General features: G+C 71.7%; 56 protein-coding genes, 1 pseudogene and 1 riboswitch (2 of these 58 cut by a window edge). Of the genes and pseudogenes, 31 read left to right on the top strand and 26 right to left on the bottom strand.

Going from position 1 to position 55,510, the window contains the following annotated elements; all coding sequences use genetic code 11:
* Positions 1–29 carry the end of an SDR family oxidoreductase gene (locus ABT001_RS19670; protein ID WP_351278951.1) on the top strand. The gene continues 727 nt to the left of window position 1, outside the view, so only the last 29 of its 756 coding nucleotides appear in the window; the start codon falls outside the window, past its left edge; it ends in the stop codon at positions 27–29.
* An 18-nt stretch (positions 30–47) separates the two neighbouring features.
* On the opposite strand, the gene amaP is transcribed toward ABT001_RS19670, so the two are convergent.
* From amaP to ABT001_RS19645, 5 genes are read right to left on the bottom strand one after another with little or no spacing between them, the layout of a single operon-like run.
* Positions 48–626: an alkaline shock response membrane anchor protein AmaP gene (gene amaP / locus ABT001_RS19665; protein WP_351278949.1), complete on the bottom strand. Its 579-nt coding sequence runs from the start codon at positions 624–626 to the stop codon at positions 48–50.
* 4 nt (positions 627–630) lie between these two features.
* A complete protein-coding gene (locus ABT001_RS19660) occupies positions 631–1,317 on the bottom strand; it encodes a DUF6286 domain-containing protein (protein ID WP_351278947.1) in 687 nt (228 codons plus the stop codon).
* Entirely contained in the window at positions 1,314–1,667 is a 354-nt protein-coding gene (locus tag ABT001_RS19655; protein ID WP_351278945.1) for an Asp23/Gls24 family envelope stress response protein, read from the bottom strand. The genes ABT001_RS19660 and ABT001_RS19655 overlap by 4 nt, the downstream gene beginning before the upstream one ends.
* Positions 1,664–1,855: a hypothetical protein gene (locus tag ABT001_RS19650; protein WP_351278943.1), complete on the bottom strand. Its 192-nt coding sequence runs from the start codon at positions 1,853–1,855 to the stop codon at positions 1,664–1,666. Before ABT001_RS19650 ends, ABT001_RS19655 begins: the two co-directional genes overlap by 4 nt.
* Positions 1,856–1,887: 32 nt before the next feature.
* The gene (locus tag ABT001_RS19645) at positions 1,888–2,382 is read right to left on the bottom strand and encodes an Asp23/Gls24 family envelope stress response protein (protein ID WP_351278941.1); all 495 of its coding nucleotides are present in this window, start codon (positions 2,380–2,382) and stop codon (positions 1,888–1,890) included.
* A 94-nt stretch (positions 2,383–2,476) separates the two neighbouring features.
* Here ABT001_RS19645 and ABT001_RS19640 point away from each other — a divergent pair, with 94 nt between their 5' ends.
* On the top strand, positions 2,477–3,175 hold the full coding sequence (locus ABT001_RS19640) for a hypothetical protein (protein WP_351278939.1): 699 nt from the start codon (positions 2,477–2,479) through the stop codon (positions 3,173–3,175).
* Between the two features lie 53 nt (positions 3,176–3,228).
* Here the strand turns inward: ABT001_RS19640 and ABT001_RS19635 are convergent, their stop codons facing one another.
* From ABT001_RS19635 to ABT001_RS19625, 3 genes are all read right to left on the bottom strand, one after another.
* Positions 3,229–4,020 (bottom strand): enoyl-CoA hydratase/isomerase family protein, encoded by a 792-nt coding sequence (locus ABT001_RS19635; protein WP_351278936.1) that lies wholly within the window; start codon positions 4,018–4,020, stop codon positions 3,229–3,231.
* 150 nt (positions 4,021–4,170) lie between these two features.
* On the bottom strand, positions 4,171–4,392 hold the full coding sequence (locus ABT001_RS19630; RefSeq protein WP_006123601.1) for a helix-turn-helix domain-containing protein: 222 nt from the start codon (positions 4,390–4,392) through the stop codon (positions 4,171–4,173).
* A gap of 354 nt (positions 4,393–4,746) precedes the next feature.
* Positions 4,747–6,345, bottom strand: a complete 1,599-nt coding sequence (locus ABT001_RS19625; protein WP_351278933.1) for an ABC-F family ATP-binding cassette domain-containing protein — start codon at positions 6,343–6,345, stop codon at positions 4,747–4,749.
* 264 nt (positions 6,346–6,609) lie between these two features.
* On the opposite strand from ABT001_RS19625, the gene ABT001_RS19620 reads away from it, so the two are divergent.
* Entirely contained in the window at positions 6,610–7,020 is a 411-nt protein-coding gene (locus ABT001_RS19620; RefSeq protein WP_351278931.1) for a VOC family protein, read from the top strand.
* A gap of 20 nt (positions 7,021–7,040) precedes the next feature.
* On the opposite strand, the gene ABT001_RS19615 is transcribed toward ABT001_RS19620, so the two are convergent.
* From ABT001_RS19615 to ABT001_RS19605, 3 genes are all read right to left on the bottom strand, one after another.
* Complete coding sequence (locus tag ABT001_RS19615) at positions 7,041–8,339, bottom strand: hypothetical protein (protein ID WP_351279067.1); 1,299 nt, start codon at positions 8,337–8,339, stop codon at positions 7,041–7,043.
* A gap of 185 nt (positions 8,340–8,524) precedes the next feature.
* Positions 8,525–9,661, bottom strand: coding sequence for an alpha/beta hydrolase (locus ABT001_RS19610; protein ID WP_351278929.1), 1,137 nt, complete (start codon positions 9,659–9,661; stop codon positions 8,525–8,527).
* Positions 9,662–9,718: 57 nt separating this feature from the next.
* Positions 9,719–10,378 carry a class II aldolase/adducin family protein gene (locus ABT001_RS19605; RefSeq protein ID WP_351278926.1) on the bottom strand — a complete coding sequence of 220 codons (660 nt, stop codon included), beginning with the start codon at positions 10,376–10,378 and terminating at the stop codon, positions 9,719–9,721.
* Between the two features lie 259 nt (positions 10,379–10,637).
* Between ABT001_RS19605 and ABT001_RS19600 the strand changes: the two genes are divergently transcribed.
* From ABT001_RS19600 to ABT001_RS19570, 7 genes are all read left to right on the top strand, one after another.
* Positions 10,638–11,900 carry an inorganic phosphate transporter gene (locus ABT001_RS19600; RefSeq protein WP_351278925.1) on the top strand — a complete coding sequence of 421 codons (1,263 nt, stop codon included), beginning with the start codon at positions 10,638–10,640 and terminating at the stop codon, positions 11,898–11,900.
* A gap of 11 nt (positions 11,901–11,911) precedes the next feature.
* A complete protein-coding gene (locus ABT001_RS19595) occupies positions 11,912–12,136 on the top strand; it encodes a hypothetical protein (RefSeq protein ID WP_351278922.1) in 225 nt (74 codons plus the stop codon).
* A 183-nt stretch (positions 12,137–12,319) separates the two neighbouring features.
* Positions 12,320–12,448: riboswitch (cobalamin riboswitch) on the top strand.
* A 128-nt stretch (positions 12,449–12,576) separates the two neighbouring features.
* Positions 12,577–13,521 carry a cobalamin biosynthesis protein gene (locus tag ABT001_RS19590; protein WP_351278920.1) on the top strand — a complete coding sequence of 315 codons (945 nt, stop codon included), beginning with the start codon at positions 12,577–12,579 and terminating at the stop codon, positions 13,519–13,521.
* Complete coding sequence (locus ABT001_RS19585) at positions 13,518–15,092, top strand: cobyric acid synthase (protein WP_351278917.1); 1,575 nt, start codon at positions 13,518–13,520, stop codon at positions 15,090–15,092. Before ABT001_RS19590 ends, ABT001_RS19585 begins: the two co-directional genes overlap by 4 nt.
* On the top strand, positions 15,089–17,122 hold the full coding sequence (locus tag ABT001_RS19580) for a putative cobaltochelatase (RefSeq protein WP_351278914.1): 2,034 nt from the start codon (positions 15,089–15,091) through the stop codon (positions 17,120–17,122). Before ABT001_RS19585 ends, ABT001_RS19580 begins: the two co-directional genes overlap by 4 nt.
* Positions 17,122–17,730, top strand: coding sequence for a cob(I)yrinic acid a,c-diamide adenosyltransferase (gene cobO / locus ABT001_RS19575; RefSeq protein WP_033305549.1), 609 nt, complete (start codon positions 17,122–17,124; stop codon positions 17,728–17,730). The genes ABT001_RS19580 and cobO overlap by 1 nt, the downstream gene beginning before the upstream one ends.
* A complete protein-coding gene (locus ABT001_RS19570) occupies positions 17,724–19,070 on the top strand; it encodes a cobyrinic acid a,c-diamide synthase CobB (protein ID WP_351278910.1) in 1,347 nt (448 codons plus the stop codon). The genes cobO and ABT001_RS19570 overlap by 7 nt, the downstream gene beginning before the upstream one ends.
* 38 nt (positions 19,071–19,108) lie before the next feature.
* Here ABT001_RS19570 and ABT001_RS19565 read toward each other — a convergent pair whose 3' ends face one another.
* On the bottom strand, positions 19,109–19,831 hold the full coding sequence (locus ABT001_RS19565) for a ZIP family metal transporter (protein WP_351278907.1): 723 nt from the start codon (positions 19,829–19,831) through the stop codon (positions 19,109–19,111).
* Between the two features lie 89 nt (positions 19,832–19,920).
* Between ABT001_RS19565 and cobC the strand changes: the two genes are divergently transcribed.
* Entirely contained in the window at positions 19,921–21,432 is a 1,512-nt protein-coding gene (cobC, locus tag ABT001_RS19560; RefSeq protein ID WP_351278905.1) for an Rv2231c family histidinol phosphate aminotransferase CobC, read from the top strand.
* Between the two features lie 20 nt (positions 21,433–21,452).
* Here cobC and ABT001_RS19555 read toward each other — a convergent pair whose 3' ends face one another.
* Positions 21,453–22,439, bottom strand: coding sequence for an SCO1860 family LAETG-anchored protein (locus ABT001_RS19555; protein WP_351278902.1), 987 nt, complete (start codon positions 22,437–22,439; stop codon positions 21,453–21,455).
* A gap of 322 nt (positions 22,440–22,761) precedes the next feature.
* Positions 22,762–23,862 carry an amidohydrolase family protein gene (locus ABT001_RS19550; protein WP_351278900.1) on the bottom strand — a complete coding sequence of 367 codons (1,101 nt, stop codon included), beginning with the start codon at positions 23,860–23,862 and terminating at the stop codon, positions 22,762–22,764.
* Positions 23,863–23,964: 102 nt separating this feature from the next.
* Between ABT001_RS19550 and ABT001_RS19545 the strand changes: the two genes are divergently transcribed.
* The 6 genes and pseudogenes from ABT001_RS19545 to ABT001_RS19520 all read left to right on the top strand — a co-directional run.
* Positions 23,965–25,071 carry a pyridoxal-phosphate-dependent aminotransferase family protein gene (locus ABT001_RS19545; RefSeq protein ID WP_351278898.1) on the top strand — a complete coding sequence of 369 codons (1,107 nt, stop codon included), beginning with the start codon at positions 23,965–23,967 and terminating at the stop codon, positions 25,069–25,071.
* A 348-nt stretch (positions 25,072–25,419) separates the two neighbouring features.
* Positions 25,420–25,944, top strand: coding sequence for a diaminobutyrate acetyltransferase (ectA, locus tag ABT001_RS19540; protein WP_351278896.1), 525 nt, complete (start codon positions 25,420–25,422; stop codon positions 25,942–25,944).
* A 94-nt stretch (positions 25,945–26,038) separates the two neighbouring features.
* On the top strand, positions 26,039–27,301 hold the full coding sequence (ectB, locus tag ABT001_RS19535) for a diaminobutyrate--2-oxoglutarate transaminase (RefSeq protein ID WP_351278893.1): 1,263 nt from the start codon (positions 26,039–26,041) through the stop codon (positions 27,299–27,301).
* 65 nt (positions 27,302–27,366) lie between these two features.
* Positions 27,367–27,765, top strand: coding sequence for an ectoine synthase (locus ABT001_RS19530; protein WP_099176037.1), 399 nt, complete (start codon positions 27,367–27,369; stop codon positions 27,763–27,765).
* Between the two features lie 3 nt (positions 27,766–27,768).
* Positions 27,769–28,662 carry an ectoine hydroxylase gene (thpD, locus tag ABT001_RS19525; RefSeq protein ID WP_351278889.1) on the top strand — a complete coding sequence of 298 codons (894 nt, stop codon included), beginning with the start codon at positions 27,769–27,771 and terminating at the stop codon, positions 28,660–28,662.
* A gap of 331 nt (positions 28,663–28,993) precedes the next feature.
* Positions 28,994–29,260 (top strand): annotated as a pseudogene (locus ABT001_RS19520) (peptidase inhibitor family I36 protein); the annotation flags it as partial.
* Positions 29,261–29,344: 84 nt separating this feature from the next.
* Here the strand turns inward: ABT001_RS19520 and ABT001_RS19515 are convergent.
* Together ABT001_RS19515 and ABT001_RS19510 are read right to left on the bottom strand one after the other, a co-directional pair.
* On the bottom strand, positions 29,345–29,557 hold the full coding sequence (locus tag ABT001_RS19515; protein WP_351278886.1) for a hypothetical protein: 213 nt from the start codon (positions 29,555–29,557) through the stop codon (positions 29,345–29,347).
* Entirely contained in the window at positions 29,554–29,814 is a 261-nt protein-coding gene (locus tag ABT001_RS19510) for a hypothetical protein (protein ID WP_351278884.1), read from the bottom strand. The genes ABT001_RS19515 and ABT001_RS19510 overlap by 4 nt, the downstream gene beginning before the upstream one ends.
* Before the next feature lie 105 nt (positions 29,815–29,919).
* On the opposite strand from ABT001_RS19510, the gene ABT001_RS19505 reads away from it, so the two are divergent.
* The 3 genes from ABT001_RS19505 to ABT001_RS19495 all read left to right on the top strand — a co-directional run bounded on the left by ABT001_RS19505 (position 29,920) and on the right by ABT001_RS19495 (position 31,758).
* Positions 29,920–30,750 carry a helix-turn-helix domain-containing protein gene (locus tag ABT001_RS19505; protein ID WP_351278882.1) on the top strand — a complete coding sequence of 277 codons (831 nt, stop codon included), beginning with the start codon at positions 29,920–29,922 and terminating at the stop codon, positions 30,748–30,750.
* Positions 30,747–30,956 carry a DUF397 domain-containing protein gene (locus ABT001_RS19500; RefSeq protein ID WP_351278880.1) on the top strand — a complete coding sequence of 70 codons (210 nt, stop codon included), beginning with the start codon at positions 30,747–30,749 and terminating at the stop codon, positions 30,954–30,956. Before ABT001_RS19505 ends, ABT001_RS19500 begins: the two co-directional genes overlap by 4 nt.
* Before the next feature lie 94 nt (positions 30,957–31,050).
* Entirely contained in the window at positions 31,051–31,758 is a 708-nt protein-coding gene (locus tag ABT001_RS19495; RefSeq protein WP_351278878.1) for a hypothetical protein, read from the top strand.
* 25 nt (positions 31,759–31,783) lie between these two features.
* On the opposite strand, the gene ABT001_RS19490 is transcribed toward ABT001_RS19495, so the two are convergent.
* Complete coding sequence (locus ABT001_RS19490; RefSeq protein ID WP_351278875.1) at positions 31,784–31,984, bottom strand: type II toxin-antitoxin system VapB family antitoxin; 201 nt, start codon at positions 31,982–31,984, stop codon at positions 31,784–31,786.
* Between the two features lie 274 nt (positions 31,985–32,258).
* Here ABT001_RS19490 and ABT001_RS19485 point away from each other — a divergent pair, with 274 nt between their 5' ends.
* A complete protein-coding gene (locus ABT001_RS19485) occupies positions 32,259–32,786 on the top strand; it encodes a hypothetical protein (protein ID WP_351278873.1) in 528 nt (175 codons plus the stop codon).
* 88 nt (positions 32,787–32,874) lie between these two features.
* Here the strand turns inward: ABT001_RS19485 and ABT001_RS19480 are convergent, their stop codons facing one another.
* A complete protein-coding gene (locus ABT001_RS19480) occupies positions 32,875–34,101 on the bottom strand; it encodes an MFS transporter (protein WP_351278870.1) in 1,227 nt (408 codons plus the stop codon).
* 60 nt (positions 34,102–34,161) lie between these two features.
* On the opposite strand from ABT001_RS19480, the gene ABT001_RS19475 reads away from it, so the two are divergent.
* Both ABT001_RS19475 and ABT001_RS19470 read left to right on the top strand, forming a co-directional pair.
* Positions 34,162–35,163 (top strand): ArsR/SmtB family transcription factor, encoded by a 1,002-nt coding sequence (locus tag ABT001_RS19475; protein ID WP_351278867.1) that lies wholly within the window; start codon positions 34,162–34,164, stop codon positions 35,161–35,163.
* A gap of 118 nt (positions 35,164–35,281) precedes the next feature.
* Positions 35,282–36,892 (top strand): serine/threonine-protein kinase, encoded by a 1,611-nt coding sequence (locus tag ABT001_RS19470; protein ID WP_351278864.1) that lies wholly within the window; start codon positions 35,282–35,284, stop codon positions 36,890–36,892.
* A gap of 15 nt (positions 36,893–36,907) precedes the next feature.
* Here the strand turns inward: ABT001_RS19470 and ABT001_RS19465 are convergent, their stop codons facing one another.
* Complete coding sequence (locus ABT001_RS19465) at positions 36,908–37,864, bottom strand: NAD(P)-dependent alcohol dehydrogenase (protein WP_351278861.1); 957 nt, start codon at positions 37,862–37,864, stop codon at positions 36,908–36,910.
* Between the two features lie 162 nt (positions 37,865–38,026).
* Here ABT001_RS19465 and ABT001_RS19460 point away from each other — a divergent pair, with 162 nt between their 5' ends.
* The 3 genes from ABT001_RS19460 (at position 38,027) to ABT001_RS19450 (ending at position 40,209) form a co-directional block, all read left to right on the top strand.
* Positions 38,027–38,560, top strand: coding sequence for a TetR/AcrR family transcriptional regulator (locus ABT001_RS19460; protein WP_351278859.1), 534 nt, complete (start codon positions 38,027–38,029; stop codon positions 38,558–38,560).
* Positions 38,561–38,610: 50 nt separating this feature from the next.
* The gene (locus tag ABT001_RS19455; protein ID WP_351278856.1) at positions 38,611–39,624 is read left to right on the top strand and encodes a VOC family protein; all 1,014 of its coding nucleotides are present in this window, start codon (positions 38,611–38,613) and stop codon (positions 39,622–39,624) included.
* An 81-nt stretch (positions 39,625–39,705) separates the two neighbouring features.
* Entirely contained in the window at positions 39,706–40,209 is a 504-nt protein-coding gene (locus ABT001_RS19450) for a MarR family winged helix-turn-helix transcriptional regulator (RefSeq protein WP_351278853.1), read from the top strand.
* Between the two features lie 346 nt (positions 40,210–40,555).
* Here ABT001_RS19450 and ABT001_RS19445 read toward each other — a convergent pair whose 3' ends face one another.
* Complete coding sequence (locus ABT001_RS19445) at positions 40,556–42,601, bottom strand: beta-galactosidase (RefSeq protein WP_351278850.1); 2,046 nt, start codon at positions 42,599–42,601, stop codon at positions 40,556–40,558.
* Between the two features lie 264 nt (positions 42,602–42,865).
* Here ABT001_RS19445 and ABT001_RS19440 point away from each other — a divergent pair, with 264 nt between their 5' ends.
* Positions 42,866–43,900 carry a LacI family DNA-binding transcriptional regulator gene (locus tag ABT001_RS19440; protein ID WP_351278847.1) on the top strand — a complete coding sequence of 345 codons (1,035 nt, stop codon included), beginning with the start codon at positions 42,866–42,868 and terminating at the stop codon, positions 43,898–43,900.
* Between the two features lie 14 nt (positions 43,901–43,914).
* On the opposite strand, the gene ABT001_RS19435 is transcribed toward ABT001_RS19440, so the two are convergent.
* From ABT001_RS19435 to ABT001_RS19420, 4 genes are all read right to left on the bottom strand, one after another.
* The gene (locus ABT001_RS19435) at positions 43,915–44,976 is read right to left on the bottom strand and encodes an aminotransferase class V-fold PLP-dependent enzyme (protein WP_351278845.1); all 1,062 of its coding nucleotides are present in this window, start codon (positions 44,974–44,976) and stop codon (positions 43,915–43,917) included.
* Positions 44,977–45,046: 70 nt separating this feature from the next.
* Positions 45,047–45,784 carry a DsbA family oxidoreductase gene (locus tag ABT001_RS19430; RefSeq protein WP_351278842.1) on the bottom strand — a complete coding sequence of 246 codons (738 nt, stop codon included), beginning with the start codon at positions 45,782–45,784 and terminating at the stop codon, positions 45,047–45,049.
* A gap of 141 nt (positions 45,785–45,925) precedes the next feature.
* The gene (locus ABT001_RS19425) at positions 45,926–46,426 is read right to left on the bottom strand and encodes a hypothetical protein (RefSeq protein WP_351278839.1); all 501 of its coding nucleotides are present in this window, start codon (positions 46,424–46,426) and stop codon (positions 45,926–45,928) included.
* Positions 46,427–46,446: 20 nt separating this feature from the next.
* On the bottom strand, positions 46,447–48,159 hold the full coding sequence (locus ABT001_RS19420; protein ID WP_351278837.1) for a PHP domain-containing protein: 1,713 nt from the start codon (positions 48,157–48,159) through the stop codon (positions 46,447–46,449).
* A gap of 1,053 nt (positions 48,160–49,212) precedes the next feature.
* Between ABT001_RS19420 and ABT001_RS19415 the strand changes: the two genes are divergently transcribed.
* Entirely contained in the window at positions 49,213–50,442 is a 1,230-nt protein-coding gene (locus ABT001_RS19415; RefSeq protein ID WP_351278834.1) for a hydroxymethylglutaryl-CoA lyase-like TIM-barrel protein, read from the top strand.
* A gap of 10 nt (positions 50,443–50,452) precedes the next feature.
* Complete coding sequence (locus ABT001_RS19410) at positions 50,453–51,166, top strand: hypothetical protein (protein WP_351278832.1); 714 nt, start codon at positions 50,453–50,455, stop codon at positions 51,164–51,166.
* 101 nt (positions 51,167–51,267) lie between these two features.
* On the opposite strand, the gene ABT001_RS19405 is transcribed toward ABT001_RS19410, so the two are convergent.
* Together ABT001_RS19405 and ABT001_RS19400 are read right to left on the bottom strand one after the other, a co-directional pair.
* Positions 51,268–51,882, bottom strand: a complete 615-nt coding sequence (locus ABT001_RS19405) for a DUF1349 domain-containing protein (protein WP_351278829.1) — start codon at positions 51,880–51,882, stop codon at positions 51,268–51,270.
* Positions 51,879–53,399, bottom strand: a complete 1,521-nt coding sequence (locus ABT001_RS19400) for an aldehyde dehydrogenase (NADP(+)) (RefSeq protein WP_351278826.1) — start codon at positions 53,397–53,399, stop codon at positions 51,879–51,881. The genes ABT001_RS19405 and ABT001_RS19400 overlap by 4 nt, the downstream gene beginning before the upstream one ends.
* 155 nt (positions 53,400–53,554) lie before the next feature.
* On the opposite strand from ABT001_RS19400, the gene ABT001_RS19395 reads away from it, so the two are divergent.
* Together ABT001_RS19395 and ABT001_RS19390 are read left to right on the top strand one after the other, a co-directional pair.
* Entirely contained in the window at positions 53,555–54,325 is a 771-nt protein-coding gene (locus ABT001_RS19395; protein WP_351278825.1) for an IclR family transcriptional regulator, read from the top strand.
* Between the two features lie 111 nt (positions 54,326–54,436).
* A protein-coding gene (locus ABT001_RS19390; protein ID WP_351278822.1) for a peptidoglycan D,D-transpeptidase FtsI family protein crosses the window boundary here: on the top strand, positions 54,437–55,510 show its 5' portion. 378 nt of this gene lie beyond the right edge of the window; the window shows 1,074 of its 1,452 coding nt (coding positions 1–1,074); it begins with the start codon at positions 54,437–54,439; its stop codon lies off the right edge, out of view.

Genomic DNA, 55,510 nt, shown 5'->3' with positions numbered 1-55,510 from the left:
TCGACGGCGGTGCCCGGCACGGGTTCTGACGGCCCGCCGACGGGCTGTCAGCTCACCCGGTCCGCACGGTGCTTGACCGCCCGCAGCCGGACCTCGGCCGGCAGCTCGTCGAGCCCTGCCGAGGTCCGGGCGTGCGCCAGCGCACCCTCGGAGAGGCCACGCAGCGCCAGGCCCGGAGCCGCGTGCGGTTCCATCAGCATCCGGATCCGGGCCTTCGGGGCGGTGCGCCGGCCGGTCAGCGTGACCTTGGCGTCCGCCACCCCGTCCAGAGAACCCGCCTCGTCACCGAGGGCGCCCTCCAGGGCCTTGCCGCGCAGCAGTGCGCCCTCACCGTCGCCGCTGTCCACCAGCACCTCGGCGAGGCGCCCCCGGCGGAGCTGGGCGAGGAGCCACCACAGCGCGAGGACCACCAGGACGGCGAGGACCGCGATGACGGTGGGCCACCACCAGCCCTCGTCCCGCCACCTCGTCCGGTCGGCCGTGCTGAGCAGTACGTCGCCCTTGCCGCCGAAGGGCCACCAGGAGGGTACGGACAGCCCGAGGCCTGTCGCGAGGACGGCGCCGCCGAGGGCGAGGAGGATCAGCCCTGCCAGGCCGAGCAGGACCCGGTTGACGGTTGTGATCACGGGGTCACCCCTTCTTCGCCGGGCGGCGTACGTGCACGGAGATGCCGGGCGGCCGCGCCAGGTCCAGTTCGCTCACGGCCGTACCCAGAACGGTGTCCAGTTCGGCCCTGACGTCGTCGAGTTCACGGAAGTGCGAGAGCGCCCGCACGGTCGCCCTGCGCCGGCCCATCTTCACCCGCACGGACTGCACTCCGGCCACTTCCACGGCCCGGTCGCGCAGGACGAAGCCTGCGGCGGTCCGGTCGAGCCCGGCCCGGACGCCCGGGTGCCGGCGCTTCATGGGGAGCAGAGCGCGCAGTCCGGGGGTGAGAGCGAGGAAGAGCAGCCAGAGGCCCAGCGCGGCCGCCAGGGCGGATCCCGCGAGGATCCATACGTCGTCGAGGTGACGGCTTGCCAGGTCGTCGGCGGCCGTGCGCCGCCACCGCATGGCCGGGTGGTCCGCCCGCACCGCCGCGACGTCGTAGAGCAGGAGTCCGGCGCCGCCGAGGACGATCAGGGCGACCAGGGCAGCGGGGATCCTCCGCCCTGACCAGAAACGGCCCGCCCTGCCGCCGGTCCGCTCCGGCGCGGGGGTGGGCTCGTGGGCGGAGCCTGACGCGGACCGGTCCATCTCCAGCACGCCGCCGGGTGGCGACGCGTCGGCTGTGGGCAGGCGCCGCGTGCTGTTCTCCGGGTCCTGGGGCTCGGTCATCGGATGCTCCCCTTCGGTGCGGTGCCCGCTCCTGACCGATGCAGCCGTTCGACCTGCACCGCCACTTCGGGCACCTCCATCCCCGCAAGGGCTTTCACCCGCTCGGCCACACGCCGTCGCACCGCGCCGCACTGACGCCCGATGTCGCAGGGGTAGGCGAGGTCGAGACTGACCCGCACCCGCGCGGTGTCACGGTGGACGGTGACGGTGGCGCGCGGTGCGTCAGCGTCTACGGGCCGTTCGTGGACGGCCTCCTTGGCCGCCTGCGCGGCGATCTTCGCGACGACCCGGTCGGCGATCCGGGTCTGCCCTCGCGAGGCGGCGTCGACCCGGTCTGTCACCCCCGTCACCGTCGCCGGTCGCCGCGCTCGCGACTCCGGAAGAAGTCGCCGGGTTCCAGGTCGCCGTCCAGGAAGCGGCCGGCGACGAAGCCGACCGCGCCCAGCGCGGCCACCAGCAGAAAGGCTCCGAATCCGCCGAAGTATCCGGCGAAGCCCAGCGCCATACCGGCCATGAGGCCGACTACAGCCATGCTCATCGTGTGCTCCTCAACTGCCGCGCGCGGAAGGTCTACTGGACGCGTGACTCGGACTCGTCGTCGTCGTCCTCCTCGTCGGGCAGTTTGACGTCGCTCACGGCGATGTTGACCTCGACGACCTCCAGCCCTGTCATGCGCTCGACCGCCGCGATGACGTTCTCGCGCACGTCGCGCGCCACCTCGCTGATCGCCACGCCGTAGTCGACGACGATCTCCAGATCGAGGGCGGCCTGTGATTCGCCGACCTCCGCCTTCACACCGCGGGACACGGACTTGTTGCCGCCGGGGACGCGGTCGCGGACGGCGCCGAACGTCCTGGAGATGCCGCTGCCCATCGCGTGGACCCCGACGACGTCACGTGCCGCCATTCCGGCGATCTTCTCGACCACGCCGTCGGCGATGGTGGTGCGGCCACGGGTCGCGGGGGCGCCCCCACCGCGCTTGGTCAACTGGCTCTGTCTGCCGTCGTCCCCGCCGGACAGGCTGCTGGGGCTGTCGGGCCGGTTCCGCTGCGGGCTCTCGGTCATCGCCGCTCTTCCCTTCGGGGCGGGAGTGAACTTCCGTGGCCCACAGTAAGTGCGCTTGCGCAGTCCTGCTCCGTGGATGGGGCAGGGTGGAGCAATGACAACGGCTGAGGGCCCGCACCGGGCCGATGGATGGACCGCCGCCGTACGCCAACGGATCGGCCTGGGCAGGCTGCTCCCTCTGGGCGGCCCCGCCGACGGTTGCTGGATCGCGGAGAGAGCGGCGGCGACCGTGCTGCGGGAGGCCGCGGCAGGGTCGGGGGCCGAGCTGGGGGTGCTCAGGATCGCCCCGGCCGACGAGGAGTACGCCCCGGATCCGGTGGTGCCCGGTCCTCCCGGCGCGCTGCCGCCGGGACCGCTGCGGATCGAGGCCGGTTTCTCCGCGACGGCACGGCGGCCTCTGACCGCCACCGCGGACGGGGTGCGGGCGGCTCTGCTGACGGCGGCCGCCCAACGGCTCGGCCTGGTGGTCGACTCGGTGGACCTCAGGGTGACGGCGTTGCTGGAGGACGAGCCGCAGCCGGCCGCGGAGGCGCCCACCGAGGTTCTCGGGGCGGTCCCGCCCGAAGGGGTCACCGCGACGGCGGCGGCCGGGGTCCCGGGCGTCGTGTCACTGACGCGGGTGCTGGGCAGCGCCGTGCAGCACGCGGAGGGACACGTACGGGTGGAAATCGCGACGGCCGCTGACCATCGGGCTCTCGACGTGGCGCGGGCGGTGCGCGGGGCGGTGGCCGGGGCTGTGGAGGGCCGTCCTGCGGTCGCCGTGCTGATCACGGCCGTGGTGGACCGCGGGTGACACCGCCCCCGCGCCGGACGGCACGGGGGCGGTGCGTGCCGGGCTGCGGGTGTTCAGTCGGCGATGCCCGCGAGGTCGCGCAGCCGACGGCCCTGAGCGGCCCGCTCGGCGGTGCGCTGCTCCTCGTACGTACGCGAGACCGCTCCGCTCAGCAGCGCTTTGGTCTCGACCACCGCGTCACGCGGGGCGGCGAGCAGCGCCGCGGCGAGGTCGCGGCCCGCGGCGTCGAGCTGGTCGGCGGGGACCACGAGGTTGGCGAGACCGGTGCGCTCGGCCTCCTCGGCGTGCACGAAGCGGCCGGTGGCGCAGATCTCGAGCGCGCGGGCGTATCCCACCAGGTGCACCAGGGGGTGGGTGCCCGTGAGGTCGGGCACGAGACCGAGACCGGTCTCGCGCATCGCGAACTGCACGTCCTCGGTGACGATGCGCAGATCGCAGGCGAGGGCGAGCTGGAAGCCGGCACCGATCGCGTGCCCCTGGACGGCCGCGATCGACACGATGTCGTTGCGGCGCCACCAGGTGAACGCCTCCTGGTACTCGGCGATGGTCGCGTCGAGTTCGGCCTCCGAACCGCGCGCCATGTCGAGGAAGGACGGCTCGCCGTCGAAGCCCTCGGGTGCGAAAGCCTGCCGGTCGAGGCCCGCGGAGAAGGACTTGCCCTCGCCGCGCAGCACGACGACCCGCACGCTGCCGGGGAGCGCTCGTCCGGCCTCTGCCAACGCCCGCCACAGAGCGGGAGACTGAGCGTTGCGCTTGGCCGGGTTGGTGAGCGACACCGTGGCAACCGTGTCTTCGACGGTGAGCCGTACGCCGTCCTTGTCGAGCACAGGGTCGAGCGAGGTCATGAGGTGCCTCCGGATCGGGTGCTGTCAGCACTTACTGGCAAGTAACTGAACAGTAACCACCCGGACGACCTGATGGTCGGCCGGGTGGTTACCCTGTTCCGGTGGGACCTCGGAGCCGGTATAAACCGACTCCTGACCGCATGTCCGCCGTCAGGCCGAAGCGGCCTTCTTGCCACGAGTCGCTCCGCCGCGTCCCCGCAGCGTGACTCCGGACTCACTGAGCATCCGGTGGACGAATCCGTAGGAGCGGCCCGTTTCCTCGGCCAGCGCCCGGATGCTCGCACCGGAGTCGTACTTCTTCTTCAGGTCTGCCGCGAGCTTGTCGCGCGCGGCGCCGGTTACCCGGCTGCCCTTCTTCAGAGTCTCGGCCACCCGTGCCTCCTCAAGGAAGTGCGCTCTGGACTCTCATGATCACCCCTCCTGCGCTTCCTGGCCACCCATTCGGCAAGGTCGGTGGGACCGGATTCCGCACCCTGAGGGGGTTCGACACAAGGGGAATCAGGCATTCCTATGGCTCTGGAGGCTCCGCGAGGCGGGCTGAGGGAAAAACGTCCAGGTCAGGGCCGTACGAGGTGAGGCGTCCGAAAAAGAGTGCGCCCGGCAGCTATCTGCCGGGCGCCGCGCCGGGGTATGAGACCCGCTCACCCAGATGATGGATCACCGATGGGCCGAATGATCCAGACGCGTTGGATCACCGGGCCCCGCACCGGTTCCGGGCCCCTCCGGTCAGGCGAGGGCGACCAGGTCCCGGTAGTCCGAGCCCCAGAGGTCCTCGACCCCGTCGGGCAGCAGGATGATCCGCTCCGGCTGGAGCGCCTCGACCGCGCCCTCGTCGTGGGTGACGAGGACGACGGCGCCCTTGTACGTGCGCAGGGCCCCGAGGATCTCCTCGCGGCTGGCCGGGTCGAGGTTGTTCGTGGGCTCGTCGAGCAGCAGGACGTTGGCGGAGGAGACGACGAGCGTCGCCAGGGCGAGCCGGGTCTTCTCACCGCCGGAGAGCACTCCGGCGGGCTTGTCCACGTCGTCGCCGGAGAAGAGGAAGGAGCCGAGCGTCTTGCGGACCTCGACGAGATCGAGGTCCGGCGCCGCGCTCCGCATGTTCTCCAGGACGGTGCGCTCCGGGTCGAGGGTCTCGTGCTCCTGCGCGTAGTAGCCGAGCTTGAGCCCGTGGCCCTCGATGATGCGGCCGGTGTCGGGCTTCTCCGCGCCGCCGAGGAGGCGCAGCAGCGTGGTCTTGCCCGCGCCGTTGAGGCCGAGGATGACGACGCGTGAGCCCTTGTCGATGGCGAGGTCCACATCGGTGAAGATCTCGAGCGACCCGTAGGACTTGGAGAGGCCCTCGGCCATCAGCGGCGTCTTGCCGCACGGGGACGGCTCCGGGAAACGCAGCTTCGCCACCTTGTCGGAGACCCGCACGGCCTCCAGCCCCGAGAGCAGGCGCTCGGCCCGCTTGGCCATGTTCTGGGCGGCGACGGTCTTGGTCGCCTTGGCGCGCATCTTGTCGGCCTGGGAGTTGAGGGACGCGGCCTTCTTCTCGGCGTTCTGGCGCTCGCGCTTGCGGCGCTTCTCGTCGGCCTCGCGCTGCTGCTGGTAGAGCTTCCAGCCCATGTTGTAGATGTCGATCTGGGCGCGGTTGGCGTCGAGGTAGAACACCTTGTTGACCACCGTCTCGACGAGCTCGACATCGTGGGAGATCACGATGAAGCCGCCGCGGTAGGTCTTGAGGTAGTCGCGCAGCCAGACGATCGAGTCCGCGTCGAGGTGGTTGGTGGGCTCGTCGAGGAGCAGGGTGTCGGCGTCCGAGAACAGGATGCGGGCGAGCTCGACACGACGGCGCTGACCGCCGGAGAGGGTGTGCAGGGGCTGACCGAGCACCCGGTCGGGCAGGCTGAGCGCGGCGGCGATGGTGGCGGCCTCGGCCTCGGCGGCGTATCCGCCCTTGGTGAGGAACTCCGTCTCCAGGCGCTCGTAGCGCTTCATGGCCTTCTCGCGGGTGGCGCCCTTGCCGTTCGCCATCCGCTCCTCGTTCTCCCGCATCTTGCGCAGGATCTCGTCGAGCCCGCGGGCCGAGAGGATGCGGTCGCGGGCCAGGACGTCGAGGTCTCCGGTGCGCGGGTCCTGAGGGAGGTAGCCGACCTCACCGCTGTTGGTGATGGTGCCGCCGGCGGGTGTCCCCTCGCCTGCCAGGCACTTGGTGAGGGTGGTCTTGCCGGCGCCGTTGCGGCCGACCAGGCCGATGCGGTCACCCTTGGCGATACGGAAGGAAGCGGACTCGATGAGGATGCGGGCGCCGGCACGCAGTTCGATGCCGGAGGCGGTGATCACGGTAAAACTCCAGGGCGGTATGGACGGCGGAGGGACAGCGGACTACGACTCGACGCCGTCTAGTGCACAAGGAGAATTGCCATGGGACTCAGTCTACTGGCGGTGTCCACCTGCTTTTCCGCATGCTCCCGGTCCGTCACCCCGCCACCGGGGTGCGCCGCACAAGGGCGCAGCACCTTCGGCTGACGTTGTCAGTGGCCGGTGGAAGACTGAGATGGAGATCACATCGCGACCGCGTGTGTGAGCAGGAGACAGGTGAGCGGAATGGCAGGCACGGACGGCGTTCCCACGATCTTTCCGACGATTCTGTACGACGACGCGAAGGCGGCGATCAGGGTGCTCACCCAGGCCCTGGGGTTCACCGAGGAGGCGGTGTACGAGGGGGAGGACGGCAGCGTGCTCCACGCCGAGCTGTCCTGCGGCAACGGCCGGGTGATGCTCGGCTCCAAGGGGCGGGGCGGCGTCTTCGCGAAGGCGATGACGGGGGCCGGGCCCGCCGGGGTGTACGTGGTGGTGGACGAGGTCGACGAGCACCACGCGCGGGCCGTGGAACACGGTGTGGAGATCCTGATGCCGCCCACCGACCAGGACTACGGCTCGCGCGACTACATGGCACGCGACGCGGAGGGCAACGTCTGGAGCTTCGGTACGTACGCCCCGGGGTCCTCGGGCTGAGTGCCCCGGGGCGGTGTCGGTCAGACCCCGCCGGTGTGCACCTGGAAGGCGGCGCGGCGGACGGCTTTGGCGAGGGCCGGGTCCGGGTGGGCGGCGGCCAGGGCGACCAGCACCTGGACGGTCCGGGGATGGCCGATGGCCCGTACCTCGTCCAGGAGCGCGGGGACCGTGCCCTGCACCGCGGAGTCGAGGTGGCGGACCAGCAGCCCGGTCTCGCCGTGGTCGGCCACGGCCGCGGCGGTGTCGACCCAGAGCCAGGTGGCTTCCTCACGGCTGAGGACGTCCTGGGCGTCGTCCGGGTCGGTCCCCTCGTACTCGGCGAGCCAGAGCAGCGCGTACGGGCGCAGCGGCGTCTCGGTGACGACGGAGCGGACGACGGGCTCGGCGGGGGCGCCGACGACGCGCAGCGCCTCGAAGGCGAGGCCGCGCAGCAGGGCGTCCTCGCCGCGGGCGACGGCCAGCAGTTCGGCCACGGCGCTGCCGACCGGCCGGGCGGCCAGCCAGGCCCGGTATTCGGCTCGGGCCGGGCCCGGGGTGAGCCTGGCGCAGCCGAGCAGCATGTCGGCCGCGGGCTGCTCGATGTTGCCGGCCGGGCTCTGCGCGGCCACGCAGATCTGCTCCAGCTTGACCCAGACCGCCCAGTTGCCCAGCGGGGTGAGGGTGGCGTGGCCGTCGCCGAGCGTGAGGGCGCCGACGGAGGCGAGGCCTTCGAGGGCCCAGTCGAGCAGCAGCGCGTTCAGGTCGGCGGACTGCCCGACCGCGGAGGCGGGCTGCTCCTGGGGCCCGTAAGGCACCTCGCACCGCTCCTCGTGGAGTTCCGCGACGCGCTGTCCGAGCAGATCGAGGAGTGCGGGCACGGTGACCGCGCCCGCCGAGAGCTGGAGGAGGGAGAGCACCTGGGGCACGGCCTCGACGGCTTCCGCCACGGCGGTGGCCTCGATGCCGTCGGGAGAGGCGTGGACGAGCGACCATGCGTCGAAGAGCGCGACCCAGCCTCGGAGCACGGCGGAGTCGTCGCGGTCCCAGGCGCGCAGGCGCCAGCCCGGGCGGGCGGTGTCGCCGTGCATCTCGATGAGGCCGGCCAGTCTGGCCCGGTCCCATCCGGCCATCACCTGGGCCGGGGACAGATCCAGCGCGGCGGCGGCCCGTTCCAGGGCCCGGGCGGCGAGCGGGACCGAGCCCGGGCTCGTGCCGTCCGCCGCCCAGTGGGCGATCCGCACGGCGTCGGCCAGGACGGCCCTGGCCTGCCGTGCCAGTTCAGCCGGTGGCGGTGTGCCCTCGGGTGGGCGGGGGGCCGGCCTGGTGCGCCGGGTCGTCACGGCCTTACGGGCGGTCGCCTGGGGTCGCGGGCGGACAAGTCGCAGCCTGGAGTCGCGCGGGGTACGGGACGTCACGAGGAGCAGTCTTGCCTCTGACGGGCCGAAAGCCCAAACGGAGGCCGCGTCACCGGGATTCGAGAGGCACCGCGGCCGGGGAACCAACCGGGCGGTTCCGTCGCATCAGCTCACATCAGGGGCGTGAGGAAGCGCCGGAGCGCCTCTTCGTAGCCGGCCGGGTCGGCGTTCCACATCGCCGCATGCGGAGCCTGCGGTACGGAGTGCAGGGTCACCAGGTCGGGGCGGCGTGCGGCGAGTTCCCGGGACGGCTGCCAGGGGGCGAGGGTGTCGTCGGGGCCGTGGACGACGAGCGTCGGGGCGTGCAGCGCCGTCGGCACGGAGGTCCGCAGGAGTGGGGCGCCGTGCAGCCCGGTCTGCCCCTGGGCGGCCCGGACGGCCAGCGGCAGCAGCGCGGAGGGCACGCCCCGGGCGGAGGCGAGCGCGCGCAGGGTGGTCCTCCAGTCCAGGACCGGGGAGTCGAGGACGAGTCCGCTGATGCGATCGCGGAGGGCGGAGTTGACGGCCGCGTGCAGGGCCATCGAGGCGCCCGAGGACCAGCCGTGGAGAATGACCTTCTCGGCGCCGTAGCGCACGGCGTAGCGGATGGCCGCGTCCAGGTCCCGCCATTCGGACTCGCCGAGGTGGGCGAGTCCGTCCGGGGAGCGCGGGGCGCCCTCGTCGCCGCGGTAGGCCAGGTCGAGCACGGGGAGCTGCTGGGCGTGGAGGAATCCCATCACGTTCATGGGGTGGTCCCGGGTGGTGCCGAGGCCGTGCACGGTGATCACCCAGGTGTCACGGACACCGGGTACGAACCAGGCGGGCAGAGGTCCGAGTTCACCGGGGATCTCGACCTCCTTGTACGCGAGGCCGAGGGCGGTGAGCGGGTCGCCGCGGTGGAGCTCCGGGGTGAGGCGGACCCGGGCGCCCGGTTTCAGGCTGCCGAGGGTCACGCGTTCCAGCCGGCGGACGACGGTGTCGGCGGAGGCCGTGGAGCCACCCGGCTGTTCGATCACCGGGCCGACCACGGCGTGGACACCACGGCCGGTCAGCCCGTACGTGCCGGGGCGCAGCGCGGTGAAGGAGCGGGTCAGGGTGATCTGCCCGGCCGCGGTGGCGTGCACGGTGAGCCGGCGGTCGGCCGGAAAGGGGCGTGGCGAGGGCGCCCCGAGGGCGGCGTCGCTGGCGTAGCGGCCGGCGGCGACCGCTGCCGCGCCGACGCCGAGGATCGAGGTGGCGGCCACTGCCGCCGCTGTTGCCGGGCGCACGGCTCAAGTCTCCCGGGCCACGGCGCCGACGGCCAGTGGGCATCGGCCGTACGGTGGCTAACCGGGCTGGCCGTACCCCTCCAGGGCGTCCTGCACCTCGCGCAGCTGGGCCGGGGTGAGGAGGCTCGGCCGGTGGCCGGGTACGGAGCTGGCGGTGAGCCAGAGCCTGCACATCCATTCGAGCTGGGCGGTGCGGTCGTACGCCTCGTCGAGAGTGGCCCCGTAGGCGACGGTGCCGTGGTTGCGCAGCAGGCAGGCGGTGCGGTCGCGCAGGGCGGCCAGCATGTTGTCGGCGAGCTCCCTCGTCCCGTAGCGCGCGTAGGCGGCGGTGCGGACGGGGCCGCCGAGCATGGCTGCGGCGTAGTGCACGAGCGGCACCTCGGGGACGAGGGTGGAGACGGCCGTGGCATGCACGGCGTGGGTGTGGACGACGGCGGCGGCGTCGGTGTCGCGGTAGACGGCCAGGTGGAGCGGGAGCTCACTGGTCGGGACCAGGTCGCCGAGGACCTGTCGCCCTTCGAGGTCGACGCCGACCGCGTCTCCCGGGCCGAGCCGGTCGTAGGGCACCCCGCTGGGGGTGACCAGGACGGTCCCGCCGACCCTGGCCGACACGTTGCCCGAGGTGCCGACGACCAGGCCGTCCGCCGCCGTCCGCCGGGCCGTCTCAACGACCCCGCCCCAGGCCCGCTCCACCGCGTCCGTGCGCATGTCACTCATGCGGGTGATCCTAGGGGGCGTCCGAGGCCGCGTGACCGACATCTCCTCAAGGGGACACATTGGACATCCAGCCGGACGGCGGGCGACGGGTGGGGCCGGTTCCCGCAACGGAACGAGAGCCTCCGGCAACGCGGAACCCACACAAGCGGAATCCACCTACGCGCTTGGGGTCACCATGAAGCCCCGCCCAGTTCATCTTCCGTTCATTCTGGTTGCTTACGTTCCACGTGCCAATGACGTCGAACGATTGCCTGGGTAAATGGAACACATCACGCTGCTGCTCGCGATCGTGATCGTGACAGCTCTCGTGTTCGATTTCACGAACGGTTTCCACGACACCGCCAACGCGATGGCCACCACCATCTCGACCGGCGCCCTGAAGCCCAAGACAGCGGTGGCGATGTCCGCCGTTCTCAACCTCGTCGGCGCGTTCCTGTCGGTGGAGGTCGCCAAGACGATCTCCGGCGGGATCATCAATGAGAACGGCCTCAGAACCGAGGTCATCTTCGCGGCGCTCGTCGGCGCCATCCTGTGGAATCTGCTGACCTGGCTGGTCGGCCTGCCCTCCAGTTCCTCCCACGCTCTCTTCGGCGGCCTCATCGGCGCCGCGGTCATGTCGGCCGGCTGGTCCTCGATCAACGGCGGCACCGTCGTCACGAAGGTCCTGCTGCCGGCGATCGCCGCGCCCGTCGTCGCCGGCCTCGCCGCGCTGCTGGCCACGAAGCTGACGTACCGGCTGAACCGGAAGATCACGGACCCGGCGCAGCTGAAGTCGACCGCCAAGGGGTACCGCGCCGGCCAGATCGCCTCGGCCGGTCTCGTCTCGCTCGCCCACGGCACCAACGACGCGCAGAAGACCATGGGCATCATCACCCTGGCCCTGGTCACCGGCGGCGTCCTCTCCCCCGGCTCCAACCCGCCGGTCTGGGTCATCGCCTCCGCCGGTATCGCCATCGCGCTGGGCACCTACCTCGGCGGCTGGCGCATCATCCGCACCATGGGCAGCGGCCTCACCGACCTGCGCCCGCCGCAGGGCTTCGCGGCCCAGACGAGCGCGGCCACGGTCATCCTGGCCTCCTCGCACCTCGGTTTCTCCCTCTCCACCACGCAGTCCTGCTCCGGTGCCGTCATGGGCGCGGGTCTCGGACGCAAGGGAGGCGTGGTCCGCTGGTCCACCGCCACCCGGATGTTCATCGCCTGGGGGCTGACGCTTCCGGCCGCCGGACTGATCGGCGCGGGTGCCGAGTTCCTGACCAAGCAGGGCCCCTGGGGCGTCGGCGTGGTCGCCGTCCTGCTCGTCGCCGGCTCCGGCGCCATCTGGCTGGTGTCGCGCCGCAAGCCGGTCGACCACACCAACGTCAACGCGCCCGAGGGTGAGCCCGCCGGCGTCGTCACGACCGCGGTCGCGGCCGTCAGCCCGCCGCCCGCCGGTGCCGTCGCCTCCGAGCTCAAGACCACCATCCACGCTCCGGCCCCGACGGCCGAGACCCCGGCCGACCCGGCCCGGCCGGCCACGGTGTAAGGACAGATCGTATGAACATCGACTGGGCGGCTCTCGCCTCCGTCTTCGGCGTCAGCCTCGTGATCACCGTCGCACTGGTCGGCCTCTTCACCCTCGGCATCACCGGCCTGGCCAGGCAGACGCCGACGGCGGACGGCGGCGGCGGTTCCAACGCCCTGGCGCGCACCGGTGCGTACGCCTGCTTCGGGCTGTGCCTGGCCGCGGTCGCGTACGGGATCTATCTGATCGTCGCCTGACCTCCACGGACGTGGACACCGGCCGGACACACCACCTGTGTGTCCGGCCGGTGTGCGTCTGAGCACACTGAAGCCTCGCAGGTCAGCGGCAGGTTGACGGGCGTTCGCGGCGCGTGGTGGACTGCCGGAGCCATTGAGGCCGGCCGGCACACGCATGTGCCGGCCGGTCTTACGGCGACAGGAGAGGAAGCCGGTGCGAATCCGGCGCGGTCCCGCCACTGTCACCGAGGAGCAGCCTCCACACGGAAGTCACGGTCCGCCACCGCGGACTGGAAGGCCGGAGGAACTGCGGATCCGGAAGCCAGGAGACTCTCGTCGCCGGTCACGTCGAACCAGGGCGCGGACCCTGAGTGAGGACACACGCCATGCCTGGCTGCCCTGCGTCGGTCGCCGCACCACCCGCTGTGAAGGCCCTTCGAGGCGCGACGGGCGGCTGACCCGTGCGAGCCGACCGCATCTTCGCGTACGGCGCCGCAGCCGGGCTGATCGGCGACCTGCTGTTCGGTGATCCCCGTCGGGGCCACCCCGTCGCCGCCTTCGGGCGTGCCGCGGCAGGTGCCGAGAGCCGCCTGTGGCGCGATCACCGCGGCTGGGGTGCCCTGCACACGCTGGTCTGTGCCGGGGGCGCCACGGCCGCCGCCGCGCTGGCCGCCCGGGCCGTGCGGAACCGTCCCGCCGCCGCCGTGGCTCTGACCGCCGCCGCCACCTGGTCCGTCGTCGGTGGCACGTCGCTGGGCCGCGAGGCGCGTGCCGTCGGCGGGGCGCTGGCCGCCGGGGACGTCGAGCTCGCCCGGGAGCGGCTGCCGCACCTGTGCGGCCGTGATCCGCAGGCACTGGACGGACAGCAGATCGCCCGGGCGGTGGTGGAGTCCGTCGCCGAGAACACCTCGGACGCCGTCGTGGGAGCCCTCGTGTGGGGCGCGCTCGGAGGAGTGCCGGGACTGGTCGCCTTCAGGGCCGTCAACACGCTCGACGCCATGGTCGGGCACAAGTCTCCTCGCTACCGGCGCTACGGCTGGGCTTCGGCCAGGCTCGACGACGTCGCCGGCTGGCCCGGCGCCCGGCTCACCGCCCTGCTCGCCGTGGCCGCGGGGGGCCGCCCGCGCGAGGCCGTCCGGGCCTGGCGGGCCGACGCGGGCCGGCATCCCAGCCCGAACGCGGGCCCGGTGGAGGCCTCGTTCGCGGGCGCGCTCGGCGTACGCCTCGGCGGCACCCTCGCGTACGGCGGGCGGATCGAGCACCGGCCGGTGCTCAACGGCGGGGCCGGGCGGGACGTCCGGGTCACGGACATCGAACGCGCGGTGCGGTTGTCGCGCCGGGTGAGTGTGCTGGCCCTCGTCGTGTGCGCGGCGGGACGGTCGGCCCTGGGACGGAGAGTCGGATGAGCGGCGGGCTGCTGGTCGCGGGTACCACCTCGGACGCGGGCAAGAGTGTCGTCACGGCCGGGATCTGCCGGTGGCTGGTGCGCCGGGGGGTGAAGGTCGCACCGTTCAAGGCGCAGAACATGTCGCTGAACTCGTTCGTGACCCGGGAGGGCGCGGAGATCGGCCGGGCCCAGGCGATGCAGGCGCAGGCCGCCCGGGTCGAGCCGTCGGCGCTGATGAACCCGGTGCTGCTCAAACCCGGCGGTGACCGGTCGAGCCAGGTCGTCCTGATGGGGAAGCCGGTCGGCGAGATGAGTGCGCGCGGCTACCACGGGGGGCGCCAGGAGGCGTTGCTGGGGACGGTCGTGGACTGTCTGGAGCAGTTGCGCGGCACGTACGACGCCGTGATCTGCGAGGGTGCGGGCAGCCCGGCCGAGATCAACCTGCGGCGTACGGACATCGTGAACATGGGTATCGCCCGCGCCGCCCGCTTCCCCGTGCTGGTGGTCGGCGACATCGACCGGGGCGGGGTGTTCGCCTCGTTCTTCGGTACGACGGCGCTGCTGAGCCCCGAGGACCAGTCGCTGATCGCCGGATACCTCGTCAACAAGTTCCGCGGTGACGTGTCGCTGCTGGAGCCCGGCCTCGACATGCTCCTCGGGTTGACGGGCCGTCGGACGTACGGGGTCCTGCCGTACGCCCACGGGCTGGGGATCGACGAGGAGGACGGGCTGCGGGTGTCGATGCGCGGCGCCGTACGGGAGTCGGTCGTGGCGCCGCCGCACGGCGAGGACGTGCTGCGGGTGGCGGTGTGCGCCGTACCGCTGATGTCGAACTTCACCGATGTGGACGCCCTGGCGGCCGAGCCCGGTGTGGTGGTGCGGTTCGTGGACCGGGCGGAGGAGCTCGCCGACGCGGACCTGGTGATCGTGCCCGGGACGCGGGGCACCGTGAAAGCACTGGCGTGGCTGCGCGAGCGGGGGCTGGCCGACGCGCTGCGGCGGCGGGCCGCCGAGGGGCGGCCGGTGCTGGGGATCTGCGGCGGGTTCCAGGTGCTGGGCGAGCGCATCGAGGACGACGTGGAGTCGCGGGCCGGTCTGGTCGAAGGGCTCGGGCTGCTGCCGGTGCGGGTCCGCTTCGGCCGGGAGAAGGTCCTGGGGCGGCCCGTCGGTTCGGCGCTCGGGGAACCGGTCGAGGGGTACGAGATCCATCACGGCGTCGCCGAGGTGAGCGGCGGCGAGCCGTTCCTGGACGGGTGCCGGGTGGGTTCGGTCTGGGGGACGCACTGGCACGGGTCGCTGGAGAGCGACGCGTTCCGGCGGGCGTTCCTCGGTGAGGTCGCCCGGGCGGCGGGACGGCGGTTCGTCCCGGCCCCCGACACGAGCTTCGGGGCGCTGCGGGAGGAACAGCTGGACCGGCTGGGGGACCTGATCGAGGAACACGCCGACACGGACGCCCTCTGGCGGCTGATCGAGAACGGCGCGCCCGAGGGCCTGCCGTTCCTCGCGCCGGGTGCGCCGCCGGCCCCCGTCCCCGAGAGATCCGGCGCGCCCGGTCCTGCAGGTGTGGTCGTTACAGAGGAGGCCCCGTGAACACGCCCTATCCCTTCACCGCCATCGTCGGGCAGGACGACCTGCGGCTCGGTCTCCTGCTCAACGCCGTCAGTCCCGCCGTCGGCGGGGTCCTGGTCCGGGGTGAGAAAGGGACCGCCAAGTCCACCGCCGTACGGGCGCTCGCCGCGCTCATGCCCGAGGTCACGGTCGTGGCGGGGTGCCGCTTCTCGTGCGACCCCGGTGCGCCCGATCCGGCGTGTCCCGACGGACCGCACGGGACGGGTACGGGCGTGTCGCGCCCGGCACGGACCGTGGAGCTTCCGGTCGGAGCGTCGGAGGACCGGCTGGTCGGCGCGCTCGACATCGAACGGGCCCTCTCGGAGGGCGTGAAGGCTTTCGAGCCGGGCCTCCTCGCCGACGCCCATCGCGGGATCCTGTACGTCGACGAGGTCAACCTCCTCCATGACCACCTGGTGGACCTGCTGCTGGACGCGGCGGCCATGGGTGCCTCGTACGTCGAGCGCGAAGGTGTCTCCGTCCGTCACGCGGCACGCTTCCTGCTGGTCGGGACGATGAACCCGGAGGAGGGCGAGCTCCGCCCCCAACTGCTGGACCGCTTCGGGCTGACCGTCGAGGTGGCCGCCTCGCGTGACACGGACCTGCGCGTCGAGGTCGTACGCCGCAGGCTCGCCTACGACGACGATCCGGCCGCCTTCGCCGCACGGTGGGCCGACGAGGAGGCCTCGCTGCGTGAGCGGATCGCCGCCGCGCGCGCCCTGCTCCCCCGGGTGGTGCTCGGCGACGGCGTGCTGCGGCAGATCGCGGCGACGTGCGCGGCGTTCGAGGTCGACGGGATGCGCGCCGACATCGTCATGGCGCGCACCGCGACGGCGCTGGCCGCGTGGGCGGGCCGCGAGGAGGTCGTCGCGGACGACGTACGGCAGGCCGCGCTCCTGGCACTCCCCCACCGGCGTCGGCGCAACCCGTTCGACGCGCCCGGCCTGGACGAGGACAAGCTGGACGAGGCCCTCCAGGACGCCGCGGACGAGAACGGCGGGGGCGACGACGACCCGGACCCCGATGGTCCCGGCGGCGGCGTACCCCCGCAGGGCGGCGGCCCCGACGACGGCGGCGCGGACACGCCCGGCCCCGACGACGGCGGGGGCACGGACACGCCCGGCCGTGACGATGCGGGGAGCGGCGACGCGCCCGCGCCGGGCGGCGGCGCCGGGGAGCAGCAGCCCGTGCGGGCCGGCGAGCCGTTCCGCACGAAGATGCTGAGCGTGCCCGGACTCGGCGAGGGCGCCGCCGGGCGGCGCTCCCGGGCGCGTACCGAGCACGGCCGGACCACCGGGTCGCGCCGGCCCGAGGGTGCGCTGACGAAACTGCACCTGGCGGCGACCGTACAGGCGGCGGCGCCGCACCAGCGGGCGCGCGGGCGGTCGGGGCGAGGACTCGTCGTACGCCGTGACGACCTGCGGCAGGCGACCCGGGAGGGGCGCGAGGGCAATCTGGTGCTGTTCGTCGTGGACGCCTCCGGGTCGATGGCGGCCCGGCAGCGGATGGCCGCCGTCAAGGGCGCGGTCATGTCGCTGCTGCTGGACGCCTACCAGCGGCGTGACAAGGTCGGCCTGGTCACCTTCCGGGGCAAGGACGCCGAGGTGGCGCTGCCGCCCACCTCGTCGGTGGACGCGGCCGCCGCACGGCTGGAGTCGCTGCCGACCGGCGGTCGCACCCCGCTGGCCGCCGGACTGCTCAGGGCGCACGACGTGCTGCGGGTGGAGCGGCTGCGCGATCCGTCGCGCCGCCCGCTGCTCGTGGTGGTGACGGACGGACGGGCGACCGGGGGCGTCGACCCGGTGGCGCTGGCGGCGCGGGCCGGGCGGCTGCACGCCTCCGAGGGGACCGCTTCCGTCGTCGTGGACTGCGAGTCGGGGTTCGTACGCCTCGGTCTCGCCGCACAGCTCGCACGGGATCTGGGGGGCAGCGCCGTCACGCTCGACGAGCTGCGCGCCGACTCGATCGCCGGGCTGGTCAAGGACATCACTGCTGCCGGGAGGGCCGCTTAATGCCACAGGGACAGCCGGTATCGGTACCGGACGACGGACTGACGACACGTCAGCGGCGTAACCGTCCGCTGCTGTTCGTCCACACGGGCATCGGCAAGGGCAAGTCGACGGCGGCCTTCGGGCTGGCGCTGCGGGCCTGGAACCAGGGGTGGCCGATCGGGGTGTTCCAGTTCGTGAAGTCGGCGAAGTGGAAGGTCGGCGAGGAGAACGCGCTGAAGGTGCTCGGGGCGAGCGGCGAGGGCGGCACCGTCGACTGGCACAAGATGGGCGAGGGCTGGTCGTGGGTCCAGCGGGGCATTCACGGTGACAACTCCGACAACGAGGAGAAGGCCCGCGAGGGCTGGGAGCAGGTCAAGCGTGACCTGGCGGCGGAGACGTACAAGCTGTACGTGCTCGACGAGTTCGCCTACCCGATGCACTGGGGCTGGATCGACACCGACGAGGTCGTCGAGGTGATGCGGGACCGTCCGGGCACGCAGCACGTGGTGATCACGGGCCGGAACGCCCCGCAGAAGCTGATCGAGGCCGCCGACCTGGTGACCGACATGTCGAAGGTCAAGCACCCGATGGACGCCGGTCAGAAGGGCCAGAGAGGCATCGAGTGGTGAGTGTTCCCCGACTGGTCATCGCCGCACCGGCGTCGGGCAGCGGCAAGACCACGGTCGCCACGGGCCTGATGGCGGCCTTCGCGGGGCGTGACCTCGCGGTGTCCCCGCACAAGGTGGGGCCGGACTACATCGACCCGGGCTACCACGCCCTGGCCACCGGCCGCCCCGGGCGCAACCTCGACGCGTACATGTGCGGGCCGGGTCTGATCGCCCCGCTGTTCACACACGGGGCGAGCGGCTGCGACCTGGCCGTCGTCGAAGGCGTGATGGGGCTGTACGACGGGGCCTCGGGGCAGGGTGAACTCGCCTCGACCGCCCAGGTGTCCAAGCTGTTGCGGGCCCCCGTCGTGCTGGTGGTCGACGCGTCCTCGCAGTCGCGTTCGGTCGCTGCCCTCGTGCACGGTTTCGCCTCCTGGGACCCGGAGGTGCGGATCGGCGGGGTGATCCTGAACAAGGTGGCCTCCGACCGTCACGAGGCGCTGCTCCGGGAGGCGCTGGACGAGTCCGGGCTGCCGGTGCTCGGGGTGCTGCGGCGGGCGCCGCAGGTGGCGACGCCCTCACGCCACCTGGGGCTCGTCCCGGTGGCCGAGCGGCAGGCCGACGCCCTCGACGCCGTACGGGCGATGGGTGAGCGGGTGCGGGAGGGCTGTGATCTGGACGCCCTGCTGGCGCTGGCCCGTTCGGCGCCCGCCCTGCCCGACGAGGCGTGGGAGCCGGAGCCGCGCCCGCTGGAGGGGTCCCGGCCGGTGGTGGCCGTGGCAGGCGGCGCGGCGTTCACCTTCGCGTACGCGGAGCACGCCGAGCTGCTGACTGCGGCGGGCGCGGAGGTGGTCGTCTTCGATCCGCTGCGCGACGAGAAGCTGCCCACGGGCACGGCGGGCCTGGTCATCGGCGGCGGCTTCCCCGAGGTGTACGCCCCGGAGCTGTCCGCGAACGAGCCGCTGCGCCGGGCGGTGACCGGACTGGCCCGGTCCGGTGCCCCGGTGGCGGCGGAGTGCGCGGGGCTGCTGTATCTGGCCCGTGAGCTGGACGGCCGGCCGATGTGCGGGGTGCTGGACGCCTCGGCGCGGATGTCGGAGCGGCTGACGCTCGGCTACCGGCAGGCGGTGGCCGTGTCGGACAGCGTGCTGGCCGTGGCCGGGACGCGGCTGCGCGGCCACGAGTTCCACCGGACGGTGCTGGAGCCCGGCGCCGGTGCGACGCCCGCCTGGGGTCTCCACCAGCCGGAGCGGCGGGTGGAGGGCTTCGTGCAGGGTGGCGTGCACGCGAGCTATCTGCACACCCACTGGGCGGCGGAGCCCGGGGTGGCCCGGCGCTTCGTGGAGCAGTGCCGGGGATGACGTCACTCCGCTCCCGTGGAGCGGCGCCCGGGACGACGTCATTCCGCGATGCCGACCACCAGCCAGATGAAGCCCACCCCCGCCACCGTGCACAGCAGGGTGGAGCGGGCCGGGTGGTCGTGGTGCGCCTCGGGGAGGATCTCGGCGGCGGCGAGGTAGAGGAGCGCCCCGCCGAAGAAGCCGAGATAACAGCCGAGCAGTTCCTCCGGAAGGGTGAACAGCAGGGTGGTCGCGGCGCCGACGATCGGGGCCAGGGCGTCCGCGAAGAGCATCATCAGCGCCTTGCGGCGGGCGTTTCCGTAGAGGCTGGTGATCGTGTACGTGTTGAAGCCGTCGGCGAAGTCGTGGGTGATGACGGCGAGCGCGACGGCGGCTCCCATGCCACCGCCGATCTGGAAGGCGGCGCCGAGCGCGATGCCGTCCATCAGGCTGTGGCCCACCATCGCGGCGGCCGCCGTCAGCCCGACCTGTGGCACCCGTTCCTCGCCCGCCCCGTGTGCCGCCTGGCGTACGGCCAGCGAACGCTCCACGAGATGGGCCGTCAGGAACCCGCCCACGAAGAGCAGCAGGGCGGCGGGTACGCCGAACACCACGCCGCCCGCGGCCTCCACCGCCTCGGGCAGCAGGTCGAGACCGACGACGCCCAGCATCAGTCCGCCGGCGAAGCCGAGCACGAGGTGGCGGCGGTCGCTGACGCGCTGGGCGACCCAGCCGCCCACCAGGGTCATCAGGAACGCGCCGAGCGCGACGAATACCGCCATGGGCCCTTGCTAGCGGATCGACCCCGCTCCGCGCACCTCACGGCCGTGTTGGCGTGTCCCCTCACGACCCCGCTGAAAGGACTTCTCCCATGACCCGAGCCGGGCTCGTCGTCGGTGTCGGTGCCCGTCGCGGCGTCCCGGCCGAGGAGGTGCTCGGGCTGATCAGCGGGGCGCTCCAGGAGGCCGGAGCGGGGACCGGTGACGTGGTCGGGCTGGCGACGCTCGACACCAGGGCGGACGAGCCGGGCATCGTCGGCGCGGCGGAGCGTCTGGGGGTGCCCGTGCGGTCGTACACGGCCGGGGAGCTGGCGGAGGTCCCGGTGCCGCATCCGTCGGCTGCACCGCGTGAGGCGGTGGCCACCGGGTCGGTGGCGGAGGCCGCGGCGCTCATGGGCGGGGGTGAACTGGTGGTTCCGAAGCGGAAGTCGGCTTCCGCGACGTGTGCGGTGGCCCGCCGGAGCGGTCCCGTAGGCCCCTCGGCATCGACGAATCGCCCCGAGCCGTTCACCATTGCTGCCATGCTGCCCCCCACGAAGCACATCGAGAGCGCCGGGCCCGATCTGCGGCACCACGGCGACGCGGAAGTACGCGGCCTGGACCTGACCGATCTCGCCGTCAACGTACGGACCGGCACACCCCCGGACTGGCTGCGGCAGCGGATAGCGGCGTCGCTGGGATCGCTGGCCGCCTACCCGGACGGGCGGCAGGCCCGGACCGCGGTCGCCGGACGGCACGGGCTGCCCGAGGAGAGAGTGCTGCTGACGGCGGGCGCGGCCGAGGCGTTCGTCCTGATCGCGAGAGCGCTGCCCGCCCGGCGGCCGGTCGTCGTGCATCCGCAGTTCACCGAGCCCGAGGCGGCCCTGCGGGCGGCGGGGCACGAGGTCGGGCGGGTGGTGCTGCGGCCGGAGGACGGCTTCCGGCTCGATCCGGCGGCGGTACCGGAGGACGCGGACCTGGTGGTGGTCGGCAACCCGACCAACCCGACGTCGGTGCTGCACCCCGCGGGCGTGCTGGAGCAACTGGCGCGGCCCGGGCGGACGCTGGTGGTCGACGAGGCGTTCATGGACGCCGTACCGGGTGAGCGTGAGGCGCTGTGCGGGCGTACGGACGTCCCCGGGCTGGTGGTGCTGCGGAGCCTCACCAAGACCTGGGGGCTGGCGGGGCTGCGCATCGGTTACGTGCTGGCCGACCCGGCCACGGTCGCGGTGCTCCAGGAGGCGCAGCCGTTGTGGCCGGTGTCCTCCCCCGCCCTCGCGGCGGCCGAGGCGTGCATGGAGCCTCGTGCGCTGGTCGAGGCGGCGGACGCGGCGGACCGGGTCGTGGTGGACCGGGCGCATCTGCTGGCCGGGCTCGCGGAGTTCAGCGAGGTACGGGTGGTGGAGCCGGCGGCCGGGCCGTTCGTGCTGCTGCGGCTGGAACGGGCGGACGAGGTCCGGGAGCTGCTGCGCTCACGCGGCTTCGCGGCGCGGCGCGGGGACACCTTCCCCGGGCTGGGCAACGAGTGGCTGCGCCTCGCCGTACGCGACCGGGTGACGACCAACAGGTTCCTCCAGGCGCTCGATCTGGCCCTGCAGGGACTGCCCCGGAGAGCCGTCGGCTGACGGCTCTCCGGGGAGGGTGCTCAGCCTCGGGCGCGCCTGCGGGCGAGGACCGTGGCGCCGGCGCCGACCGCCAGCAGGACGGCGGCGGCGCCTGCGATGTACGGGGTGGAGGAGCTGCCACCGGTCTCGGCGAGGTCACCGGAGCCGGAGGCCTGCACCGGGTCGGATCCGGTCTGGGGCTTCACGTCGGCGGGGTCCGCCTCGTCACCGGTGTCACCGGAACCACCGGTGTCACCTGAGCCGCCCGTGTCACCGGAGCCGCCCGTCGAACCGCCGTTGCCGTCGCCCGCGGGCGTCTCGCACGTCGCTTCGGCCAGGGTGACCTCGCCCTCCACCTCCGCGACGTTCAGGTCGAGCGGGTTCACGGACACCTGCAGCCGCAGCGCCGTCGCGGCCGCCGTCCGTGTGGTCGTCGCGGTCTTCGACAGGTCGAGCGTCACCTCACCGACGCCCGGTACCTCGACCGCGGTCGTGCCGCCCGAGGTGAGGGTGGTCCTCTTCCCGAGCACCGTCACATGCCCGAGCACGTTGGACTCCGCGACGGGCTCGTGGCCCACCTCGCACACCGCCTTGGAGGTGACCTTCCCGACCTCGATCAGCGAGAGCAGCGGCAGCCCCGGTACATGGACCCGCGCTTCGGCGAGGTTGGAGTATCCCTCGGCCCTGTGCGCGTCCACCGTGGCGTCCGCCGTGGCCACATCGGCCTTCAGTACGTGGACGGGGCGGCCCTGCTCGACACCGTCGAGCTCCACGCTGAGCGCGGTCTTCTCCGCGCTCGCCGGGGCGTGGACCTCGTTGAGCGTGGCCTTGAGCGGCACCTGGACCGACTTGTTCAGGAGTGAGACGTCGAGCCCGGCGCGCAGTACGACCGCGCTCGCCTTTCCGTGGCCGCCGGCCGGGGTGGCCGGGGACGTCGCGGTGGCTGCGTGCGCGGGGACGGCGACGAGCAGTGCGACGGGAGCCGCGGCGAACGCCAGGGCGGCCGAACGGAAGGTGTTGCTGTTCAAGATGGTGGAACCCCCACAAGAGACATGGAGCCACCGGTGCGCCGTCCGATGGGGGACATCGCGGGCACCGGTGGCCTCGACTCCGTGAATCTTTACGCACTCCGGGTGAACTGACGGATACCTTCCGCTAGTTCACCCCAAAGAGGGGTTTCCGTGTGCACATTCGAATCCACCGGCACAGGAGTTCCTTGGAATCACCCGTTCCACTGGCCGCGTAGGCGCATGACGGGCACCACGACGGCGCAGTGAGCTGCCTCAACGAGTGGCGGCGCCCGGAGTCACCTCCGGTCAACACGGCACCCCTCACGAGGTCAACCGGCGGTCAGCCCGTCACCCGCCCGTTGAGCACCACCCTGCGCGGCGAGGCCAGCACCCGTACGTCCGCCCTCGGGTCCTCGTCGTACATCACCAGGTCTGCCGGGGCCCCCTCCTCCAGCACCGGCCGGCCGAGCCATCGCCGTGCGCCCCAGGCCGTCGCGGAGAGCGCGTCGAGGGGCGGGATGCCTGCCTTCACCAGTTCGGCGACCTCCTCCGCGATCAGTCCGTGGGCCAGCGACCCGCCGGCGTCCGTGCCGGTGAAGACCGGGATTCCCGCCTCGTACGCCGCGCGCACCGTGTCGTACCGCGCCGCGTGGAGCCGCCGCATGTGGGCGGACCAGCGGGGGTATCTGGCCTCGCCGCCTGCCGCGAGGCCGGGGAAGGTGGCGATGTTGACCAGCGTCGGCACGATCGCCACACCGCGCTCCGCGAACAGCGGGATCGTGTCCTCGGTCAGCCCCGTCGCGTGCTCGACGCAGTCGATCCCGGCCTCCACCAGGTCCCGGAGCGCGTCCTCGGCGAAGCAGTGGGCGGTGACCCGGGCGCCCAGCCGGTGCGCCTCGGCGATCGCGGCCTCGACCTCGCCGCGTGGCCAGCAGGCGGCCAGGTCGCCGGCGTCCCGGTCGATCCAGTCGCCCACCAGCTTCACCCAGCCGTCGCCGCGCCTCGCCTCGCGGGCGACGTAGGCGACGAGGTCGCCGGGCTCGATCTCATGGGCGAAATTGCGGATGTAACGACGGGTCCTCGCGATGTGCCGTCCCGCTCTGATGATCTTCGGCAGATCCTCGCGCCCGTCCACCCACCGGGTGTCGGAGGGCGACCCGGCGTCCCGGATGAGCAGCGTCCCGGCCTCCCGGTCCGCTAGGGCCTGCTTCTCGCTGGTCGCCGCGTCCACGGGTCCCTGGTGCCCCAGCCCGACATGACAGTGCGCGTCGACGAGGCCGGGCAGCACCCATCCGGTGAGCGTCACCGCGTCGTCCGCGCCCGGCGGCCGCTCGTAGGTGATCCGTCCGTCGACCGCCCAGAGTCCGTCCCTCACCTCGTCGGGTCCGACGAGCACCCGCCCGTCGATCCGCAGTACCGGCGCCACCTCGTGATCACTCATGCACAGCACTGTACGAGGCGGCCCCCCAAGGGCTGGAGGGGCGCTTAGTACCCTCGACGCAGGCGCTGACCGCGCACCGGCCGACCCGAAGAGAGCACCACCGTGACGCACCCGTTCCTCGACCTCGCCCCGCTCACCGCCGCGCATTTCGCGGCGATCGAGCGGCGGGTGGCCGGCCTCCTCGCCACCGAGCAGGACGTCGTCATCATGCAGGGCGAGGCGCTGCTGCCCCTCGAAGCCTGCATCCGGGGCGGCGCGCTGCCCGGTTCGACCGCGCTGAACGTCGTCACCGGTCCGTACGGCCAGACCTTCGGCGGCTGGCTGCGTGACTGCGGTGCCGAGGTCGTCGACCTCGCGGTGCCGTTCCACTCGGCGGTCACCGCCGAGCAGGTGGAGCGGGCGCTGGCCGAACACCCCGGGATCGACTTCGTCTCACTCGTCCACGCCGAGGCGGCGACGGGCAACACCAACCCGGTCGCGGAGATCGGCGAGGTGGTCCGGGCGCACGGTGCCCTCTTCATGGTGGACGCGGTGGCATCGGTGGGCGCGGAACCGCTGCTGGTGGACGCCTGGGGCGTGGACCTGTGTGTCATCGGCGCGCAGAAGGCCATGGGCGGTCCGGCCGGGGTGTCCGCGGTGTCGGTGAGCGCGCGGGCGTGGGAGCGGATGGCCGCCAACCCGCAGGCCCCGCGCCAGTCGTACCTGTCACTGCTGGACTGGAAGGCCCGCTGGATCGACGGGGGCCGCAGGGCTCTGCCGCACGCCCCCGCCCAGCTGGAGATGCTGGCGCTCGACGCGTGCCTGGAGCGGATCGAGGCGGACGGCGCGGACAGCGTCATGGCACGGCACGCGAAGGCGGCCGCGGCGACCCGGGCGGGTGCCACGGCGCTCGGAGGTGGCCTGCAGCCGTACGTCCATGACGCCCGTGACGCGGCACCGGTCGCCACGACGCTGCGCGTACCCGCGGAACTCGACGCCGCGGCACTGGTCGGCCGGGCTCTCGCGGCCGACCCGTCGCTGCCGCTGATCGCGGGCGGAGGGGCACTGTCCAGGGAGATGATCCGCGTCAACCACTACGGCGTGGACGCGTCGCGGGGCGCGGTGCTGTCCTCGCTGACCGCCCTGGGTGCGGCCCTGTCCGACGCGGGCCGGGCAACCGATATCACTGCTGCCCGCGAAGCCGTCGCGGAAACGTGGCCGGACAACTGAATTTAATTCCCATCCGATTCGACCGACTGATTCGTCGCACAATCGGATCACAAAGGGGAGCTGCTTTTTCGGAAGCAGCTCCCCACATTCTTCTTCCCCCGTTCCTCATGCCTAAACACCCCAGTTCTCCGCGGATACATCCATGCAATCCGAACAGGTGTCACGAGAGTTACAGATATGTGACCGACCCCACAGCGAGGGCGTTTTGCCCGAAAAATACAGGACATATAGCCCCAAAAATCCTCCTGGTTGAGCCCGGCCCGCGCCCGCGTGATAACACAGCGATGCCGTTCACCCAACCCCTCACGGCGATGCAATTTCGATTTTTGCTGGGTAAATTCAATTCGCATGACCGCCGCACCAGCAGATTTTGCACGTGCCCGAAGCGAATTCCTCAGAATCGACACCCCGCGAGTGGAGGACGGAGCCGCGATCTGGCGCATCGCCCGCGACTCCGAGGTCCTGGACCTCAACTCCTCGTACAGCTACCTGCTGTGGTGCCGTGACTTCGCGGCGACCTCCGTGGTCGCCCGCGACGAGAACGGCGACCCGATCGCCTTCGTGACCGGCTACATCCGCCCCGACCGCCCCCAGACGCTCGTCGTCTGGCAGGTGGCCGTCGACGCGGCTCACCGCGGCAAGGGACTGGCCGCCACACTGCTGGACGCGCTGACCACCCGCGTCGCCTCCGAGCAGGGCCTGGCATCGGTCGAGACGACCGTCACTCCGGACAACACCGCCTCCGACCGGCTCTTCACGTCGTTCGCGCAGCGTCACGACGCGCCACTGGAGCGCGAGGTGCTCTTCGACGGTGCCCTGTTCCCCGAGGGAACGCACCTGCCGGAAGTGCTCTACCGCATCGGTCCGTTCTAGGCCTCCCAGCGCCCCTCCGCGCCCCGCCCGGGCGCGGCTTCCCGGGCATGCCTGACCCGCCGCCCGTCACACCCCCTCGAGCAGGAGATCAGCTGTGACCATCACCCCGCCCGCCCTGAGTGTCTTCGAGACCCTGGAGTCGGAGGTACGGAGCTACTGCCGCGGTTGGCCCGCGGTCTTCGACCGCGCGCAGGGCGCCCGGCTCACCGACGAGGACGGACACTCCTACCTGGACTTCTTCGCCGGTGCCGGGTCCCTCAACTACGGCCACAACAACCCGGTGCTGAAACGCGCGCTGATCGACTACATCGAGCGCGACGGCATCACCCACGGCCTGGACATGGCCACGACGGCCAAACGGGCCTTCCTCGAAACCTTCGAGAACGTGATCCTGCGCCCCCGCGACCTGCCCTACAAGGTGATGTTCCCCGGCCCGACCGGCACGAACGCCGTCGAGGCCGCGCTGAAGCTCGCCCGCAAGGTCAAGGGCCGCGAGTCCGTCGTCTCGTTCACCAACGCCTTCCACGGCATGTCGCTGGGTTCGCTCGCCGTGACCGGCAACGCCTTCAAGCGGGCCGGCGCCGGCATCCCGCTGGTGCACGGCACCCCGATGCCGTTCGACAACTACTTCGACGGGACGGTTCCCGACTTCCTCTGGTTCGAGCGGCTCCTGGAGGACCAGGGTTCCGGCCTGAACAAGCCCGCCGCCGTGATCGTGGAGACCGTGCAGGGTGAGGGCGGAATCAACGTCGCCCGCGCCGAGTGGCTCCGCGCGCTGCAGGAGCTGTGCCACCGGCAGGACATGCTCCTGATCGTCGACGACATCCAGATGGGCTGCGGCCGGACCGGTGGCTTCTTCTCCTTCGAGGAGGCCGGCATCGTCCCGGACATCGTCACGCTGTCGAAGTCCATCAGCGGCTACGGCATGCCGATGTCCCTCTGCCTCTTCAAGGGCGAGCTGGACATCTGGGAGCCGGGCGAGCACAACGGCACGTTCCGTGGCAACAACCCGGCCTTCGTCACCGCCGCCGCCACGCTCGACGCCTACTGGGCCGACGGCCAGATGGAGAAGCAGACCCTCGCCCGCGGCGAGCAGGTGGAGCAGACGATGCTGGCGATCTGCGCCGAGGAGCCGACCGCGCATTTCCGTGGCCGCGGCCTGGTCTGGGGCCTGGAGTTCACCGACCCCGCGCGTGCCTCTGCGGTCTGCGCACGCGCCTTCGAGCTGGGCCTGCTGCTGGAGACCTCCGGCCCCCAGTCCGAGGTCGTGAAGCTGCTCCCGCCGCTGACCATCACCCCCGATGAGCTGGACGAGGGCCTGCGCACGCTGGCCCGGTCCGTCCGCGAGACCGCCTGAGCGGGGCCACTCCCCCGCCCAGGGCACACAGAGCAGGACACAGAAGAGAAAGGCACCATCCCACCGTGATCGTCCGATCTTTCAGTGACATCGAGAACACCGACCGGCACATCAAGTCCGCCTCAGGTACCTGGGAGAGCAAGCGCATCGTGCTCGCCAAGGAGAAGGTGGGCTTCTCGCTCCACGAGACCGTGCTGTACGCGGGCACGGAGACGTCGATGTGGTACGCCAACCACATCGAGGCCGTTCTGTGCACCGAGGGTGAGGCCGAGCTCACCAACGACGAGACCGGCGAGAAGCACTGGATCTCTCCCGGGACGATGTACCTGCTGAACGGGCACGAGCACCACACGCTGCGGCCCAAGACCGACTTCCGCTGCGTATGCGTCTTCAATCCTCCTGTCACCGGACGGGAGGACCATGACGAGAACGGTGTGTACCCGCTGCTGACAGAGGAGGGCTGAACCATGACCACCGATGTACGCGCCGACCTGTACCCCTCGCGCGGCGCCGCCGAGATGACCACTCCCCGCCAGGACCCGGTCATCTGGTCCGCGCCGGGCGCGCCGGGTCCGATCGCCGCGAAGGACCTCCAGTCCTTCGAGCACGACGGCTTCCTCGCCATCGACCAGCTCATCACGCCGGACGAGGTGACGGGCTACCACGCCGAGCTGGACCGGCTGATCGCCGACCCCGCGGTCCGCGCCGACGAGCGCTCGATCATCGAGCCGCAGTCCCAGAGCGTGCGGTCCGTCTTCGAGGTCCACAAGCTCAGCGAGGTCTTCGCGAAGCTGGTGCGGGACGAGCGTGTGGTGGGCCGCGCCCGCCAGATCCTCGGTTCCGACGTGTACGTCCACCAGTCACGGATCAACGTGAAGCCGGGCTTCGGCGCCTCGGGCTTCTACTGGCACTCCGACTTCGAGACCTGGCACGCCGAGGACGGTCTGCCGAACATGCGGACCGTGTCCGTCTCGATCGCGCTGACCGAGAACTACGACACCAACGGCGGGCTGATGATCATGCCCGGCTCGCACAAGTCGTTCCTGGGCTGCGCGGGCGAGACGCCGAAGGACAACTACAAGAAGTCCCTGCAGATGCAGGACGCCGGCACCCCGTCCGACGAGGCGCTGACGAAGATGGCCGACCGGCACGGCATCAAGCTCTTCACGGGCAAGGCCGGTTCGGCGACCTGGTTCGACTGCAACGCGATGCACGGATCGGGCGACAACATCACCCCGTACGCGCGCAGCAACGTCTTCATCGTGTTCAACAGCGTGGAGAACACGGCGCAGGAGCCCTTCGCGGCTCCGATCCGCCGGCCCGACTTCATCGGGGCACGCGACTTCACCCCGGTGAAGTAGGGACGTACGACGATCGGGAGGGGCGGGACGCATCGCGCGTCCCGCCCCTCCGGCGTACCTGGTGTCGGCTCGGAGGGAGATGTGATCAGCGTCATCCTCGCGAACCACACGTGCGGGGGAACCTCCCTATGCCCGAACGCCCTCAGAAAAGACAGATGGACGTGGGGACCATGACCGCGCTCCACGGGTGACAACGGAAGGGACATTCATGAAACTGGCAGTCAGAACCGCGGCATTGGGAGCAGTCCTCGCCGCCACCGCCGTACTGGCGGGTCCGGGATCCGCATCGGCCGCTGACCCCTAAGACGGGGTCGTAGGCTGCTCGGCAGGCAAGGTCTGCCTCTTCGACGGCCACAGCCTCACCGGGAGCGTCGTGCAGCTCGACGCGGTGGACCACCGCAACATCGGCCCGGCGTGGAACGATCGGGCCGGCTCGCTGTGGAACCGCACCGACAAGCACGTGTGCGTGTGGACCGACGAGAACTTCCGCGGCGAGAACTGGATCATCGAGCCGGGTAAGACGCAGGAACTGTACTTCGTCTACGACAACTCGGTGACCAGCATCGAGGTCCATTACGGCTTCGGCTGTGGAGCCTGAGCCTGAGCCGACGGTTTGACCGATCCCGCCGTCCTCCGCTCCCGCTTCGAGCGGAGGACGGCGGGATGTGGTCCACGACCACACTCACGTCACGGTGTTCAAGGGCTCGGGAACAGGATGCGCGGCCTCCAGGTGCAGCCGGAGCCTGACCCGTTCGTCCGTCGCCCTGGACAGGTCGGCCTGCTTGTCGGCCAGCTTCTCGGCGCTCGCGAGCCGGTCGCACTCGTGGCACCCGGGCACGGGCTCCGGGGCCTTCAGGGGGAACGCGGAGACCGGGTCGTCATCCTGGCCGTTCACAGGAAACGTCCTTCGCTTCGGGCGTTGCATCGCGCGTTCTCCGCGCGGAGGCGCTCTATGGGCGTCGCGAGGCGTACGTACGCCGGGTCCACCTCCCACTCGGCACCGCCCTGGGCCGGGCGCAGAGACCAGTGGGGGCCGGCGACTCCTCGGAACTCCCCCACCCTGTCGTCACGGACGGTGTCCACGACGAGGGTGCCGGGGGGCGGGGGGTCCGGGGGCTCCTGCCCACACCGCAGACCACTGGTTCCAGGCATGCGCGACTCCTCTCTGTAGCCATTCCGCTACGGGGAGGCTTCACCGTGCCCTAGAGTCGACACGTCTTCAACTGGTGGAAGTCGAAGGAAGAGTCTGGGGAGGCGTTGTTGAATCGCAAGGAACTCGACCCTGCTGCCTCGGCATCTGCGGCATTCGGAGAACGACTTCGCAGGCTGAGGGAGGCTCGTGGATGGACGCAGGATGAGCTGGCCCGGCAGACGGGCTACTCCGGCACACATGTCTCGGCCGTCGAAACTGACCGCAAACCCCCGACTCTTCGTTTCGCGCAGAGAGCCGACAAGGTTCTCGGCACCGGTGAGACGCTCGAGCAGTTGTGTCGATCCGTGCGGGGCGGTGCCTTGCTGGAGGGGTTCCCGGAGTACGTGGGGTGTGAGGGTCGGGCGACGGAGATCCGTCTGTTCGAGATCGGAATCATCCCGGGACTCCTTCAAACGCCGGCATATGCGGAAGCGTTGGCCGACGGCGAAGTCCAGCGCGGTGCCATCACTGTCGAACAGGCTCAGGAACGGGTGCACACTGTCGCGAAGCGGCAAGCGACTCTTGTCCGCCCCGTATCACCGCTCGTGCTGGCAGTGCTGGATGAAAGCTGTATCCGTCGGCCGATCGGCGATCCAGCCGCTTGGGACGACCAGCTGGCCAGGCTCCTCGACTTCGCCGAGCTGCCGAACACCGTGCTCCAGGTCGCGCCGTACAGCATGGGAGCACGTCGTCCGTTCAATCTCCCTCTCTACGTCCTGACGATGCCGGACCGCTCACTCATGTCTTATGCCGAGTCCGCTCAACGAGGCCAACTCGAGCGGGAAACAACCTTCGTGTTGCCCATATTGACGGCCTACCATCAGCTGCAGGGCGAGTCGATGCCCCAGGCGGCATCCGTAGCCATGATCAACCAGATGCGAAAGGGCACCCTGTGACGACCGAAGCCCCCCGTTGGATCAAGTCCTCCTACAGCTCGAACGGCGGCGCCTGCGTCGAGGTCGCCGACAACTTCGCCGTCCAGCACGGCGTGGTCCCTGTCCGCGACTCCAAGAACCCGGGCGGCCCTGTCCTGGACCTGCCCGTCGCCTCTTTCACCGCCTTCGTGACGGGCGTCAGGTCAGGCGCGTTCGGCTCCGTCTGACCGGCGCCCTTCCGGGCTGCCACGAAGCCGTTGTTAGGCTCCCACTGCCGGTCATGATCGTGGTCGTGCACGCGGTGGAGCAGTGGGGGCATTTGTGCGAGCGATATACAGGACAACGGCGATCACACTGACGTCTCTGCTGGCCGGGGTCGCGCTCGTCGGGTGCGGGGGCGGTGATGACGAGCCCGCGCAGAAGTCGGCCGATGCCATGCTCGACGAGGCCAACACCAGGATGGGCGAGCTGAGATCCCTCACCATCGAGATCACCAACGAGGTCGGCGACGACACGGTGACCTGGCAGATGACGACCGACCTGAAGAACCGGTGCAAGGTGCGGAACACCTTTTCCCGCAGCGGCACCCTGGAACAGATCCGAATCGGCGAGACGGACTACGTCCGCCCGGACACGGACTACTTGGAGGCCTGGAGCGGCAACGACCTCGACGCCGCCAAGCCGAACGTGTGGGCGAAGGTGCCGGTCTCCAGATCGAAGCCGGGTGACGGGCTGTCTCAGTGCACCCGGCCGTTCGAGTCGTTCGGCAAGGCGACGAAGGGCGAGGCGACCCACATCGACGGCCGGGAGGCTCTCGGGCTGAAGGTGACCGACCCGTCGGACAAGGAAGGGGCGTACACCTTCTACGTCGCCACGGAGGGCGAGCCGCATCTGCTGAAGGCCGTGTACAAGGGCGGTGGGGACGGGAAGCAGCTCACCACCACGTCGTTCAGCGATTTCGACGAGCCGCTGGACATCCGGCCGCCGGCGTCGGCAGAGGTGCTCGACATGAGTGACGTCACCGGCTAGCGCCACCCACGCGCCCGCTCACCGGTCAGGCTTGTGGTTCCTGCGGCTTGACCGCGACTTCGCGCAGGCTCTGGTCCGTGCGCTCGGTGCGTGTCTCGGTGCGGTGCCCCCGGGCGATGTAGTCGCGCACGACCGCTTCGACGGCGTCCTGGGGAGATCCGACCCCTGCCAGGACCATCACCTCCACCACCAGTTCGGCGTCCAGACTGATGTTGACCTTGGCCATGGGCGGCCCCCCTTCGTCGGTCCGTGACTTTAACAGCCGTGCGGCGGCGCCCTGTTACCCCCGGAAGTTGCTGGCACAGGGCGACCGGGGAATCAGCGCCGCTACCGGTAGGCCGTGCCCCTGACGTGTCCCGAGCCGAAGACTGCCGGGCCCCGGCAATGCGGCGCGGCCCACCGCGCGCGCATGATGGTGCCTGTTGCGGGAGGGGAGGTGTTCAGTGCAAGCCACCACGGCTCGCAGCGTGGCCCGTGCGCGCGTGGGGACGGGTCTGGCAATGACTGTCCTGCTCCTGCCCTTGGCCGCCTACGCGCCGGCCCGGACGGGGGCAGTACCCGAAGGCACTCCGATCGTGCTCGGCCTGCCGGCCGTGATCGTCGGCTTCGTCCTGCTCCCCGCACTATTCGAGGAGCAGGCACCGTTCCGGCACTCGTCGTCCCGTCTGATAGCGCGCACCCTGACCGGCGAACGGTCCGTCGACCTGAACAGTCTCGCCACGGTGCGGCTCCTGACCACCTTTTCGTACGGTGGCGCATACCGCACCTTGATGGTTCGCGACACCCATGGCGTGCGCCTGGGAGTCACCACCGAGAGAAGCCGCAGGAAGCTACACCGGGCGATCGAGAAGGCGGACGCGTACACCACGCAGGGTGCTGCGGGGCCCCGGGTCAGTCGAGCGGCCCGGGCACATCTGGCCCCTGCCCCGGGCGGAAGGCTCGTCGTCCACACGGTTCTCGCGTTTCTGGCACTGACGGTATCCGTGAGCCTGTACGTCGCTGTCGTGCTCAGACTCGGAGGGCAGTGAACGCCTGCGCGCGGCAGCCGTCCCGCCGGTCGCTCAACGTGAACACCCCATCTGCACCATGCCAGTCAGCCGGCCGTCGCGCTCCTGCTCAGGCGCTCAACTTGGCTTCCCCGGGCGGAGGTTCGCGCTCGGCGTCGGCTCCGTCCCGCGCGCCGCTCAGGCGTCGGAGACCGGGGGTCAGGGCCAGGGTGACCGCCGCGGAGGCGGCGGCCATCACGGTCATGGCCGTCGCGGGTGAGGTGAGCTGCGCGATGCCGCCGGCGACCGCCGAGGCGAGGCCCTGCATGGTGAACATGCCTGAGTGGTGCAGCCCGAAGGCGTGCCCCCTCAGCTCCCCCGGGACCAGGGCCATCAGGCGTTCCTGGAGCAGCAGGCTGGCGGAGAAGCCGACCGACCCCAGGGCCACGGCGGCGAGCGCCACAGGCAGTGACGGGTGCAGGAAGAAGATCAGATACGGGGCGGCCAGCAGCAGGAGCAGGGGTGGCGCCCCGAGTCCGTCACGCCGGTTACGGGGCAGGATGCGGCCGGTCAGGGTGTCGCCCGCCAGCATGCCGAGCGCGGCGAAGGCGAAGAGGAACCCCGCGTGCCGGGGTGCGTAGGGGACGAAGAGCGACTCGCAGCCGACGACGAGTCCGTTCGGCACCCACAGGGCGAGATAGATGCGGCGCCGCGGCCCCGACGCCCACAGGCGCGCGTTGGTCCGCCAGGTCTCGCGCGCGGACGGGCGGCCCTGTGCGCGCGGCGGCCTGCCCGCGAGGCCGATGCGGGCGACGGCCGCGGAGACGAGGAAGAGGGCGGCGCCGGTGAGCAGGGCGCCGCGCGGCGCCAGGACGTGGACGAGTACGCCGCCGAGTGCGTATCCGCCGATCTGCAGGGTCCCCGCGCACATGTTGAGCACCGAACGGCCGAGCACGTAGCCCTCCGTGGGAAGGATCTCGGTGAGCAGTCCGAGGCGCACTCCACCGCCGACCGAGCCGAGCATGCCCTGCACCGACAAGATCACGAAGAGCGTGCCCATGGACAGTCCGGGCAGGGCCAGAACAGTGGTGACCAGGGCGAAGAAGAGCGCCAGGCCGACGGTCGCGGTGCGCGGGGGCAGGCGGTCCACCGCCGACAGCAGGACACTCGCGCCGATCATCTGCATCACCGACGGGCCGAACATGCTGAGGGCGGCGAGGAGCGGCGAGCCGGTCGCACCGTAGACGAGCGTCCCCACGGCGGTCCCGCTCACCGTCTGGGCAGCCACGTGTGAGGCGAAGGAAGCGAACAGCGGGGTGAACTCCGGGGTCCTGAAGACCTCCTGGTACGTGCGCATGGTCGCAGTGTCGGCAGGCCGCCGGACGCGACGGTAATGTTTCGCGGGGAGGCGAAACCGTTGGGCTGGTGGGAAGTCAACGCGGACACGCTCGCGAGCAGCCGGTTCGTCGTGTCGCCCCTCTGCGAGACGACGGCGAGCCTGATGGTCCTGGAGGGGAACTCGCCCGCGCACCCGGCCGAGCGCCGCTGGCTGGACAGCCACGGCCCCGCCTACCGGGAGCGGCTGGCCGCCGATCCGGTGACCGCTCTGCTGGTGCCCGTCGCGCTCGGCAGGCACCGGTGGACCGCCGACTTCCTGACGCCGGTGCCGTCCCGCGAGGTCGAGGCACCGGATGGTGGGGAGTTCTACGCCGAGCTCGAACAAATCCGTGAGACACCGGACGGCACCGCGCGCACCGACCTGGAGACCGCTCACCGTGGACCGCTGCCGGGTCCGCTGCTCGGCCCCGGCCTGCCGGATCGCCTCGCCGATCTGCTGGAGTGGGTGTGGCGGGAGACCGTGGCGCCCGACTGGCTGCGGCGGCGACGCGTCATGGAGGCCGATGTGGTCGCTCGTACGGGCCGTCTGAGCCGGTCGGGCTGGGCGGCGGCGTTGGACGACATCCATCCGGAGATGAGGTGGCTGGGCGGCAACCGGCTGCAGGTCAACGCCCGCGACCTGCCGCCCCGGCGGCTGGCGGGAGCGCAGCTGCTGTTCGTGCCGGTCACTCCGGGCAAGGGCTGGATCTCCACGGACCGGGCCGGATCCCGCGGCACGGTGCTCCGCAACGCGGTGGTGTACCCGTGCTCGGGCTCACTCGCGGGGGCGGAGCGTGCGGCTGCTCCCGAGGCGTTGGCCAGGCTGCTCGGTGCCGGACGGGCGAGCGTCCTGATGCTCCTGGACAGCCCGATGAGCACCACTCACCTGGTGGCGCTGACGGGCCAGGGGCTGGGCTCGGTGGGCCGTCACCTCAAGGTGCTCCTGGATGCCGGGCTGGTAGGCCGCCGCCGCGCGGGACGGTCCGTGCTCTACGACCGCTCGGCGGTCGGCGACGCGCTGGTGCGGGTACAGGACCGCTGAAGGCGGCGGTTCCGGGGTCGCCGTACGGTGCCGGCCACCGATCGGCGGCCCGCCGGGACTTGGCCGTTATCGTGACAGCCTCAGAACACATGAGTCATTTCCCAGGCACGGGCGCCGGGTGACAGAGGCGCAGGGCGAGGAGCGCGAAGTGTGGGACGGCACGGGGACCGACGAGCCCGGACGGTTGGTCGCGGGGCGGTACCGCCTCGTGGAGCGGATCGGCCGCGGCGGCATGGGGACCGTCTGGCGGGCCGAGGACGAGGTGCTCGGCCGGCACGTCGCGGTCAAGAAGCTCCATCTGCCGCCGCATCTTCCGGACTTCGAGCGTGCCAGGCTCTTCGAGCGCACCCGGCGCGAGGCACGGAGCGCCGCGCGCATCGCTCACCCCAACGTCGTGGTGGTGCACGACGTGGTGGACGACGAGGGGCTCCCCTGCATCGTCATGGAGCACGTCCGCGCACCCGCGCTCGACGAGGTCCTGAGGAGGAACGGGCCGTTGCCGGCCCCCGAGGCGGCCGGAATCGGCGTCGGGATGGTCGCGGCGCTGCGGGCGGCACACGACGCGGGGGTCCTCCATCGCGATGTGAAGCCCGGCAACGTGCTCCTCGGCGCCGCAGGGCGCGTGGTCCTGACCGACTTCGGTATCGCCGTCACCGCAGACACCTCCACGCTCACCCGCACCGGCGAACTGGTCGGTTCCATGGACTTCCTCCCCCCGGAACGCCTTCGGGGCGAGGACCCGGGCCCCGCGTCCGACCTGTGGGCCCTGGGCGCGACCCTCTACCAGACCGTGCAGGGCCGTCCGCCGTTCCGCCGGGGCACCCCCTTCGAGACCGCGTACGCCATCGCCTTCGACACCCTCGAACCGCCGTCCGGTGCACAGGAGCTGGCCCCGCTCATCGAGGAGCTGCTCGCCAAGGATCCGGCGGACCGGCCCTCGGCGCCTGAAGTGGAGCGGCGGCTACGGGAGTTGACGCACACCACACGTGTGCAGGCCGTACGGCGCCCCGGCCCCGCGGGCACGGCGCCGACGGCGTCCGTGGCAGGCGGAGTGGGCGCTCCCCCGGCCGGCGCGCCCGGGACCGGTAGGGGTCGTGGACGGCGCGTGGCCCTGTGGGCGGCTGTCGCCACGGTCGTGGCGGCTCTGGCGGTGGGCGGCACCCACCTCGCGCTGCGGGAGAGAGACGCGGGCCTCGACTCGGCCCACCAGGGCGCCGTCGAGCCGTCCATGAGCGCCGCGTCCCCCACGGCCCGGCCGGCGCCCGTGCCGCAGGGCTACCACATGGTGCGGGAGGAGGAGTTCGGTGTCTCCTTCCCCGTTCCCGACGGCTGGACGCGCAAGGACCTCCCGGAGGACAACGAGGGTGTCGCCTACATCGACCCGGCCGGACTGGTGAGCCTGCGCGTCGCCGCCCTCGACTTCGCGAGCACCGACCCCCTGCAGCGCTGGAAGGACGACGAGGCCAGGTCGCTCCGGGACGGGAAGCTGCCCGGCTACCGTCAGATACGGATGCAGGGCACGGCCTACCGGGGCATGCCGGCCGCGATCTGGGAGTTCACCTGGCAGGGCCGCGCCCGTCAGTTCCGCGCCCAGGACCTCGGGTTCGGCAAGCCCGGCAGGACGGAGTACGCGATCTACCTCTCGGCACCGAGCGCGGACTGGGAACGCCAGAAGGTGGTGTTCGCCCAGGTACGCAAGGGGTTCCGGATCGACGCGGACGCACCCTGAGGGGCTGTGAGGCCCTTACGAATCCCGCATGTCGATGACGTACTTCCCACGGACCCCGCCCGCTTCGAGCCTTCTGTGGGCTTGCGCGATGCCGGACATCGGGAAGACCGTGTCGATCACGGGCCGGATACCGCCCGCCTCGACGGACCGGGTGAGTTCGGCGATCCGGTCGGCTGACGGATCATTGCTGAAGACCTTGATCCGCCGGGGGGACGCGGCGGCCCGCAGTCCCATGCCGACCACGGAGGCGATGATGCGGTCCGGGTCGAACGCGAGGGCGACCATCCGCCCCCGTCGCGTCAGCAGCTTCCGGTAGGTGCCGAGGTCGGTGCCCACCACGTCGACGATGACGTCGAAACGCCCGAGCTCTTCCGGCCGGGTCGTGCGGTAGTCCAGGGCGACGTCCGCGCCGAGTTCCGCGATCCAGTCGAGGTTGCGCGCTCCGGCGAGGGCGGTGACGTGCGCGCCGAGGGACTTGCCCAGTTGCACCACGATGCTGCCGACCCCTCCGGTGGCGCCGCGGACCAGGAGCCGCTCACCCGGGGCGAGATGTGCCTTGTCCGTCAGAGCGGTCATGGCGGTGGTGCCCGAACTCGGAAGGGCTGCGGCTTCGAGGAGTTCCAGGTTGCCCGGTGCTCGGGCGAGGCGCTGCTCGGGCACGGTGACGTAGTCGGCGATGGCGCCGAAGGTGAAGTGCGGCATGAGCCCCCACACCGCGTCTCCGGCCTGCCAGGCGTGCACACCGGAGCCCACCGCCGTGACGCGTCCGGTGAAGTCGTTGCCCGTGCCGCGGGGGAAGCCGGCCCGGGTGATCCTGCGCATCTTGCCCGCCCGGAAGGCGCCCTCCCCCGCGTCCACGCTCGCGGCGTGTATCTCGACGAGCACCTCTCCCGGCCCGGGGTCGGGCGTGGGCACCTCGACGATGCGCAGCACTTCGGGCGGGCCAAAACGGTCGTACTGAACGGCACGCATGATCTCTCCTGAGAGTCCACGGTAAACGGGGTGGCACCCCATTTGCTGTCGACTACACTAACCGGAGGGCCACCCCGATTGGCAAAACAGGAGGTCACCGTGGACGGAAGCCCAGCTCGACGGCCCCTTCGCGCAGACGCCCGGCGTAATTACGAACGCATCGTGACCACCGCCCAGGAGGCATTCGCGACGGAAGGGGCCGGCGCCTCCCTGGAGGAGATCGCCCGCCGGGCCGGGGTAGGCTCGGCCACCCTGCACCGGCATTTCCCTTCCCGGCGGTCTCTGCTGGAGGCCGTCTTCCACGACCGCGTCGAAGCCCTCTGCGTCAAGGCCCGGGAGCGCGCCCAGGAGAACGCGCCCGGCGCCGCCCTCTTCGCCTGGCTGCGGGACTTCAACACCTACGCGGCGGCCAGCCGAGGGCTGACGGCCTCGTTGCTGCATGACGGCCGGGACACCGACCTGCTGGAGACCTCCGACGGCTGCGTCGTGATGATCACGACCGCGGTCGGCGAACTCCTGCACCGGGCACAGCAGGCGAACGCCGTGCGCCCCGGCATCCACGCCGAGGACCTGCTCACGCTCGTCAACGCCATCTCGCTCGCCACCGAGCACCACCCCGACGAGGAGCTGGCAGGCCGGCTGCTGGACATCGCGGTCGACGGCATGCGCCCGCACCGGCACGAGGGCGGCGAGTAGCCCATCAACCCGTTGGACCCCGGCGCGGGTCGGCATGGACAGTGGCGTCCATGACTTCGCTCGTACGACACATCACCATCGACTGCGCCGACGCCTACGAACTGGCCCTGTTCTGGGCCGAGGTGCTCGGTTCGTCCGTCTCCGACGACGACGCGCCCGGCGATCCCGAGGCGCTCGTGGAGGCATCGGGGGCCGCCCTGCTCTTCGTGACCGTCCCGGAATCCAAGGGCATCAAGAACCGCGTCCACCTCGATGTCCGCCCCGAGGACCGCACCCGCGACGAGGAGGTCGAGCGGCTGCTCGCCCTCGGTGCCACGCTGGTCGCCGACCACCGCAAGCCGAGCGGACGGGGCTGGGCGACCCTGGCGGATCCGGAGGGCAACGAGTTCTGCGTGGAGTGCGGCGCCGCCGAGCGTGCGGCACTGGACGGGACCCGGCTGCCGGTCACCGCCGACGACGTGACGCTGGCGGTGCGGCTCGCGGCCGACGCCCTCGCGCAGTCCCCGGCCGACGACTGGCATGTCCCGGCGGGGTCCTTGACGTGGGACTGCTGGGAGACCGTCGAGCATCTGAGCGACGACCTCTTCGCGTACGCCGTCCAGCTCGGCCCGCGCAAGCCCCCGCTGGAGCACGACGTTCCCTACCGCTGGGCACCGGAGCGCGAGGGCGGCCCCTGGAACGCGATCTTCGCGGACCCGGAGGCGGGGACCGCCGGGCTGCTCCAGACACTGGAGGCGAGCGGCGCGCTCCTGACCGCGATGGTGCGGACGGCCTCTCCAGCCCTGCGTTCCTACCACTCGCACGGCGTCTCCGACCCGGAGGGCTTCGCCGCGATGGGCATCGTGGAGACCCTGGTGCACACCCACGATGTCGCCGCCGGGCTGTCGTTCTCCTTCACCCCGCCCCGGGGCCTCTGCGACCGGGTGCTGGCCCGGCTCTTCCCGGACGCACCGGACGACGCCGACCGGTGGACCGTGCTGCTCTGGTCCACCGGCCGCGCGGACCTGCCGGGCCGTGACCGGGTCACCTCGTGGAAGTGGCACGGCGCGCCGCTGGACCGGTGAGCCGATACGGAACCGGCCACGTCGTGGCCGGTTGTCCCGCCCGGGAACGTCCGGGCGGGGCACGCGGGTAGCGTCACGGCCATGGAACAGCCGACCAGCCCCGACCTCACCGATCAGGCACCGGCAGACCCCGCCGCGACCGACGAGCTGCTGGCCACACAGCCCGTCGGTTACTGGAGCGGCCTGGCCCACGCGGCCGTCACCCGCCATCTGCGGGACGCCATGGCCCGGATCGACGTCACGCAGCCGCAGTACTGGGTGCTCAACCGGGTGCACGGCGGGCCCGCGGCGTCCCGCGAGGAGGTCGTCACCCAGCTCACTCCTCTCACCGACGGGCCGCACGACATCGCCAGGGTCATCGACCAACTGCTCCACCGCGGCTGGCTCAGGAGCGGGGACGGACAGCGGTTGTACCTGACCGACGACGGGGAGGCCGCCCGGGTGCGGCTGCGTGAGCTGGCGACCGACGTCCGCGCCGAGGTCCACCGGGGCATCAGCGACGCGGAGTACGTGGCCGCGCTCAAGGTGCTCCGGACGATGGTGGCCAACATCGAGCGGATTCCCCCCGCGCCCGCCGCTTCCTGATGCCGGTGGCACGGCGCGCGCGGCGCCGTCAGGTGGAGCCGCTGGGTTCGCCTCCCGTCTCCGTACCGCGCTGGACGACTTCGATGCCGGCCCGGGCGCAGCACGCCGGCCGCCACGCCGATGGCAGGGGAGCCGGCGCGAAGAGACGCCTCTCAGGGACATGTGGCGCAGCCACCAGAGGTGGCGGAGGATCGTGCCGCGCATCCAGCGCATCTGCTGGCGCAGGTAGTGGGAGGAACGTTCGGGGGCGAGGGTGAGGACGAGCGACGAGGGCTGGTGGACGGTGTCTCCGGCGAGCAGTGAGGAGAGATGAGCATGGAGTCGTCGTTCATCTGCAGACGGGACCTCAGCCGTCGAGCCGCACGACGCGGACCCCGCCCGCAGGTACGGCGAGCCTGTCCACGACGGGCTCACCGGTGAGGAGTTCGGTGCCGGGGGCGCCCGGTGCCACTGCGGCGTCGGCGTCGCTGTGGTTGATCACGAAGAGGTAGCTTCCGGTCTCCCCCGTGCGGCGTACGACCTCGACGTCGTACGGCAGGTCCGTGCGCGGTTCGATGCGGGCGTCGGCGGCGGCGCGGTCCAGGACGGCGTCCAGGTCGGGGCCGGAGAGCCGGGTGGAGAGGTACCAGGCGGTGCCCTCGCCGAGCTGGTTGCGGGTGACGGCGGGTCGGCCCGCCGGGATGCCGTCGGCGTACGACCAGACGGTCTCGGCACCGCGCGGGATCACGATGTCCGACCAGAGGTCACCGGTCAGATCCGCGCCCTCGGTGGCGCCCTCGGGGGTGATCAGGCGGACGGTGTCCCCCTCGCCGAGCGGGGAGAACTCCTCGACGGTCAGGCCGAGTACGTCGCGGAGCGCGCCCGGGTAGGCGCCGGGGTGCACCGCGTCGTCGGCGTCGACGATGCCGGAGAAGTACGAGACGACGAGGGTGCCGCCGTTCTCGACGTACCGGCGCAGGTTGCGGCCCGTCTCCTCGGTGGCGAGGTAGAGGGCGGGGACGACGACCAGGGGGTACGCGGACAGGTCGGCGTCGGGGTGGGCGAAGTCGACGGTGAGGTGGCGGTCGTAGAGCGAGGCGTAGAAGGTGTCGGCGCGCTCGCGGGCGTCGTGGTCCTCGCTCGGGCGCCACTCCAGGCCCTGGGCCCACCAGGACTCCCAGTCCCAGAGCATCGCCACGTCGGCGACGGTCCGGGTGGAGCGGATGCCCTCCAGCCGGCCGAGTCCGGCGCCGAGCGCGCTCACCTCACGCCAGATCCGGGAGTCGGTGCCGGCGTGCGGGACCATCGCGGAGTGGAACTTCTCGGCGCCGCGCCGGGACTGCCGCCACTGGAAGAACATCGCGCCCTCGGAGCCCCGGGCGACGTGGGCGAGGCTGTTGCGGGCCATCTCGCCGGGGCGCTTGGCGGGGTTACGGGGCTGCCAGTTGATTCCGCCGGTGGAGTGTTCGAGCAGCAGCCAGGGGGCGCCGCCCGCGACCGAGCGGGTGAGGTCGGCGGCCATGGCGAGGTTGACGTGGGTACGGCGGCCGTCGGTGATCAGGTAGTGGTCGTTGGTGACGAGGTCGACCTCACGGCCCCAGGCCCAGTAGTCGACCGAGCCGCACTGGCTGAGAGCGGTCATGAAGTTGGTGGTGACCGGGATGCCGGGAGCGAGCCGGTGCAGGATGTCGCGTTCGGCGGTGAAGTTCTCGCGCATGGTGGCGTCGGCGAAGCGGGCGTAGTCCAGCTGCTGGGACGGGTTGCCGACGGTGGGCGTGGTGCGGGGTGGGTCGATGTCGTCGAGGGTGCGGTAGCGCTGTCCCCAGAAGGCGGTGCCCCACGCCTCGTTGACCCCGTCGACCGAGCCGTGCCGGGCCTGGAGCCAGCGGCGGAAGTGGGCGGCGCAGCTGTCGCAGTAGCAGGCGCTGACGGGGACGCCGTACTCGTTGTGGACGTGCCACATCGCGAGGGCGGGGTGCTCGGCGTAGCGGAGGGCGAGCCGCTCGGTGATGTTCGCCGCGGCCGCACGGTAGGGGGCCGAGCTGTGGCAGATCGCGCCGCGCGACCCGAAGGCGAGGCGCACCCCGTCGCGGCTGAGCGGGAGGGCCTCGGGATGGGCGCGGTAGAACCAGGCGGGCGGGGCGACGGTGGGGGTGCCGAGGTCGGCGCGGACGCCGTTGACGTGCAGCAGGTCCAGGAGGCGGTCGAGCCAGCCGAAGTCGTAGGTGCCCGGCTCGGGTTCCAGCAGCGCCCAGGAGAAGATCCCGACGCTGACCATGGTCACGCCTGCTTCCCGCATCAGGCGTACGTCCTCGTGCCAGACCTCTTCGGGCCACTGCTCGGGGTTGTAGTCACCGCCGAAGGCCAGCTTGCGCAGGCCGGCCGGGTAGGCGGCTGATTCTGGGTGCGGCATGGACAGCTCCTGGCTCTCTTGGAGAAACTTCTGGGAACGTGCACACACACGCTGGGCGGCGCAGAGCCAACGTAACCGCGCAACGACAACCTTTGACAAGGGTCGGTTTCATTTCTCCACTGTGAACGCTCACAGCGCTCTTCCGGCCGGTCCGTCGATGCGTCCCGCACCGCGCTTCGGTTCTGGAGCCCCGGTTCGCTCTCCAGGGCCGTAAAGTCCTGACAGCTCCTCACCAGGGCACTTCTTCACGAAAGATCAAGCGCTATGAGCCGCACGGAACAGAACGGCGCGGGCCGCCGCAGACCGCCGACGATCCACGACGTCGCCCGGGAGGCCGGGGTCTCCCGGGGCACGGTCTCCAGGGTGCTCAACGGTGGTCACAACGTCAGCCCGGCCGCGCTCGAAGCGGTTCGGTCCGCCATCCGGCGGACCGGCTACACCGTGAACCGGCACGCCAGGTCCCTGATCACCGGGCGCTCGGACTCGGTGGCGTTCCTGCTGACCGAGCCCCAGGAACGCTTCTTCGAGGACCCGAACTTCAATGTGCTGCTGCGCGGCTGCACCACCGCGCTCGCCGCTCACGACATCCCGCTGCTGCTGATGATCGCGGGCACGGAGGCCGAGCGCCGCCGCAACATGCGCTACATCACCGGGCACGTGGACGGGGTGCTGCTGGTCTCCAACCGATCCGGCGATCCGGTCGCCGCCCGGCTGCACGAGGCCGGCGTACCGCTGGTCGTCTGCGGGAAGCCCCTCGGGCAGGGGTCGCGGGTCAGTCATGTGGCGGCTGACGACCGCAACGGCGCCCGGGACATGGTGCGCTTCCTGTACGGGACGGGGCGCCGCCGGATCGGCACGGTGACCGGGCCGCTGGACACGCCCGGCGGGGTGGACCGGCTCGCGGGCTACCGCGAGACGCTCGCCGAGTGCGGGCTGCCGGTCGACGAGACCCTGATCGTGCCGGGCGACTTCAGCCGGGCGGGCGGCGAGGCGGCGGCCGCGCTGCTGCTGGAGCGGGCGCCCGACGTGGACGCGGTGTTCGTCGCGTCGGACCTCATGGCGCAAGGGGTGCTGAGCACCCTGGAACGGGCGGGCCGGCGGGTGCCGCAGGACATCGCGGTCGGCGGTTTCGACGACTCGCCCGCGGCGCTCGCGGCGCGCCCGGAGCTGACGACGGTCCGCCAGCCGTGGGACCGGATCAGCGCCGAGATGGTGCGGGTGCTGCTGGCGCAGATCGGTGGGGAGGACCCGGCCGCGGTCATCCTCCCCACCGAGCTGGTGCGCCGGGATTCGGCGTAGGAGCGCCCTGCGGATCAGCCGGCCAGCACCTCCAGGGCGCGGTCGACGTCGGCCACGGTGTTGTACAGGTGGAAGGCGGCCCGCAGGTTCCCCGCCCGGGCCGAGACCATCACCCCGGCCGCGGCCAGTTCGGACTCCCGGCCGCCGAGGCCCGGCACGGCCACGATGGCGGAGGTTCCGGGGACCGCCTCGTGCCCGAGCGACGCCAGGCCCTCCCGGAAGCGTGCGGCGAGCCCGGTGGCATGGGCGTACACGGCGTCCACGCCCACCTCGGCCAGCAGCTCCAGTGAGTGCTCGGCCCCGTGGTAGGCGAGGAAGGCGACCGGTTCGTCGAAGCGCCGGGCGTCGGAAGCGAGCTTCTCGACCGGCCCGTACGTGCTGTTCCAGCGGTCCTCGGCCGCCACCCAACCCGCGTAGAGCGACGGCACGGCCCCCTGGGCCTCCTCGGTCACGGTCAGGAACGAGGTGCCGCGGGGGCACAACAGGAACTTGTAGCCGCCGGTGACCGTGTAGTCGTACGCCCCGGCGTCCAGCGGCAGCCATCCGGCCGACTGGCTGGCGTCGAGCATCGTGCGGGCGCCGTGTGCGGCCGCGGCCGTGCGGACCGCGTCGAGGTCGGCGACCCGGCCGTCCGCCGACTGTGCTGCGGAGAACGCGACGAGCGCGGTCCCCGGCCGTACGGCACCCGCCAGTTCGGCCAGCGGGACGTAGCGCATCAGCAGATCGCCGCGCACCGCGAAGGGACTGACGACCGAGCTGAACTCCCCGGTCGGCGCGAGGACTTCGGCGCCCGGCGGGAGGGAGGCCGCGACGAGCCCCACATGGGCGGCGACGGAGCCGCCGACCGCCACCCGCGCGGGCGCCACACCGGCGATCCGGGCGAAACCCGCGCGGGCGGCGTCCACGGCGTCGAAGCTGCCCGCCCCGCCCCGGACGCCCGCGGCACACTCGTCGGCCAGCGCCCTGACGGCCTGGAGCGCGCGGCGGGGCAGCAGTCCGCAGGTGGAGGTGTTGAGGTAGGTCGTTCCGGAAGCGAATTCGGTGGCCCTGGCCTGATCGATCGCAGAAGTCTCCATGCGGGACAGCCTGGCGGCCGCTCAACCCCACGTCAATGACGCAGGTTTCAGCGGCGCGCCCAAGGATGACTTATACGCGCTGCTCGGGGGCGTCCGCCTGGGGCACTTCACAGGCCCCGTCCGCGCCGCAGGCGTCGGCGTCCCCGCCGACCTGGGTGAAGCCGGGGACCTCGCGGTCCTTCCACGCCTGTTCCAGGGCCTGGGCGAACACCTCGGAGGGCTGCCCTCCGGAGATGCCGTAACGCCGGTCGAGCACGAAGAACGGCACGGCGTCGGCACCCAGCTCGGCGGCCTCGCGCTCATCGCCCCGTACGTCGTCGGCGTACGCCCCGGGGTCGGCCAGCACCCTGCGCGTCTCCTCGGCATCGAGTCCCGCCTCGACGGCCAGGTCGGCGAGCACCGCGTCGTCGAAGACCGAGCGCTCCTCGGCGAAGTTCGCGCGGTAGAGGAGGGTCAGCAGCTCGTCCTGGCGTCCGCGGGCCTTGGCGAGGTGGAGCAGCCGGTGCATGTCGAAGGTGCTGCCGTGATCGCGCCCCTCGGTGCGGTAGCCGAGCCCCTCGGCCTGCGCGTTCGCCGCGACGTTGGCCTCCATGCCCCGGGCTTCCTCGGGGGTGCGGCCGTACTTCTGCGCGAGCATGTCGACGACCTGCTCGGTGTCGCCCTTGGCGCGGCCCGGATCGAGCTCGAAGGAGCGGTGGACCACCTCGACGTCGTCGCGGTGGGGGAACCCGGCCAGCGCCTTCTCGAAGCGGGCCTTTCCGATGTAGCACCACGGGCAGGCGATGTCGCTCCATATCTCGACGCGCATGACTCTTCCGCTCTCCAGCTCTGTCGTACGGGGGCGGAGAGGCCCTCCGCCGCCCCTTCAACGCGCGGAGGGGGCCGCTGATTCCCCGGACGGGCCCGGCAGGTGTCACGCCGTGCGGGCCCGTCCACCTGAGGAGTTCTTTCAGTGGTCCGCGCAGCACGGAGTGGGGTCGGGCACCTCGAACGGGACCAGCGTGCCGCCCACGGCGGGCATGGCGGCGAGGACCAGTTCGCCGTCCCGCCACTGCGGGCGGACGAAGTCCCGGGTGACGAGGCGGGTCGCGGGGTCCGGCCGGTCCGCCGTGCCGAGGACCTGGACCCGCTCGATCGCCGAGCGGCTCACCAGTTCGGCGACCGTGAGGGTGCCCGTCAGGGCGGCGGCGCCGGGGTACAGCACCGCCCGCCCGGCCCGGTCCCAGACCCCGTCCGTCACCTGGTGACCCTGGGCCGTGAGCCGGGCCCTGGCGTCCTCGATGACGGCCTCGGACCAGGCGGCCAGGGACAGCGCCACCCGGGGCCGGCCGCCGTCGTCGTCCCGCACCAGGTGGGTGCAGCCGTGGACGTCCTCGGGGAGGCCGAGTCCGGCGGCGAGCTCCCGGAGCAGCTGATCGGCCTCGTGCAGGCCGGTAAGGGAGGTGTCCACACCGAGGGCGTACGGCGGGTTCACGACGGCAGGACCCAGACCGGGTTGGAGTAGAACCACAGGTCGCGCCACGGGTCGGCGTCACCGATGACGTCGATGGCCGGGCCCGCCGGGTCGACGGAGGCTCCCATCGCGCCGACGGCGGAGCGGTTGCCGTCGGTGCCGCGCAGGCGGAGGTAGACCGGCCGGTCGACGCGGCCCAGGTCGTAGGTGAGGCGGACGGTGCCGGTGGACTTGTTCACCTCGTACGACTTCACGACCCGGGCGCTCGGGGCCGTGAAGGTGTCCTTGTCCTTCACCTCGCCGGTGACGTCGCCCTGGATGACGTCGACGCGGGCCAGCGTGGGCTGGAATCCGGCCCAGTTGGGGCCGCCGGCGGCCGACACGTCCACCGTGAGGGTGACGCGGGTGCCCTTCTTGACCTGGAGTGCACCGCCCAGCGTCGCCCAGCGGCTGCCGCCGGACACCCGGACGTCGAGGCCGCTGAGGAGCTGGCCGTGGTCGACCCAGACACGACCGGCGCGGATCCCGTCCATGACGGCGGCGTAGGAGAAGCCGTCGGCGCCGACGTGGGTGCGGCTGTAGTAACCGGGCCAGTAGTCGTTCTCCGTGATGTCGATCTGCCCGCCGTAGACCGGGTCGTCGTAGCGGCCGTTGGCGGCGAAGTCGCCGCCCCCCCGGATCCCGGTGTCGCCGTAGACCTGGTGCGAGTCGGAGTTGGCTGTGATCCACCACGGCTTGCCCTCGGCGAGCAGGCTGTCCCAGAGACCGCCGACCGTGGAGGTCATCCAGTCGAAGCCGCCCCAGGTGCGGTAGCTCTCCAGCGGGTAACCGGGGAACGAGGCACTGCCGGGGCTGTTGTTGTAGATGCCGCGGGCACCGCCGGGGCCGAGCGGCTTGGGCAGGCCGCCCGCCTGGTGGCCGGGGGCGCCCTCGAAGCCGACGGCGATGCGGTGGCTGCCGGGCGTGGCATCCCGCCAGGCGCGGATCTCGTGCGGGGAGTCGATGCCCTTGCGCGCCGGGTGGTTGGCGAGCATCAGGGCGTCCTTGACCTTGCGCCGCTCGACCTGGTCGGCGAGGAAGGTCAGGCCGGCGATGGCCAGTGCCTCGTTGGCGGGCGTCGAGCCACTGGCGCCCTTGACGGACCCGTCGTAGCCGGTCTCGAACTGCTTCAGGACGGAGACCTCGTTCTTCCCCGGGTGCACGAAGACGGTGCCGTGCTCGGCGGCCGGGATGTTCCACTCCAGGCCTTGGAAGACGAGGGTGTCCTCGTAGGCGGAACGCGCCGCCCGGATGTCGGGGTTGACCTTCTCGACACCGATCTTGGCGTGGGTGCCGCTGCCGTGGTCGGTGATGACCAGCCAGTCCATGCCGTGCCTGGCGCCTTGGCGGACCTGGTCGACGACGCGGTACTTGCCGTCGCTGCTGTACTGCGTGTGGATGTGGTGGTCGCCTGCCAGCCACAGGAAGCCCTTGCCGCCCCGGCGGCCGGAGCGGGAGTCGGCGGCGTACGCCGGGGAGGTCGCCGCACCGGCCAGCACACTGGTCGCGGCCATCCCGGCGCCGAGGAGACCGGCCCGGCGCAGCAGGGTGCGGCGGGACCGCTGCTCGGAGTTCAGCGCCTCGTCCGGGACGGAGGTGTCGAACGCCGCGGGCAGGGGCGCCGTCTCGTGCTGGTGGCCGTGGTCGTGACCGTGGTCGTGAGGGTGGTGATGGCCGTGCCCGTGTCCCATGACGCTCCTCGTGGCTGGATCGCCGCCGTTGCGGCCGGTGCTGCCGGCTCCGCGTGTACCGCGTGGCCGTACGAGGAGACTCGCCGCAGAAGGTGAACGTTGAACGACTGCCGGGTGGGCGGGGGTTGCATCCAGCACGACCACTCGTCGGAGGGTGTCCGGCCGGTCACGACCCCGTCCGCACGTCATCCACTCGGCGGAGCGCCGGTGAGAACGTCGCCCCGGCGGCCCGGTCGGCCTCGGGCGCGAACTCTCCGGGACTGTCGAGCAGACCGCTTCCGCGCACTCATCGCCTTTCGGGACACACTCAGGAATCGCAGGCGCCATGACGCCATGGCGTACGGTCCACCGGGGCGATCCGCACAGCCATCACACGGGCAGCACCAGATATCAACGGCAGCCACCGTGAGGAAAAGCCCACGCCGTAGCCGGACGGAACCCTCCCTGGTTCCCGGCACGCGAACGGCCGCACGTCCCTCACCGGTCGGCGACATTCCGCATTGCGATCCTGACACACCATCCAGGCGCCGGGAAAGACCTCACTTCAACTTCGGCACTCAGCCGGCCCGCCCATTCGGGAGATGAAGCGGAAGGAACCCCTCCGTAGCCGGCTCACAGCAAACGCACTGCTCAAGACGGGGGTTGACGGACCATCAAGGCTGGTGCAACCTTCTGTCGACGAGCCGGATCGCGACTCCGAACACGGGCTTCATCCGTTACGGCGTTCCGATTGTCCGGACGTTTCCAGCAGGTTGCACAGAACGGCAGATGCGATGAAGAAACGTTTCCTCTCGTTAACGATTCACGCCGACTGAGGGTCGACGTCGAATCCCTTCACCGCGACACACGAGCCCTTCACATGTGCCACTCAAGGTGACTCGTCCTCTGCTTTTCGCTGTCCGACCCGTCCGGCGATCGCCTTTGCCGCATTCGATGGACACCGAGACAACTCCGGCCGACTACGCCGGTAGGAAACCCCCACGCGACGTCCGCCATCGGGCACCCGAGTGGTGACCCCTGACGCGAACAACTCGTCCGACAAAGGAGCGAACCATGGGAATTGATGTGGTGCGGGAGTCCGCACTGGCCGGCCGAGTCGTCGTGTGGGAGGAGTCCGCACGTGACGGCGCCCAGGCCAAAACCCTGATGACCCCCGACTTCCGGGTCCGCCTGGCGCGCGAGCAGGGGCAGATGTTCGGCACGGACGGACCGCGGCACGTGGTCTTCGCCGCCGGCTTCCCGGCCGTGTGCGCCGAGGAGTTCGAGGCGGTCCGGCAGGTCGCCGTGGAGGCCGAGGGCACCGTGAGCGTGTCCGCGGTGTGCCGGGGAACAGCCCATGACGTGCGGCAGGCCCTGGCCTCGGTCAAGGGCACCGCGCACGCCAGGATCATGGTGATCGTGCCCGCCTCGGAGGCGATGGCACAGGTGATGACCCACCGTCCCGCGGCCGAGGCCCTGGCCGCGGGTGTGGACCTGGTCAAGGGTGCGCGTGACATGGACGACTCGGTGGTCGTCGACGTCTGCCTTGCCGACGCGTCACGCGCCGACCACGCCCTGATGGCGGACTACTCCACACAGATGACCGAGGCCGGTGCCGGCGTCGTGGTCCTGGCCGACACCGTCGGTGACCAGCTGCCCGCCGAAGCCGGCGCGATGTTCACCGCCGTGCGGGCCGGAGCCGGCCAGGACGTGGTGTTCGCCTCCCACCTGCACAACGACCTCGGGCTGGGCCTGGCCAACACGCTCCAGGCCCTGCAGTCCGGTATCCGGGTGGTCTCCAGCTCATGGCTGGGCATCGCCGAGCGGAGCGGCCTGGTCGCCACCGAACAGCTGCTGTTCCTGCTCGCCTACCGGCCCGACCGCGCCAAGGAACTGCTGGGTGAGCAGGCCTCGCCGTGGTGGACCACCCCGGACCTGACCCGTCTCCCCGAGATCGCGCGCATGGTGTCGCAGGAGACCGAGGTGCCGCTGAGCGTGACCACGCCGATCGTCGGGAGCGGGGTGGGCACCATCTCCACCGGCACGCCGTTCGTCCACCCGCAGCTGTTCCAGCCCTACGACCCCCGTGAGCTGTTGGGCGTCGAACCGCGCATACTGCTCACCCACCTGGCCAGCGCCCGGGTGATCACGGCGGTCGCCGCACGGCTCGGACGGGACCTGGACAGGGAACAGACGAAGGCGGCGGCGCATTGGGTCAAGACCCGCGCCTACCGGCAGGGCCGCGCCCTGGTGGACGAGGACGAGTTCGCCGGCTTCCTCGACGGCCTCGTCGCCACCTCCTGAGAGGGACCCCATGACCAGCAGCCCGACTGTCGGCGTCGAGCGCGTCCACCAGTCCCTGTCCCACGGGCGGGCAGTGGTGCTCCCCAACCCCGCGCCGCTCACCTGTGTGGTCGCCGCCACCACCCCGCACGCCGTCAACCTCGCCAAGGGACGGCCCGCCGATCAGGCGGTCGCCCTGTGGATCCACCATTCCCGCACCCTCGCCACCGTGATCGACGCACTCGATCTCGGACCGGACCTGGCGGCAGCTGCCCGGCGGCTGCTGACCGAGGAACGGGTGACCCTGCTCGCCCCGTTGCGGGAAGGCCTCCCGCTGCCCGACTGGATGGGCCCGGCGGCCAAGGACGGGTGGACGCTGTTGTTCGGCGCCCGCTGGGCGCCCCTGCTGCCGGTGCTGGAGGAACATCCGCTCCTCTACGTCAGCAGCGCCAACCGCACCGGTCACCCCCCGGCTGCCACCGCCTCGGACGCCCGGGCGATGTTCCCGGACGACGTCCCCGTCCTGGACCCCGCCGAACTCCCCGGCGCCCATGAGGAACGGGAAGGGACACCCCGCGCGGCCACCACCACCGTGCGCCTGCACCGCGACGGCTCCGTGGGGGTGCACCGCAACGGCGCACAGGACCGGCTGTACCCGTCCGGCGGCTATGTGGACCATCTGCGCACTACTTACCAGCTCCCCGGCCACCGGGCGCCGTACGCGGATGACGGCCACCGGCCGTAACACGAACGGCCGTGACCGCCTCGGACGAGGCGGTCACGGCCGTCGGCCGGCTGCGGGCCCGGACCTGCCGGCCCCTCGCCGCCTGGCGTGCGCGTGCTCCGTCAGCTGCCGTCCCGCAGGTCACCCGGGCCGGTGGGCCGGAAGGCGATCCGGTCGAACGACGCGGTGCACCCGTCGCCGGTCGGTGACTGGACGAGGAAGCCGATGCGGGCGGCCGCCCGCTCCTGCTCGGTGCCGAGGGTGAACAGCCGGACGAAGGTCCACCGCTCGCCGTCCGCCGAGGCGTGGAAGGCGAACGCGCCGCCGGTACGGCTGAGCCGCAGCCAGCAGCTGTCCCCCTCCACGACGGCGGAGTTCACGTCGTCGGACTGACCCCGCGTGACCACGGTGCAGACCGTGGGGCGTTCCGGGGAGAGCTCCAGGCAGAGCTTCGCCCACTCCCGCTCCCCGACGTGGAGGTAGAGGACCCCGGCGTCGAACGCGGCGGCGAAGCCGACACTCACCCGGGCGATCAGCTGGAAGTCACCGTCCGGCACCGCGCCCAGCAGGCGCGGCGCGTCGGTGGCGGGCTCCAGGGCGTCGCCGCCCGGCGGGACGAAGCGGTCCTGCTTCGCACCCGCCGAACCGGTCAGCACGCCGTCCGCGTACGTCCATCCGCCTTCCGGCCCGACGGGCTCCAGGGCGAAGGGGAGCTCGGGGAGCCGCACCGCCGTCATGAGCGGCGCCCGTCGACCCGGCGCGGCAGGCCCTGCGGGTTGGCCTCGCGGAGCTCCGGCGGCAGCAGCGCCTCGGGGGTCGACTGGTAGCTGACCGGGCGGAGCCAGCGCTCGATCGCGGTGGCGCCGACCGAGGTGGAGGTGGAGGTCGTCGCCGGGTAGGGGCCGCCGTGGTGCTGGGCGGGAGCGACGGCGACACCGGTCGGCCAGCCGTTGACCAGGACGCGTCCGGCCACCGGGGTGAGCTCGGCCAGCAGTCCGGCGGCGCTGCCGTCGGCCTCCTCCGTGGCGATCTGGAGGGTCGCGGTGAGGTTCCCCGGCAGGCGGGACAGCACGGCGGTGATCTCGTCGGCGGAGTCGTAGCGCGCGACGACGGTGACCGGGCCGAAGCACTCCTCCAGGAGCGCGTCGTGCGGCCCCTCCTGGGCCAGCCGCCGCGCCGGCACGGTGAGGAATCCGGCGGAGACCGTGTGCTCGCCGCCGGCACCCGGGGTGACCGGGGCCTCCACGTCCGGGAGCGCGGCCCGTTCGGCCACTCCCTGGACGAAGGCGTCGCGCATCCGGTGGTCGAGCATGACCCCGGCGCCCGTGCCGCTCACCGTCTCGGTCAGCGCCTTCAGCAGCTGGTCGCCCGCCTCACCGGTCGGGGCGAAGACGAAGCCGGGCTTGGTGCAGAACTGACCGGCGCCCATCGTCATCGAACCACCGAGCCCGGCACCGATCTGCTCACCGCGCTCGGCTGCCGCCGCCTCGGTGACGACCACGGGGTTGAGCGAACCGAGCTCGCCGTGGAAGGGGATCGGGGCGGGCCGGGCGGCCGCCGCGTCGAACAGGGCGCGGCCACCGCGGATCGAGCCGGTGAAACCGGCGGCGGAGACCAGCGGGTGCCTGACCAGCTCGACACCCGCCTCGAAGCCGTGGATCACGGTCAGGACGTCCTCGGGCAGACCGTGCTGCGCCGCGGCCCTGCGCAGGAGCGAGGCGCAGAGTTCGGAGGTCGCCGGGTGGTCCGGGTGCGCCTTGACGACGACCGGGCAGCCCGCGGCGAGCGCGCTCGCGGTGTCGCCACCGGGGACGGAGAAGGCGAGCGGGAAGTTGCTGGCGGCGTACACCGCCACGACGCCGAGCGGGATCTTGTAGCGGCGCAGGTCCGGCCACGGCGGGGTGCGGCTGCCGTCCTCGTGGTCGATGTGGATGTCGAGGTAGGCACCCTCGTCGACGACCTCCGCGAAGGCCCGCAGCTGGGCGGCCGTGCGGGCCAGTTCGCCGGTCAGCCGGGCGGGGCCGAGCGCGGTCTCCGCGTCGGCCGCCTCGATGACGTGCTCCTGGGCCTCGGCGAGGAGATCGGCCGCGGTGCGGAGGAACGCGGCGCGCACCGTGCGGTCGGCCAGCGATGCACGGGCGGCGTGCGCCGCCCGGACCGCACGGTCGACCTCCTCCGCTGTAGCCTCCACCGCGACCTGCTCACGCGGGTTCCCCGTACGGGGGTCGACGCTCCAGACTGGTGCTGCTGCCACCGTGATTTCCTTCCGGTCCACTGCCACACATGGGAAGCTGTTCGGTATTCTGAACAGCGTTCCTGAACGTGAATACACAGGAACTCTATTTGTGGGCGATCGGTGTTGGCAAGAAGTCGCAGGGTCGTACAAGCAGGCTGGAAGGGGCATACGGCATGTCGGTAGGCGAGTCAGGTGGGGCACAGGTCAAGTCCGCTGTACGGACGGTGGAACTGCTCGAATACTTCGCGGGGCGCCCCGGTATGCACTCGCTGGCCGCCGTGCAGGAGGCCGTCGGCTACCCCAAGTCCAGCCTCTACATGCTGCTGCGCACGCTCGTGGAGCTGGGCTGGGTCGAGACCGACGCCACGGGCACCCGGTACGGGATCGGCGTACGCGCCCTGCTCGTCGGCACCTCGTACATCGACGGCGACGAGGTCGTCGCCGCAGCCCGGCCCACCCTGGACCGGCTCTCCGACGACACCACCGAGACCATCCACCTGGCCCGGCTGGACGGGACGAACGTGGTGTACCTCGCCACCCGGCAGTCCCAGCACTACCTGCGCCCCTTCACGCGCGTCGGCCGGCGCCTGCCCGCGCACTCCACCTCGCTCGGCAAGGCGCTGCTGGCGACCCACAGCGACGAGCAGGTCCGCAAGATGCTGCCCGAGACGCTGCCGGCGCTGACGGAGCACACCCTCACCGACCGCGAGAAGCTGATCGAGGAACTGCACCTCATCCGCGAGCAGGGGTACGCCGTGGACCGCGAGGAGAACACGCTGGGGCTCCGCTGCTTCGGTGTCGCCATCCCGTACCGCACGCCCTCGCGTGACGCGATCAGCTGCTCGGTCCCGGTCGCGCGGCTCACGTCGGCGCACGAGCAGATGGTCAAGGACGCCCTGTTCGACGCCCGCGACCGGCTCACCCTGGCGACCCGCAGGCTCTGAGCACCGGGCGGCCGGGGCGCGCACCTGAGAATCGGGTGAGCACCTGAGAACCCGGTGAGAAGGGACACGGACGGGAACGCCCCCGGCGCCCCCGTTCGTCCCTCCAACGGTATGAACACGACGATCAGGCGCGCTTCGGTCTTCTGTCTGCTGATGGTTCTCGCCCTGCTGGTGCGGGCGACCTGGGTGCAGGCGTACGAGGCACGGGCGCTCGCGGACGACGAACACAACCGGCGGAACACGATCGCGCAGTACGCGCAGCCGCTCGGTGACATCATCGTGGCCGGTTCCCCGGTCACCGGTTCGAAGGAGACGGACGGCGGCGACCTCCGCTACGAACGCACCTACACCCAGGGCGAGATGTACGCGGCGGTCACCGGTTACAGCTCGCAGGCCTACGGCGCCACGCAGCTCGAAGGCATCTACGGCGACGTCCTCGACGGCACCGACGACCGGCTGAAGAGCCCCGCCGATGTGATCACCGGCAGGCAGACGGCCCCCGGCAGCGTGCTGACGACCATCGACCCGGCTGTGCAGAAGGCGGCCTTCGAGGCGCTCGGGGACGACCGGGGCGCGGCGGTCGCGATGGACCCGGAGACCGGGCGGATCCTGGGCATGGTCTCCTCGCCCTCGTACGACCCCTCCGACATCAGCGGCACGACGGACGGCGACGCCTGGCGGAAGCTGCTCGACGACAGGACCGAGCCCCTGGTCAACAGGGCTCTGCGGCAGCCGCTGGCGCCGGGTTCGACGTTCAAGCTGGTGGTGGCCGCCGCGGCGCTGGAGAACGGCCTGTACGGCTCGGTCGACGAGCCCACGGACAGCCCGGCCCCGTACACCCTGCCGAACACGAGCACGGTCCTGTCGAACGAGAACCCTTCGGCACCCTGCGAGAACGCCACCCTGCGCACCGCGCTCCAGTACTCCTGCAACAACGTCTTCGCGAAGGTCGCCGCCGATCTCGGCCAGGACGAGCTGAAGGCGATGGCGGACGCCTTCGGTTTCGACACTTCGAGGCTGGACGTGCCCGTGCGGGCGTCGGAGAGCGTCTACCCGACCGGTATGGACGAGGCACAGACCGCGCTGACCGGCATCGGCCAGTTCGAGGTGACCGCGACCCCGATGCAGATGGCCATGGTCTCGGCCGCCCTCTCCAACGGCGGCGAGCTGGCCTCGCCCCACATG

It is taken from the genome of Streptomyces sp. NPDC002793, assembly GCF_040295485.1.
Classification (GTDB): Bacteria; Actinomycetota; Actinomycetes; order Streptomycetales; family Streptomycetaceae; genus Streptomyces.
Note: the sequence above shows the minus strand (reverse complement) of the source record. Positions and strands in the feature narration are given on the sequence as shown.

Coding starts and splice junctions, on each gene's coding strand:
- ABT001_RS19660 (WP_351278947.1), bottom strand. CDS start 1,317: ATGACCGAGCCCCAGGACCCGGAGAACAGCACGCGGCGCCTGCCCACA.
- ABT001_RS19650 (WP_351278943.1), bottom strand. CDS start 1,855: ATGAGCATGGCTGTAGTCGGCCTCATGGCCGGTATGGCGCTGGGCTTC.
- ABT001_RS19645 (WP_351278941.1), bottom strand. CDS start 2,382: ATGACCGAGAGCCCGCAGCGGAACCGGCCCGACAGCCCCAGCAGCCTG.
- ABT001_RS19640 (WP_351278939.1), top strand. CDS start 2,477: ATGACAACGGCTGAGGGCCCGCACCGGGCCGATGGATGGACCGCCGCC.
- ABT001_RS19635 (WP_351278936.1), bottom strand. CDS start 4,020: ATGACCTCGCTCGACCCTGTGCTCGACAAGGACGGCGTACGGCTCACC.
- ABT001_RS19620 (WP_351278931.1), top strand. CDS start 6,610: ATGGCAGGCACGGACGGCGTTCCCACGATCTTTCCGACGATTCTGTAC.
- ABT001_RS19605 (WP_351278926.1), bottom strand. CDS start 10,378: ATGAGTGACATGCGCACGGACGCGGTGGAGCGGGCCTGGGGCGGGGTC.
- ABT001_RS19600 (WP_351278925.1), top strand. CDS start 10,638: ATGGAACACATCACGCTGCTGCTCGCGATCGTGATCGTGACAGCTCTC.
- ABT001_RS19595 (WP_351278922.1), top strand. CDS start 11,912: ATGAACATCGACTGGGCGGCTCTCGCCTCCGTCTTCGGCGTCAGCCTC.
- ABT001_RS19585 (WP_351278917.1), top strand. CDS start 13,518: ATGAGCGGCGGGCTGCTGGTCGCGGGTACCACCTCGGACGCGGGCAAG.
- cobO (WP_033305549.1), top strand. CDS start 17,122: ATGCCACAGGGACAGCCGGTATCGGTACCGGACGACGGACTGACGACA.
- ABT001_RS19565 (WP_351278907.1), bottom strand. CDS start 19,831: ATGGCGGTATTCGTCGCGCTCGGCGCGTTCCTGATGACCCTGGTGGGC.
- cobC (WP_351278905.1), top strand. CDS start 19,921: ATGACCCGAGCCGGGCTCGTCGTCGGTGTCGGTGCCCGTCGCGGCGTC.
- ABT001_RS19550 (WP_351278900.1), bottom strand. CDS start 23,862: ATGAGTGATCACGAGGTGGCGCCGGTACTGCGGATCGACGGGCGGGTG.
- ectA (WP_351278896.1), top strand. CDS start 25,420: ATGACCGCCGCACCAGCAGATTTTGCACGTGCCCGAAGCGAATTCCTC.
- thpD (WP_351278889.1), top strand. CDS start 27,769: ATGACCACCGATGTACGCGCCGACCTGTACCCCTCGCGCGGCGCCGCC.
- ABT001_RS19510 (WP_351278884.1), bottom strand. CDS start 29,814: ATGCCTGGAACCAGTGGTCTGCGGTGTGGGCAGGAGCCCCCGGACCCC.
- ABT001_RS19490 (WP_351278875.1), bottom strand. CDS start 31,984: ATGGCCAAGGTCAACATCAGTCTGGACGCCGAACTGGTGGTGGAGGTG.
- ABT001_RS19485 (WP_351278873.1), top strand. CDS start 32,259: ATGACTGTCCTGCTCCTGCCCTTGGCCGCCTACGCGCCGGCCCGGACG.
- ABT001_RS19480 (WP_351278870.1), bottom strand. CDS start 34,101: ATGCGCACGTACCAGGAGGTCTTCAGGACCCCGGAGTTCACCCCGCTG.
- ABT001_RS19465 (WP_351278861.1), bottom strand. CDS start 37,864: ATGCGTGCCGTTCAGTACGACCGTTTTGGCCCGCCCGAAGTGCTGCGC.
- ABT001_RS19455 (WP_351278856.1), top strand. CDS start 38,611: ATGACTTCGCTCGTACGACACATCACCATCGACTGCGCCGACGCCTAC.
- ABT001_RS19450 (WP_351278853.1), top strand. CDS start 39,706: ATGGAACAGCCGACCAGCCCCGACCTCACCGATCAGGCACCGGCAGAC.
- ABT001_RS19445 (WP_351278850.1), bottom strand. CDS start 42,601: ATGCCGCACCCAGAATCAGCCGCCTACCCGGCCGGCCTGCGCAAGCTG.
- ABT001_RS19440 (WP_351278847.1), top strand. CDS start 42,866: ATGAGCCGCACGGAACAGAACGGCGCGGGCCGCCGCAGACCGCCGACG.
- ABT001_RS19435 (WP_351278845.1), bottom strand. CDS start 44,976: ATGGAGACTTCTGCGATCGATCAGGCCAGGGCCACCGAATTCGCTTCC.
- ABT001_RS19430 (WP_351278842.1), bottom strand. CDS start 45,784: ATGCGCGTCGAGATATGGAGCGACATCGCCTGCCCGTGGTGCTACATC.
- ABT001_RS19420 (WP_351278837.1), bottom strand. CDS start 48,159: ATGGGACACGGGCACGGCCATCACCACCCTCACGACCACGGTCACGAC.
- ABT001_RS19415 (WP_351278834.1), top strand. CDS start 49,213: ATGGGAATTGATGTGGTGCGGGAGTCCGCACTGGCCGGCCGAGTCGTC.
- ABT001_RS19410 (WP_351278832.1), top strand. CDS start 50,453: ATGACCAGCAGCCCGACTGTCGGCGTCGAGCGCGTCCACCAGTCCCTG.
- ABT001_RS19405 (WP_351278829.1), bottom strand. CDS start 51,882: ATGACGGCGGTGCGGCTCCCCGAGCTCCCCTTCGCCCTGGAGCCCGTC.
- ABT001_RS19395 (WP_351278825.1), top strand. CDS start 53,555: ATGTCGGTAGGCGAGTCAGGTGGGGCACAGGTCAAGTCCGCTGTACGG.